Annotated in this window: 58 protein-coding genes (2 of these 58 cut by a window edge); 32 read left to right on the top strand and 26 right to left on the bottom strand. The window is 63.2% G+C overall.

Features of this window, described 5'->3' with window-relative positions; translation table 11 throughout:
* Nucleotides 1–233, bottom strand: partial view of an NIPSNAP family protein gene (locus tag QTJ18_RS08815; RefSeq protein ID WP_252751776.1) — the 5' portion only. The gene continues 97 nt to the left of window position 1, outside the view; the window shows 233 of its 330 coding nt (coding positions 1–233); it begins with the start codon at nucleotides 231–233; its stop codon lies off the left edge, out of view.
* Nucleotides 234–371: 138 nt separating this feature from the next.
* On the opposite strand from QTJ18_RS08815, the gene QTJ18_RS08810 reads away from it, so the two are divergent.
* Both QTJ18_RS08810 and QTJ18_RS08805 read left to right on the top strand, forming a co-directional pair.
* A complete protein-coding gene (locus QTJ18_RS08810) occupies nucleotides 372–1130 on the top strand; it encodes an ArsR/SmtB family transcription factor (RefSeq protein WP_252751777.1) in 759 nt (252 codons plus the stop codon).
* 75 nt (nucleotides 1131–1205) lie between these two features.
* Complete coding sequence (locus QTJ18_RS08805) at nucleotides 1206–1895, top strand: HAD family hydrolase (protein WP_252751778.1); 690 nt, start codon at nucleotides 1206–1208, stop codon at nucleotides 1893–1895.
* 89 nt (nucleotides 1896–1984) lie between these two features.
* On the opposite strand, the gene QTJ18_RS08800 is transcribed toward QTJ18_RS08805, so the two are convergent.
* Nucleotides 1985–2557: a PilZ domain-containing protein gene (locus tag QTJ18_RS08800; protein WP_252751779.1), complete on the bottom strand. Its 573-nt coding sequence runs from the start codon at nucleotides 2555–2557 to the stop codon at nucleotides 1985–1987.
* Between the two features lie 283 nt (nucleotides 2558–2840).
* Between QTJ18_RS08800 and thrC the strand changes: the two genes are divergently transcribed.
* The 4 genes from thrC to QTJ18_RS08780 are packed head-to-tail and all read left to right on the top strand — an operon-like array spanning nucleotide 2841 to nucleotide 9153.
* On the top strand, nucleotides 2841–4247 hold the full coding sequence (gene thrC, locus QTJ18_RS08795; protein ID WP_252751917.1) for a threonine synthase: 1407 nt from the start codon (nucleotides 2841–2843) through the stop codon (nucleotides 4245–4247).
* Between the two features lie 29 nt (nucleotides 4248–4276).
* Nucleotides 4277–5575: a M16 family metallopeptidase gene (locus QTJ18_RS08790; RefSeq protein WP_252751780.1), complete on the top strand. Its 1299-nt coding sequence runs from the start codon at nucleotides 4277–4279 to the stop codon at nucleotides 5573–5575.
* Between the two features lie 36 nt (nucleotides 5576–5611).
* The gene (locus tag QTJ18_RS08785; RefSeq protein WP_252751781.1) at nucleotides 5612–6235 is read left to right on the top strand and encodes a GNAT family N-acetyltransferase; all 624 of its coding nucleotides are present in this window, start codon (nucleotides 5612–5614) and stop codon (nucleotides 6233–6235) included.
* Nucleotides 6232–9153: an EAL domain-containing protein gene (locus QTJ18_RS08780; RefSeq protein ID WP_252751782.1), complete on the top strand. Its 2922-nt coding sequence runs from the start codon at nucleotides 6232–6234 to the stop codon at nucleotides 9151–9153. Before QTJ18_RS08785 ends, QTJ18_RS08780 begins: the two co-directional genes overlap by 4 nt.
* Before the next feature lie 324 nt (nucleotides 9154–9477).
* On the opposite strand, the gene QTJ18_RS08775 is transcribed toward QTJ18_RS08780, so the two are convergent.
* The 3 genes from QTJ18_RS08775 to QTJ18_RS08765 form a co-directional block, all read right to left on the bottom strand.
* Nucleotides 9478–10539, bottom strand: a complete 1062-nt coding sequence (locus tag QTJ18_RS08775) for a zinc-binding metallopeptidase family protein (RefSeq protein WP_252751783.1) — start codon at nucleotides 10537–10539, stop codon at nucleotides 9478–9480.
* 96 nt (nucleotides 10540–10635) lie between these two features.
* Nucleotides 10636–10827 carry a CsbD family protein gene (locus QTJ18_RS08770; protein WP_252751784.1) on the bottom strand — a complete coding sequence of 64 codons (192 nt, stop codon included), beginning with the start codon at nucleotides 10825–10827 and terminating at the stop codon, nucleotides 10636–10638.
* 132 nt (nucleotides 10828–10959) lie between these two features.
* Complete coding sequence (locus tag QTJ18_RS08765; RefSeq protein ID WP_252751785.1) at nucleotides 10960–11595, bottom strand: YqgE/AlgH family protein; 636 nt, start codon at nucleotides 11593–11595, stop codon at nucleotides 10960–10962.
* 160 nt (nucleotides 11596–11755) lie between these two features.
* Between QTJ18_RS08765 and QTJ18_RS08760 the strand changes: the two genes are divergently transcribed.
* The 7 genes from QTJ18_RS08760 (at nucleotide 11756) to QTJ18_RS08730 (ending at nucleotide 19803) form a co-directional block, all read left to right on the top strand.
* A complete protein-coding gene (locus QTJ18_RS08760) occupies nucleotides 11756–12601 on the top strand; it encodes a protein-disulfide reductase DsbD domain-containing protein (protein WP_252751786.1) in 846 nt (281 codons plus the stop codon).
* 133 nt (nucleotides 12602–12734) lie between these two features.
* Complete coding sequence (locus QTJ18_RS08755; RefSeq protein ID WP_252751787.1) at nucleotides 12735–13220, top strand: peroxiredoxin; 486 nt, start codon at nucleotides 12735–12737, stop codon at nucleotides 13218–13220.
* Nucleotides 13221–13588: 368 nt separating this feature from the next.
* Nucleotides 13589–15535: a methyl-accepting chemotaxis protein gene (locus QTJ18_RS08750; protein WP_252751788.1), complete on the top strand. Its 1947-nt coding sequence runs from the start codon at nucleotides 13589–13591 to the stop codon at nucleotides 15533–15535.
* A gap of 460 nt (nucleotides 15536–15995) precedes the next feature.
* Nucleotides 15996–16820: a metal ABC transporter ATP-binding protein gene (locus tag QTJ18_RS08745; RefSeq protein WP_252751789.1), complete on the top strand. Its 825-nt coding sequence runs from the start codon at nucleotides 15996–15998 to the stop codon at nucleotides 16818–16820.
* On the top strand, nucleotides 16817–17704 hold the full coding sequence (locus QTJ18_RS08740) for a metal ABC transporter permease (protein WP_252751790.1): 888 nt from the start codon (nucleotides 16817–16819) through the stop codon (nucleotides 17702–17704). The genes QTJ18_RS08745 and QTJ18_RS08740 overlap by 4 nt, the downstream gene beginning before the upstream one ends.
* 19 nt (nucleotides 17705–17723) lie before the next feature.
* Nucleotides 17724–18623: a metal ABC transporter substrate-binding protein gene (locus QTJ18_RS08735; RefSeq protein WP_252751791.1), complete on the top strand. Its 900-nt coding sequence runs from the start codon at nucleotides 17724–17726 to the stop codon at nucleotides 18621–18623.
* Between the two features lie 571 nt (nucleotides 18624–19194).
* Nucleotides 19195–19803, top strand: a complete 609-nt coding sequence (locus QTJ18_RS08730) for a Uma2 family endonuclease (protein WP_252751792.1) — start codon at nucleotides 19195–19197, stop codon at nucleotides 19801–19803.
* 478 nt (nucleotides 19804–20281) lie between these two features.
* Here QTJ18_RS08730 and QTJ18_RS08725 read toward each other — a convergent pair whose 3' ends face one another.
* The 13 genes from QTJ18_RS08725 to coxB all read right to left on the bottom strand — a co-directional run bounded on the left by QTJ18_RS08725 (nucleotide 20282) and on the right by coxB (nucleotide 30589).
* Entirely contained in the window at nucleotides 20282–20590 is a 309-nt protein-coding gene (locus tag QTJ18_RS08725) for a Dabb family protein (RefSeq protein WP_252751793.1), read from the bottom strand.
* Nucleotides 20591–20646: 56 nt separating this feature from the next.
* Nucleotides 20647–21090 carry a ribonuclease HI gene (gene rnhA / locus QTJ18_RS08720; RefSeq protein ID WP_252751794.1) on the bottom strand — a complete coding sequence of 148 codons (444 nt, stop codon included), beginning with the start codon at nucleotides 21088–21090 and terminating at the stop codon, nucleotides 20647–20649.
* Nucleotides 21087–22058, bottom strand: a complete 972-nt coding sequence (locus tag QTJ18_RS08715) for a homoserine kinase (RefSeq protein ID WP_252751795.1) — start codon at nucleotides 22056–22058, stop codon at nucleotides 21087–21089. Before QTJ18_RS08715 ends, rnhA begins: the two co-directional genes overlap by 4 nt.
* 98 nt (nucleotides 22059–22156) lie before the next feature.
* Nucleotides 22157–22507: a VanZ family protein gene (locus QTJ18_RS08710; protein ID WP_252751796.1), complete on the bottom strand. Its 351-nt coding sequence runs from the start codon at nucleotides 22505–22507 to the stop codon at nucleotides 22157–22159.
* Nucleotides 22508–22583: 76 nt separating this feature from the next.
* Nucleotides 22584–23591 carry a 4-hydroxy-3-methylbut-2-enyl diphosphate reductase gene (gene ispH, locus QTJ18_RS08705; protein WP_252751797.1) on the bottom strand — a complete coding sequence of 336 codons (1008 nt, stop codon included), beginning with the start codon at nucleotides 23589–23591 and terminating at the stop codon, nucleotides 22584–22586.
* Between the two features lie 291 nt (nucleotides 23592–23882).
* A complete protein-coding gene (locus QTJ18_RS08700) occupies nucleotides 23883–24737 on the bottom strand; it encodes an SURF1 family protein (protein WP_252751798.1) in 855 nt (284 codons plus the stop codon).
* A 63-nt stretch (nucleotides 24738–24800) separates the two neighbouring features.
* Nucleotides 24801–25184: a DUF983 domain-containing protein gene (locus QTJ18_RS08695; RefSeq protein WP_252751799.1), complete on the bottom strand. Its 384-nt coding sequence runs from the start codon at nucleotides 25182–25184 to the stop codon at nucleotides 24801–24803.
* Between the two features lie 108 nt (nucleotides 25185–25292).
* The gene (locus tag QTJ18_RS08690) at nucleotides 25293–26168 is read right to left on the bottom strand and encodes a cytochrome c oxidase subunit 3 (protein WP_252751800.1); all 876 of its coding nucleotides are present in this window, start codon (nucleotides 26166–26168) and stop codon (nucleotides 25293–25295) included.
* A gap of 55 nt (nucleotides 26169–26223) precedes the next feature.
* Nucleotides 26224–26829, bottom strand: a complete 606-nt coding sequence (locus QTJ18_RS08685) for a cytochrome c oxidase assembly protein (RefSeq protein ID WP_252751801.1) — start codon at nucleotides 26827–26829, stop codon at nucleotides 26224–26226.
* Between the two features lie 20 nt (nucleotides 26830–26849).
* The gene (locus tag QTJ18_RS08680; protein ID WP_489667183.1) at nucleotides 26850–26984 is read right to left on the bottom strand and encodes a hypothetical protein; all 135 of its coding nucleotides are present in this window, start codon (nucleotides 26982–26984) and stop codon (nucleotides 26850–26852) included.
* The gene (locus tag QTJ18_RS08675) at nucleotides 26984–27940 is read right to left on the bottom strand and encodes a heme o synthase (protein ID WP_252751802.1); all 957 of its coding nucleotides are present in this window, start codon (nucleotides 27938–27940) and stop codon (nucleotides 26984–26986) included. Before QTJ18_RS08675 ends, QTJ18_RS08680 begins: the two co-directional genes overlap by 1 nt.
* 63 nt (nucleotides 27941–28003) lie before the next feature.
* Nucleotides 28004–29698, bottom strand: a complete 1695-nt coding sequence (gene ctaD / locus QTJ18_RS08670) for a cytochrome c oxidase subunit I (protein WP_252751803.1) — start codon at nucleotides 29696–29698, stop codon at nucleotides 28004–28006.
* Nucleotides 29699–29710: 12 nt separating this feature from the next.
* Nucleotides 29711–30589, bottom strand: coding sequence for a cytochrome c oxidase subunit II (gene coxB / locus QTJ18_RS08665; RefSeq protein ID WP_252751804.1), 879 nt, complete (start codon nucleotides 30587–30589; stop codon nucleotides 29711–29713).
* A 347-nt stretch (nucleotides 30590–30936) separates the two neighbouring features.
* On the opposite strand from coxB, the gene QTJ18_RS08660 reads away from it, so the two are divergent.
* The 6 genes from QTJ18_RS08660 to QTJ18_RS08635 all read left to right on the top strand — a co-directional run bounded on the left by QTJ18_RS08660 (nucleotide 30937) and on the right by QTJ18_RS08635 (nucleotide 36163).
* Nucleotides 30937–31644, top strand: a complete 708-nt coding sequence (locus tag QTJ18_RS08660; RefSeq protein ID WP_252751805.1) for an invasion associated locus B family protein — start codon at nucleotides 30937–30939, stop codon at nucleotides 31642–31644.
* 105 nt (nucleotides 31645–31749) lie between these two features.
* Entirely contained in the window at nucleotides 31750–33165 is a 1416-nt protein-coding gene (gene tldD, locus QTJ18_RS08655; RefSeq protein WP_252751806.1) for a metalloprotease TldD, read from the top strand.
* A 177-nt stretch (nucleotides 33166–33342) separates the two neighbouring features.
* Nucleotides 33343–33594: an AbrB/MazE/SpoVT family DNA-binding domain-containing protein gene (locus QTJ18_RS08650; protein ID WP_252751807.1), complete on the top strand. Its 252-nt coding sequence runs from the start codon at nucleotides 33343–33345 to the stop codon at nucleotides 33592–33594.
* Nucleotides 33591–33989, top strand: a complete 399-nt coding sequence (locus tag QTJ18_RS08645) for a type II toxin-antitoxin system VapC family toxin (protein ID WP_252751808.1) — start codon at nucleotides 33591–33593, stop codon at nucleotides 33987–33989. Before QTJ18_RS08650 ends, QTJ18_RS08645 begins: the two co-directional genes overlap by 4 nt.
* 47 nt (nucleotides 33990–34036) lie before the next feature.
* Complete coding sequence (locus QTJ18_RS08640; protein ID WP_252751809.1) at nucleotides 34037–34765, top strand: HAD family hydrolase; 729 nt, start codon at nucleotides 34037–34039, stop codon at nucleotides 34763–34765.
* A 333-nt stretch (nucleotides 34766–35098) separates the two neighbouring features.
* A complete protein-coding gene (locus tag QTJ18_RS08635; RefSeq protein ID WP_252751810.1) occupies nucleotides 35099–36163 on the top strand; it encodes a polysaccharide deacetylase family protein in 1065 nt (354 codons plus the stop codon).
* A 69-nt stretch (nucleotides 36164–36232) separates the two neighbouring features.
* On the opposite strand, the gene pdxH is transcribed toward QTJ18_RS08635, so the two are convergent.
* Nucleotides 36233–36853, bottom strand: coding sequence for a pyridoxamine 5'-phosphate oxidase (gene pdxH, locus QTJ18_RS08630; RefSeq protein ID WP_252751811.1), 621 nt, complete (start codon nucleotides 36851–36853; stop codon nucleotides 36233–36235).
* A gap of 125 nt (nucleotides 36854–36978) precedes the next feature.
* Here pdxH and QTJ18_RS08625 point away from each other — a divergent pair, with 125 nt between their 5' ends.
* The 4 genes from QTJ18_RS08625 to QTJ18_RS08610 all read left to right on the top strand — a co-directional run bounded on the left by QTJ18_RS08625 (nucleotide 36979) and on the right by QTJ18_RS08610 (nucleotide 40406).
* Complete coding sequence (locus tag QTJ18_RS08625; RefSeq protein WP_252751812.1) at nucleotides 36979–37386, top strand: RT0821/Lpp0805 family surface protein; 408 nt, start codon at nucleotides 36979–36981, stop codon at nucleotides 37384–37386.
* Nucleotides 37387–37578: 192 nt separating this feature from the next.
* Nucleotides 37579–38808 carry a DnaJ C-terminal domain-containing protein gene (locus QTJ18_RS08620; protein WP_252751813.1) on the top strand — a complete coding sequence of 410 codons (1230 nt, stop codon included), beginning with the start codon at nucleotides 37579–37581 and terminating at the stop codon, nucleotides 38806–38808.
* Nucleotides 38809–38950: 142 nt separating this feature from the next.
* On the top strand, nucleotides 38951–39769 hold the full coding sequence (gene fabI / locus QTJ18_RS08615) for an enoyl-ACP reductase FabI (RefSeq protein WP_252751814.1): 819 nt from the start codon (nucleotides 38951–38953) through the stop codon (nucleotides 39767–39769).
* Nucleotides 39770–39800: 31 nt separating this feature from the next.
* Complete coding sequence (locus QTJ18_RS08610) at nucleotides 39801–40406, top strand: histidine phosphatase family protein (RefSeq protein ID WP_252751815.1); 606 nt, start codon at nucleotides 39801–39803, stop codon at nucleotides 40404–40406.
* A gap of 8 nt (nucleotides 40407–40414) precedes the next feature.
* On the opposite strand, the gene QTJ18_RS08605 is transcribed toward QTJ18_RS08610, so the two are convergent.
* Complete coding sequence (locus QTJ18_RS08605; protein ID WP_252751816.1) at nucleotides 40415–40675, bottom strand: DUF1344 domain-containing protein; 261 nt, start codon at nucleotides 40673–40675, stop codon at nucleotides 40415–40417.
* 26 nt (nucleotides 40676–40701) lie between these two features.
* Between QTJ18_RS08605 and QTJ18_RS08600 the strand changes: the two genes are divergently transcribed.
* The 3 genes from QTJ18_RS08600 (at nucleotide 40702) to aroC (ending at nucleotide 46059) form a co-directional block, all read left to right on the top strand.
* Nucleotides 40702–41013 carry a hypothetical protein gene (locus QTJ18_RS08600; protein ID WP_252751817.1) on the top strand — a complete coding sequence of 104 codons (312 nt, stop codon included), beginning with the start codon at nucleotides 40702–40704 and terminating at the stop codon, nucleotides 41011–41013.
* Nucleotides 41014–41138: 125 nt separating this feature from the next.
* On the top strand, nucleotides 41139–44726 hold the full coding sequence (locus QTJ18_RS08595) for a sensor domain-containing protein (RefSeq protein ID WP_252751818.1): 3588 nt from the start codon (nucleotides 41139–41141) through the stop codon (nucleotides 44724–44726).
* A 217-nt stretch (nucleotides 44727–44943) separates the two neighbouring features.
* Nucleotides 44944–46059 (top strand): chorismate synthase, encoded by a 1116-nt coding sequence (aroC, locus tag QTJ18_RS08590; protein ID WP_252751819.1) that lies wholly within the window; start codon nucleotides 44944–44946, stop codon nucleotides 46057–46059.
* 128 nt (nucleotides 46060–46187) lie between these two features.
* Here the strand turns inward: aroC and QTJ18_RS08585 are convergent, their stop codons facing one another.
* Both QTJ18_RS08585 and QTJ18_RS08580 read right to left on the bottom strand, forming a co-directional pair.
* Nucleotides 46188–46607 carry a GNAT family N-acetyltransferase gene (locus tag QTJ18_RS08585; RefSeq protein ID WP_252751820.1) on the bottom strand — a complete coding sequence of 140 codons (420 nt, stop codon included), beginning with the start codon at nucleotides 46605–46607 and terminating at the stop codon, nucleotides 46188–46190.
* Nucleotides 46608–46664: 57 nt separating this feature from the next.
* Nucleotides 46665–47852 (bottom strand): winged helix-turn-helix domain-containing protein, encoded by a 1188-nt coding sequence (locus QTJ18_RS08580; protein WP_252751821.1) that lies wholly within the window; start codon nucleotides 47850–47852, stop codon nucleotides 46665–46667.
* 142 nt (nucleotides 47853–47994) lie between these two features.
* Here QTJ18_RS08580 and QTJ18_RS08575 point away from each other — a divergent pair, with 142 nt between their 5' ends.
* The 3 genes from QTJ18_RS08575 to QTJ18_RS08565 are packed head-to-tail and all read left to right on the top strand — an operon-like array spanning nucleotide 47995 to nucleotide 49891.
* Nucleotides 47995–48675, top strand: a complete 681-nt coding sequence (locus QTJ18_RS08575) for an energy-coupling factor ABC transporter ATP-binding protein (protein ID WP_252751822.1) — start codon at nucleotides 47995–47997, stop codon at nucleotides 48673–48675.
* Complete coding sequence (locus QTJ18_RS08570) at nucleotides 48669–49274, top strand: energy-coupling factor transporter transmembrane component T family protein (RefSeq protein ID WP_252751823.1); 606 nt, start codon at nucleotides 48669–48671, stop codon at nucleotides 49272–49274. Before QTJ18_RS08575 ends, QTJ18_RS08570 begins: the two co-directional genes overlap by 7 nt.
* A 53-nt stretch (nucleotides 49275–49327) precedes the next feature.
* Complete coding sequence (locus QTJ18_RS08565) at nucleotides 49328–49891, top strand: biotin transporter BioY (RefSeq protein WP_252751824.1); 564 nt, start codon at nucleotides 49328–49330, stop codon at nucleotides 49889–49891.
* Nucleotides 49892–49949: 58 nt separating this feature from the next.
* Here QTJ18_RS08565 and QTJ18_RS08560 read toward each other — a convergent pair whose 3' ends face one another.
* The gene (locus QTJ18_RS08560; RefSeq protein WP_252751825.1) at nucleotides 49950–50354 is read right to left on the bottom strand and encodes an acyl-CoA thioesterase; all 405 of its coding nucleotides are present in this window, start codon (nucleotides 50352–50354) and stop codon (nucleotides 49950–49952) included.
* Nucleotides 50355–50694: 340 nt separating this feature from the next.
* On the opposite strand from QTJ18_RS08560, the gene QTJ18_RS08555 reads away from it, so the two are divergent.
* The 3 genes from QTJ18_RS08555 to QTJ18_RS08545 all read left to right on the top strand — a co-directional run bounded on the left by QTJ18_RS08555 (nucleotide 50695) and on the right by QTJ18_RS08545 (nucleotide 52109).
* Complete coding sequence (locus QTJ18_RS08555) at nucleotides 50695–51630, top strand: histone deacetylase family protein (RefSeq protein ID WP_252751826.1); 936 nt, start codon at nucleotides 50695–50697, stop codon at nucleotides 51628–51630.
* A gap of 2 nt (nucleotides 51631–51632) precedes the next feature.
* Complete coding sequence (locus QTJ18_RS08550) at nucleotides 51633–51887, top strand: exodeoxyribonuclease VII small subunit (RefSeq protein ID WP_252751827.1); 255 nt, start codon at nucleotides 51633–51635, stop codon at nucleotides 51885–51887.
* Between the two features lie 96 nt (nucleotides 51888–51983).
* Complete coding sequence (locus tag QTJ18_RS08545; RefSeq protein WP_289851981.1) at nucleotides 51984–52109, top strand: hypothetical protein; 126 nt, start codon at nucleotides 51984–51986, stop codon at nucleotides 52107–52109.
* Nucleotides 52110–52204: 95 nt separating this feature from the next.
* Here QTJ18_RS08545 and QTJ18_RS08540 read toward each other — a convergent pair whose 3' ends face one another.
* The 3 genes from QTJ18_RS08540 to QTJ18_RS08530 all read right to left on the bottom strand — a co-directional run.
* On the bottom strand, nucleotides 52205–52462 hold the full coding sequence (locus QTJ18_RS08540) for a hypothetical protein (protein WP_252751828.1): 258 nt from the start codon (nucleotides 52460–52462) through the stop codon (nucleotides 52205–52207).
* Between the two features lie 206 nt (nucleotides 52463–52668).
* Nucleotides 52669–53427, bottom strand: coding sequence for a crotonase/enoyl-CoA hydratase family protein (locus QTJ18_RS08535; protein ID WP_252751829.1), 759 nt, complete (start codon nucleotides 53425–53427; stop codon nucleotides 52669–52671).
* Between the two features lie 106 nt (nucleotides 53428–53533).
* On the bottom strand, nucleotides 53534–55082 hold the 3' portion of the coding sequence (locus QTJ18_RS08530; RefSeq protein WP_252751830.1) for an acyl-CoA dehydrogenase family protein. 230 nt of this gene lie beyond the right edge of the window; only the last 1549 of its 1779 coding nucleotides appear in the window; its start codon lies off the right edge, out of view; the stop codon is at nucleotides 53534–53536.

The following is a 55082-nucleotide window of genomic DNA, read 5'->3' as shown; positions in this document are numbered from 1 at the left end:
TTCTCCCGCCCCAGCGGATCCTGCGAGAGCCGGCCGCGATAGGCCTCGTAGGCGGCGAGGCTTTCGATCGAATAGACACCGTAAGCCGTGGTGGCCGAGCCCTCGTGCGGGGCGAAATAGCCGATAAGATCGGCGCCGCAGCGGGGAATGGCCTGGCCCCAGGCCCTGGCATAATCTGCGAACTGGCTGTGCTTGAAAGGATCGATTTCGTAGCGGATGAAGCAGGTGATCATCAGTGTCGTCTCCAGTGCCGGGAGTATCAAGTCTTTGTTTTTTCGCATGTCGTTACCGCAAAACCGCTGAAGGCCCTTGCACGACACGCCGTAGATTGCCCTATTGCCGAACAATGATGCTTCGGTTACCATCGAAGTATGAAAGAAGGACCCGACATTGCCCGCATCGGGATGCTGATCGGCGACCCGGCCCGCGCCAATATGCTGACGGCGCTGATGGACGGGCGCGCGCTCACGGCCACCGAACTGGCGGGAAGCGCCGGCGTGACGCTGCCGACGGCCAGCGCCCATCTTTCGAGGCTGGAGGATGGCGGGCTGATCGCCCAGCGCCGGCAGGGCCGCCACCGCTATTTCGCGCTTGCCGACAGTTCCGTCGCGCATCTCATCGAGAACATCATGGGCTTCGCCGCGACCCGCGGCCATATGCGTCACCGGCCCGGCCCGAAGGATGAGGCGTTGCGCCAGGCGCGCATCTGCTACGATCACCTGGCCGGCGATTTCGGCGTGCGCATGCTGGACAGCCTGATCGAAGGCGGCGCCCTTGCAATCGAGGATGACAGGCCCCTGCTGACTGCGGCCGGCCGGACCTATGTCTGCGACATGGGGATCGACGTCGATGCGCTGGAGACGGCGCGCCGGCCGCTGTGCAAATGCTGCCTCGACTGGAGCGAGCGGCGCTTCCATTTGTCCGGTTCGCTTGGCAAGGCGCTTCTGTCGCATATTCTCGCAAAGGGTCTGGCAAAGCGCGAGCCGGCGGGACGCGCGATCCGCTTCACCCGCGAGGGGGAGAGCCGCTTCCTCGCCCTCTTCCCGCTTTCCGCCTCCGACGATGCCCGGAAGGACGGCCGCGCCGACACCCGAAACGGCAATCGTGCCGACAGGGTCGACGCCGCCTGATTGTTATCGCCGCCCGCCTCGTGTAGGTCAGGCACGACCCCTTATCCCAGGATTTGACGAAAGAGCACTTCTGACATGAGCGAATTCGACCTCATCATTTTCGACTGCGACGGCGTATTGGTCGATTCGGAGATCATCGCGGCGCAGGTTGAATCGCGCCTTCTGACCGAGGCGGGCTATCCGATCAGCGCGGAAGAAATGGGCGAGCGCTTTGCCGGCATGACATGGAAGAACATTCTCCTGGCCATCGAGCAGGAGGTGAACATTCCGCTATCCGCCTCGCTGATCGACAGGTCCGAGAAATTGCTGGATGCGCGGCTGGAGCGGGATGTGAAGGTCATCGAGGGTGTCAAGCTGGCGCTGTCGCGCATCCGCACCCAGGCCTGCATCTGCTCCAATTCCTCGAGCCACCGGCTGGACCTGATGCTGACCAAAGTGGGGCTGAAGCCCTATTTCGCGCCGAATATCTTTTCCGCCAAGGATCTCGGAGCCGACCGGGTCAAGCCGCGTCCGGACATATTCCTGCATGCCATCGATGTCTTCAAGGTCCACGCCTCGCGCACAGTGGTGATCGAGGATTCAGTGCACGGCATCCATGGCGCGGTTGCCGCCGGCTGCCGGGTGATCGGCTTCACCGGCGCGTCGCATACCTATCCGAGCCATGCCGACCGGCTGACCGATGCCGGAGCCGAAACGGTGATTGCGCGCATGAGCGACCTGCCCGCCACGCTCGACGCCCTGTCGCAATGGACGGGCGCCGTCTGAGCCGATCCGACCAGGTCCGTCTCGCAGAGTCCAACAGGCGGAGCCGGTTGGCTTGAACCAATTAGCTTGATCCGGTTGGCTGGAGGCAATCAGCGGGTCCGGCGCGCGGCCTTGCCCGCCGTGCCCTGCTCCTCGAAGCCGAGACGAACGCGGGTGAAGCGCGAAATGCCGCCGGCCGTGTTGGGAATGGCCACGTCATCCTTGCTGAAGAGGAATTGCGTGGAGCCCTCCGGCGGCACATTGACGGTGAAGTCGGCGACCTTGGAATAGATCACATTGTCGCCTTCCAGCACTTCCACCAGAACCGGCAGCCGGACGGGGCCAGGCTTGCCGGCGGCGCCGAGAACGATGCGGCCCTGCGCCATCACGGTGATGGTCAGAGTCGATTCATTGGCCGTGCAGGCGCGCGTGGCATCGGCGAGCGAGGCGCGGTAGATGAGCTTTTCATCATCGTCCCTTGCATTGCCGACATAGGTGCTGCGGATGGCCGTCAGGTCGTTCATCACCAGCGAGGGGCAATAGGCCTGCACCACCGGCGTGACGGGCTGCTGCGCCGCGTCCTGGCCGAGATCGAGCCCTCCCGTCGGGGAAGAGGAGTTGCAGCCGGCGAGCGCGGCGAGAAGCGACAGCGAAACAAACTTGAGCGATGACCTGCCAGACACGTGACTGCGACCCTTTATCTCTTGAACGTCCCGGAATACTGAATTGCGGGCTTTCACAGCAAATTTTAGTGGTCTATACCAGCGGCGCACGAAAAAATCGATTGGCAAGACAGCCGAATTTTGATGAGACGCTCTGCCGGCGCCGGCGCCACCGGTCAAGCCGGTCACCGCAAGCCCGGCACGGACCCTGGGGGACGCCCTTCGCAACCCTTTGCGGTCCGGCCGAAAGCTTTCCGCGGAGCCTGCACATCGCCTCGGCTTTCCTGCCTCATCTTGCTTTGGGATCAGCATCTTGGACTATATCTCGACCCGCGGCGAAGCGCCCGCACTCGGCTTTCGCGACGCACTTCTGGCCGGTCTCGCCTCCGATGGCGGACTTTATCTGCCGCGTGAGTGGCCGGTTCTGTCGAAGAAGGAGATCCGCAGCCTGCGCGGCCAGCGCTACGAGGATGTGGCCTTTGCGGTGATTTCGCGCTTCACGGTGGGCGAGATCGATGATGCGGCACTGCGCGCCATGATCGACGAGGCCTATGCGACCTTCCGCCATCCGGCCGTCGTGCCGCTGGTGCAGACAGGCCCGAATGATTTCGTGCTGGAGCTCTTCCACGGCACCACGCTCGCCTTCAAGGATGTGGCGATGCAATTGCTGGCAAGGCTGATGGACCATGTGCTGGCCGAACGCGGCGAACGCGCCACCATCGTCGGGGCGACATCGGGCGATACCGGCGGCGCGGCGATCGACGCCTTTGCCGGGCGCGAGCGCACCGACGTCTTCATCCTCTTCCCGCAGGGCAAGGTTTCGCCCGTGCAGCAGCGGCAGATGACGACATCCGGCCAGGCGAATGTCCATGCGCTGGCGGTGAACGGCAATTTCGACGATTGCCAGGATCTGGTGAAGGCCATGTTCAACGACAAGGCGTTTCGCGACGGCGTGCGCCTGTCCGGCGTCAATTCGATCAACTGGGCCCGCATCATGGCGCAGGTGGTCTATTATTTTACCGCGGCGATCGCGCTCGGCGCGCCGGACCGCAAGGTCTCCTTCACCGTCCCGACCGGCAATTTCGGCGATGTTTTCGCCGGCTATGTGGCCAAGCGCATGGGCCTGCCGATCGAAAGACTGGTGGTGGCGACGAATGACAACGACATTCTCGTCCGCACCCTGAAGACCGGGCGCTACGAAATGAAGCCGGTCATGGCGACCACCTCACCCTCCATGGATATCCAGATCTCGTCCAATTTCGAACGCCTGCTGTTCGAGGCTCATGGACGCGATGCAAGCGTCGTGCGCTCGGCCATGGCCGGGCTGCGCCAGTCGGGTGCCTTCGAAATCGCACCGGAGGCGCTGAAGGCCATCCGCAAGGAATTCCGTGCCGGCCGGGCGACGCAGAAACAGGTTGCCGACACCATTCGCCAGACGCTGGCCAATAGCGGCTATCTGCTCGATCCGCATACCGCGACCGCGGTTTTCGTCGCCCGCAAACATCAGCGCGCCAGCAGTCCCATGGTGGTCCTGGCCACGGCGCATCCGGCCAAGTTCCCCGCTGCGGTAGAATCCGCTTGCGGAATTTCGCCGTCGCTCCCATCATGGCTCGCTGATCTTATGAGCAGGGAGGAGCACTTCGATCTGTTGGAGCCTGAGCTTAAGGCGGTGGAAACCTTCATCCGCCAGCATGCCCGAGCGACAGCTTGAACAGGCGCGAAGTGCCGGAAAGACCGACAATGAATGTTGAAATCACCCGGCTTGCCTCCGGGTTGACCGTCGTGACCCAGAATATGCCGCATCTGGAGAGCGTTGCTCTCGGCGTGTGGATCAAGTCCGGATCGCGCAACGAGACCGAGAACGAGCATGGCATCGCCCATCTCCTCGAGCATATGGCCTTCAAGGGCACGGCGCGGCGCAGCGCCCGCCAGATCGCCGAGGAGATCGAGAATGTCGGCGGCGAACTGAACGCTGCGACCTCGACCGAAACCACATCCTACTATGCGCGCGTCCTGAAGGACCATGTGCCGCTGGCCATCGACATCCTGGCCGATATCCTGACCGAATCCGCTTTCGAGGACGAGGAACTGGAGCGGGAAAAGCATGTGATCCTGCAAGAGATCGGGGCCGCCAACGACACGCCGGACGATGTGGTCTTCGACCGCTTCTCCGAAGTCGCCTATCGCGGCCAGACGATCGGCCGGCCGATCCTCGGCACGCCGGAGACGGTGAAATCCTTCACGCCGAACCAGATCCGCGGCTATCTGTCGCGCAACTATACGACGGACCGCATGTTCGTGGTCGCCGCTGGCGCCGTGGATCACGACGTGCTCGTGCGGCAGGTGGAAGAGCGGTTCGCGCTGCTGCCCAGCTCGCCCGCCGAAAGCCCGGTCTTCGAGCCGGCCCGCTATCTCGGCGGCGATGTGCGCGAGACGCGCGACCTCATGGATACGCAACTGCTCATCGGCTTCGAGGGCAAGGCGTACCATATGCGTGATTTCTACTGTTCGCAGATCCTCGCCAATATCCTCGGCGGCGGCATGTCCTCGCGCCTCTTCCAGGAGGTGCGCGAGCATCGCGGCCTCTGCTATTCGGTCTACGCCTTCCATTGGGGTTTTTCCGATACGGGCATTTTCGGGATCCATGCCGCAACCGGCGGCGAAGACCTGCCGCAGCTGGTGCCGGTCATTCTCGATGAATTGCGCAAGGCCTCCGACACGATCGAGACGGTGGAGATCGACCGGGCCCGTGCGCAGATCCGCGCCCAGCTTCTGATGGGCCAGGAAAGCCCGGCGGCGCGCGCCGGCCAGATTGCCCGGCAGATGATCCTGTATGGCCGCATCATTCCCAATGTCGAGATGATGGAACGGCTGGCCGGCATCACGCCGCAAAGGCTGACCGATCTTGCCGGACGCCTGTTTTTCGATACAGTTCCCACAATGTCGGCCATCGGTCCGGTCGAAAATCTCGCACCGCTTTCAGACATCAGGGCGGCGCTTTCCTCGCCGGGCTTCGGAACGCAGACGGCAACGGGCTGAGGGCGGGCGCTTCAACCGGAGCGGATTGTTTAACGCATGACGAGATCGGTCTTTCGGTTTTTATCGCGTCAACCGGAATCACCGGAACTGTATGGCGATCACCATCTGCTTCGCCTGCCGCGCGCCTCGGATTATCGGCAATGGTATGCGCTGAGGTCCGAGAGCCGGGCCTTCCTGCAGCCCTGGGAGCCGACCTGGCGCCATGACGAACTGACCGAAGCCGCGTTCCGCACCCGCGTGACGCGCAATGCACAGGAATTTGCCTCCGGCCTTGCCGTGCCGCTTTTCCTCTTCCGCCGGCGCGACGCCGCCCTGTTGGGCGGCATTACCATCGGCTATATCCGCCGCGGTGCCGCGCAAAGCTGCATGGTCGGCTACTGGATGGGCGAACGACATGCCGGCCAGGGTCATATGTTTGCCGCACTCCGCCTTGTAGTACCCTATGTGTTTTCCGGGCTTGAGTTGCACCGCATAGAGGCAGCCTGTATTCCGGACAATTGGAAGAGCATACGGCTTCTGCAAAAGGCCGGTTTCGAACGGGAAGGTCTGTTGCGGCAATATCTCAAAATAAATGGCGAGTGGCGGGACCACATCCTCTATTCGCTGCTGGCGGGAGACGACATGCAGGCGCTGAAAGACAGGATGCGGACAGAACCATGACGAGTGTCCGCTTTCTGCCGAAGCTTGCCTGCGGCCGCCTTTGCCTTGCTCTGTGGCTGGTGGCGCTGACGCTTCTGGCTGCGACGCTGCCCATGGGCGAGGCGCTCGCCTTCGAACCGGTGAAAATCTCGCGCGACGATACTGCGCTCGATCTGACCGCAACCACCGATATCTATGTCAACCAGGGCGAGGCCTTCCAGGTTTCCACCGCTGCCGGCTCCGACGGCATCCGCCGGCGCATCGAGGTGCGTTCCTCCAATCCGGGCCATCAGGGCGACTGGGCGGTCTTCGCGCTGGCCAATGTGTCGGAGGAGCAGCTGGAGCGGGTGATCGTGGCGCCGCATTTCCGGCTGGTGGATTCCAAGATCATCTGGCCGGATCTCGGCTCGCAGCGCATCAATGCCATCACGCCGTCGGAGGGCTTTGCGCTGGATCGCGTGCCGAGCCCGGATGCCGATGTCTTCCGCATCACCCTCAATCCCGGCGCCGTCGTGACCTTCGTGGCGGAGCTGACAACGCCGGAACTGCCGCAGCTCTATCTCTGGCAGCCGGATGCCTACAAGGATACGGTCAACTCCTTCACGCTCTATCGCGGCATCGTGCTTGGCATTGCCGGCCTGCTGGCCGTGTTCCTGACCATTCTCTTCGTCGTCAAGGGCACCTCCATGCTGCCGGCGGCCGCGGCCCTGGCCTGGGCTGTGCTGGCCTATATCTGCGTCGATTTCGGCTTTCTCGAAAAGCTCATCACCATCACTTCCAGCGATGTGCGCATCTGGCGTGCCTGTGCCGAGGTGGCACTTGCCTCCTCCCTGGTGATCTTCCTCTTCGCCTATCTCAATCTCAGCCGCTGGCACGTGCATCTGGGCTATGCGAGCTTTGCCTGGGTGATCGGCCTCGGCCTGGTATTCGGCGTGGCGATCTACGATCCCTCGATCGCCGCCGGAATTGCGCGCATCTCGCTGTCGCTGACGGCGACGGCCGGCATTGCGCTGATCATCTATCTCGGCCTTAACCGCTACGACCGGGCGATCCTTCTCGTGCCCAGCTGGACGCTCATTCTCGTCTGGCTGTTCGGCGGCTGGCTGACCGTCAGCGGCCAGCTCGACAATGACATCATCCAGCCGGCGCTCGGCGGCGGCCTGGTGCTGATCGTCCTACTGATCGGCTTTACCGTGATGCAGCACGCCTTTGCCGGCGGCGCCTATCAGCAGGGCCTGTTTTCCGATCTCGAACGGCAATCGCTGGCTCTGATGGGCAGCGGCGACACCGTTTGGGACTGGGATGTGGCGCGCGACCGCGTGGTGACCACGCCGGATATCTCGATGCTGCTCGGCCTGGCGCCGGCCAGCATGCACGGGCCGGTGCGCAATTGGCTGCCGCGCCTGCATCCAGATGACCGCGACCGCTTCAAGGCGACGCTGGACGTGCTTCTGGAGCAGCGCAAGGGACGGCTGAACCATGAATTCCGCATTCGCGCCGAGGACGGTCATTTCCACTGGCTGCAGATCCGCGCGCGGCCGGTTCTCGGCTCCAATGGCGAGATCATCCGCTGCGTCGGCACGATCATCGATGTGACGGAACCGAAAAATTCGGTCGAGCGGCTCTTGTCGGATGCGCTGCACGACAATCTGACCGGCCTGCCCAACCGCCAGCTCTTCCTCGACCGCCTGCAGGCGGTGCTGGCGCTTGCCAATACCGCCGATGCCGTGCGCCCGACGGTGATCGCCATCGATATCGACCGCTACAAGCAGGTCAATGATGTGCTGGGGATCGCGGCCGGCGACAATATCCTGATCGCGCTCACGCGGCGGCTGCGCCGTCTGCTGAAGCCGCAGGACACGCTGGCCCGCATTTCCGGCGACCAGTTCGGCCTGATCCTCGCCTGCGAGCAGGATCCGGCCCGCATTGCCGATTTTGCCGAGGCGGTGAGCGAGGCGATCCGCGTGCCGATCAATTTCGCCAATCGCGAAGTCATCCTGACCGCCTCCATCGGCCTGTGTTCCTTTGTCGATCAGCAGGAAAACGCCGCCGGCATGCTGAGCAATGCCGAGCTTGCCATGTACCGTGCCAAGCGGGGCGGCGGCAACCGGGTGGAGCCGTTCCGGCCGGCCTTCCGCACCAATAGCGTGTCGGACCGGCTGCAGATCGAGACCGATCTGCGCCGCGCCATCGACCGCAAGGAGCTTTCGCTGGCCTACCAGCCGATCATCCGCCTGAATGACGGGGAAATCGGCGGCTTCGAGGCGCTGATGCGCTGGGAGCATCCGAAGCGCGGCACGATTCCGCCGAGCGAGTTCATACCGATTGCCGAGACCTCGGACCTGATCGAGCCGCTCGGCATGTTTGCCCTGGAATGCGCCATTGCCGACCTGATGAGCTGGGAGAAGCAGACGGGCGTGCTGCCGATCTTCGTCTCCGTCAACCTGTCCAGCGCGCAATTGCTGAATGCCGATCTGTTCAACGAGATCCGCTCGCTGCTCAGCCGCTCGCATTGCGCGCCCGACCGGCTGAAGCTGGAACTGACCGAATCCATGATGCTGGAAAATCCGGAACAGGCGCGGCTCATTCTCTCCAAGCTCAGCGATATCGGCGTCAGCCTGGCGCTCGATGATTTCGGCACCGGCTATTCCTCGCTCGGTCACCTCACGCAATTGCCATTCGACACGATCAAGCTGGACCGCAGCCTCGTGGTCGACGGGTCCGACCGCGGCCAGGTGCTGCTGCGCTCCGTCATCGGCATGACCCGGGCAATGGACATGACCATTGTCGCCGAAGGGATCACCAGCGATGAGGATGCCGCCAACCTGTTGAAGATGGGATGCCATTTCGGCCAGAGCTATCTCTTCGGCTCGCCCATGCCCTCCGACGCCGTGCAGCGCCTGCTGAAGGAGCGTTTCCCGCTGACCAAGCGGGCGTGAGGAGTAGGCAGTAGGCAGTAGGCAATAGGCAGTAGGCAGTAGGCAGTAGGCAATAGTGAGCGAATAGCGAGTAGCGAGTAGCGAGTAGCGAGTAGCGAATAGGGATTGGGGATCGATGTCGCCCTCACCCCGCCTCCGCTAAAGCTCGGCGACCCTCTCCCCAAGGGGAGAGGGGGACCATCCGCGCTGCGGCAGCAATCAATGATCGCCCGTCCCTATTCGCTATTCGCTATTCGCTCACTATTGCCTACTGCCTACTGCCTATTGCCTATTGCCTATTGCCTATTGCCTATTGCCTATTGCCTGCACACTACTGCCTGCACACTACTGCCGCGCATGCACCACGCCATGGATGAATTCCAGCTTGGCGACCACGGTCGGCGTCAGGATGAAAGGATAGAGGTCCGGCACGCCCATCGAGCGGTGAATGCTGTTCAATGCCACGCTGAAGGGCACCCAGGCATCGACGAGCTGCTGCGCGTCCTGCGCCCGGTACGGATCGAAGGCGACCTTGGCGCTGAGATCCAGATGGCCGCGCGGATCGATCGCCATGCCGAAGGCCCGGGCCGTTTCCAGCGTATCGACGATATGCACATAATGGGCGAAGCATTCGGCGAAATCCTCCCAGGGATGGGAGGCGGCATAGGTGCTGATGAAATCCTCCTGCCAATTGGCGGGCGGACCGTCCTGGTAATTCTTCTGCAGCGCCTCGGCATAATCGGCGCGTTCATCGCCAAAGGCCAGACGGAACGGATCGAGGCGATCGCGATCGCGCACCAGCTTGTCCCAGATGTAATGGCCCGTCTCGTGGCGGAAGTGACCGAGCATGGTGCGGTAGGGTTCGCTCATCGATACGCGCACCGCCTCGCGGGTCACATCATCGGCCTCGGCGGCGCGAATGGCGATCAGACCGTCCTCATGGCCGGTCATTGCCGGCACCACCGTGCCATCCGGCTTCACCTCGTCGACGAGGAAATCGAAGACCAGGCCGCCTTCGGGATCTTCCGCGCGGGTGGAAACCGGCAGGCCCCATTTCAGAAGCGAGTAAAAAAGATGCCGCTGGGCCTGGCTGATCCGCCGCCATTGCGACAGGCCTTCCTCGGTCGAGGCATCCGGCACCAGCCGGTTGTGGCGGCAGGCCGCGCAAAAGGTCTCAGTGCCCTCGGCGGGAACGGTCCAGTTGCAGATATCCTGGACATGATTGGCGCAAAGGCGAACCTTCACCTCCGGTCGCGCCATCAGATTGAAGACGCCATTCTCCTCCTCGGCGAGCGCGTGGAGAACCAGGCGCTCCGGCACGAAGGCCAGGCGCTGCCCGCAATTGACGCAGACCCGATTGTCGAAATGGATCGTCTGGCCGCAATGGTCACATTCGAAGAGGCGCATTTATCTGACCGCTCAACAGGATGGAGAAGACATAAAAACCTGCCCCGCCAGAAAAGGCGGAACAGGCTTCGAGGGAATGACAAAATAAAGGGGGCGTCAGGCGCGGTCTACCACGTCCTTCGCGGCATCCTTCAGCTCGCCCTTGGCGTGCTGGGCCTTGCCCTTGGCTTCCTGGCGTGCGCCATCGGCTTCCATGGAACGGTTGTCGGTTGCGTCGCCGACTGCCTGCTTTGCCTTGCCGGTCAATTCATTGGCCTTGCCGCTGACCTTGTCGCTCATGCTACCCATGGTGCTTCTCCTTGGTTGTTAGCGTTGCTTGCTGCAGCGCCTTCGACAGGGAGAACGCAAAGCCCGCAATCTGGTTCCGCGAGACGGGCCGAGAGAGGCCGAGACAGGCCAAGATCGGCCACGGTCACGCGATCAGGCGTGACCGGCCTCGGTCGAGAGCATTTCCGGGCTGACGCCGAGAAGGGCCAAAGCCCGCTCATATTTGCCTTCCAGCGCGCGGTCGAAGATCAGCTCCTCAGTCGCCGGGCAGTTCAGCCAGCCATTGGCGGCGATTTCGCCCTCCAGCTGGCCCGGTCCCCAGCCGGCATAGCCGAGCAGCATGGTGGCGCGGCGCGGCCCGCGGCCATCGCATATGGCCCGCACGATATCGAGCGTGGCGGTGAGCGAGATATCGTCGCTGACGGGGATGCTGCTTTCACCGACGTAATCGTCCGAATGCAGCACGAAGCCGCGTCCGGTCTCGACCGGGCCGCCTTCGAGAATCGGAAAATCGCGGGTGGCGCCGGGCAGCATGATCGCCTCCGGCTGGTCGACCAGCTTCAGGTGCAGCAGGATCTCCGTGAACGAGATCGACTGCGGCCGATTGATGATGAAGCCCATGGCGCCGGCGGGCGAATGGGCGCAGATATAGACGACCGCGCGGGCGAAATTGCCATCCTGCATGCCCGGCATGGCAATGAGGAACTGCCCGTCGAGAAAGCCACGCTCGCGGTCGGCCCCCTCTTCCTTCAAACGATCGCGCTTTTCCGTCAGTGCTGAGAATGCCATCGTGCCTCCTGTTTCGGTAGGCCCGGCCCGTGGGCGGGCGGCTTCATGGGAAGCCCTTGGTTATGAAGATGGGGCAGTCCCCGCGATCAATCAACCGAAAATGATCAGGTCGATGTCGATGTGACTGGTGAGGCCAGCACAAGTGAACTAGGTATCTGCCATGCCGATGCGAACCCTGTTCACCCGTTCTCGCTTGAAACTGAGCCTCACTTTGGCTGCCATGACCCTGTTGCCGGCCTTTGCCGGCCAGGCTGCCATGACCGCCTGGGCGGAGAATGAGGGCGGCCGCATGCGCATCATTGCGCTGCCGCCCGAACCGGACGGCACGCTGCGCGGCGCCCTGCAGATCGAGCCGAAGGCCGGCTGGATCACCTATTGGAAACAGCCGGGCGAGGCCGGCATCCAGCCGCAGCTGACGCTTTCGCCGGGGCTCGGCATCACGCTGGACGCGCTCGATTTTCCCGTGCCGAAAGCCTTCGAGGAAGGCGGCGTGCGGGATATGGGCTATGATCACCCGGTCGCCCTGCCCTTCCGCATGTCGATCAAGGATAAAAGCCGGCCCGTGGCCGTGAACGCCTCGGTCTTTATCGGGCTCTGCCGCAATATCTGCATTCCCTTCCAGGCGGATTTCGCGCTTGACCTGACCGGCCAGACAGCCCTGCCGCTGCAGGAAAACCTCATTCTCGACCGGGCGCTGAAATCCGTGCCGGAGGCGCCCTCGCCCGGCTTTTCCGTGGCCAGGCATGGCCTGTCCGACGATGGACGGCTGCTGGAACTGGCCCTGAAACTGCCAAAGGCCGAAAGCGCCCCGGTGATCTACGCGGTCGGGCCCGGCGGGCTGGTTCTGCTCGACCAGGTCAATGGCCGGCATGCCGAGGACGGGCTCTACCATGTCGGCATGCCGCTGCCGAAGCCCTCGCCGACCTTCGATCCGAAGACAGCCCGCTTCGACCTTCTGGTCATGGCCGGCGGGCGCGCCATGGAAACCTCGCTTGCCTTCGATTGACCTCGCCCTATAGTCGCTCCCGATCAGTGCCGGCCGATCGTGAAGAGAGGCCGGCTCGTGCGAAGACGCCGATCTTCGCGAGGATCCTGATTTTGTCGAAGACCCTGACTGTTTCGAGGACAAGGAGACGTTCATGACCATTGCCGTTGGCGACCGCCTGCCCGCTGCCACTTTCAAGGAAAAGACCGCCGATGGACCGGTGGAGGTGACCACCGACAGCCTGTTCAAGGGCAAGAAAGTGGTGCTCTTCGCCGTACCTGGCGCCTTCACCCCCACCTGCACGCTGAACCATCTGCCGGGTTATCTGGAAAACCGCGATGCGCTTCTGGAACGTGGCGTCGATGATATTGCCGTGGTTGCCGTCAACGATCATTTCGTCATGGGCGCCTGGGCCGAAAAGAGCGGCGGCATGGGCAAGATCCATTTCCTGTCCGACTGGGATGCCGGCTTCACCAAGGCGATCGGCCTCGATGCCGATCTTTCGGCCGGCGGCCTCGGCACGCGCTCCAAGCGCTATTCCATGCTGGTGGAAGATGGCGTGGTCAAAGCCCTCAATGTCGAGGAAAGCCCCGGCCAGGCCACGGTGTCCGGCGCAGCGGCCATGCTGGAACAGGTCTGAGCGCTAAGCCGCGCGGTCTCTAATACCACCAGAAGCGAAATAAAGAAGGCGGTCCTTTAAGGCCGCCTTTTTTTCATGGTCTGCACGTTCACATAAAAGCAAACTACATATAATAACGATCGAATAACTATAATTACACAGATTTATACTATAGCAGATCTGCTTTTTTCTTTTAATACGCCGGAAAGCATTCTCGTTCACTTCTTCGCCAATGATTTTTCATTGCATGAGGCCAGGGAAAAATCAGGACCTGTGCGGAGACGGCACGCGCCCGAGCGGCCTGCGGCCCCGCATTTCCCTTTGAACCGCCGTTCCGGGCGATGATCGTATCCGGGGACCATGGCAGCACCAGGAGCAGGAGTCCGCTTGTGAAGAACCTCCCCATTGTTGGAAAATTTCTTGTCATCATGGCCTTCTTCGGAATGATTTCCGTCGGAACGAGCCTTTACCAGTCCCACCAGGCCTCCGATATCGACGCAGCCTATAGCGGCCTTCTGGCCGGACCCGCCAGGACTGCGCTCTTCGTTGGCCGCGGCAGCAGCGCCTTGCAAGGCGTGCGCGCCCGAATCGGCGACCTGCAGATGTCGCGCTCGGAAGATCTGAGCGGCCAGGCCCGCAGGGAACTGCTGCAGTCGCGCGCCGATTTCATCGAACGCATCGATGTGGCAATCGCCGCGGCGCCCGATAATCCCGAAATCAGGCAATTGAAGACCGACGGATTGGCGGTGGTCGACGGCGCATGCGCCGCCTCCACCGAGCTGGCCAGGTTTTCCAATACCGATTCCGAGATTGCGGCCGCGCAAGCCGCCTTCCTGAAGGAGTGCCAGCCGGCTTTCGCCGCCATCGCGCCGCGATTCACCGAGATCGGCAATAAACTGGTAACGGAAGCGACCAATGCCAATCTCGCCCTCAACAGCCAGGTGCGCTGGTCGGCGACCGTGACCCTCGCCTCCGTGTTCGCCATCCTCGCCGCGCTGCTGATCGGTGGCTTCCTGTCCGTCCGCGCCTGGCTGGTCAGGCCCATCCAGATGCTGTCGACAACCATGGGCGTTCTGGCCAATGGCGACCTTTCGGTGGTCGTCGAGGGATGCGAGCGCAAGGACGAGGTGGGCAGCATGGCAAGGGCCGTGGATGTCTTCCGCACCAATGGCCTGCGTGCCCGCGAGCTGGAACACGAGGCCGACGAGAACCGCCTCCTGGCCGAGAGCGAGCGGCAGAGGCTTGCCGACGAGGAGCGCATTCGCAACGAGGCCATGGCGAAAGCCACAATGGGGATCGGTGAAGGCCTGCGGCAATTGTCCGGCGGCGATCTGACCTATCGCCTGACGGAGGCCTTTGCCGTGGAGTTCGAGCCGCTGCGGGCCGATTTCAACGCCACCGTGGACCAGCTGGCGCAGAGCCTGCGGGAAGTGGCGCGCGCCACCGGCTCGATCGATGGCGGCGCCGGCGAGATCAGCCAGAGTGCCCAGGACCTGTCGAAGCGCACCGAGCAGCAGGCCGCCTCGCTGGAGGAGACCGCCGCCGCGCTCGACGAGATCACCACTAATGTCGCCAATTCCTCGAAGCGCACCGACGAGGCCCGCAATGTGGCCGTGCAGGCCAATGAGTCCGCCCGTCGCTCCGCCGAGGTCGTCTCCAATGCGGTGGCGGCCATGCAGCGCATCGAGGAATCCTCCAACCAGATCTCCAGCATTATCGGCGTCATCGACGAGATCGCCTTCCAGACCAATCTCCTGGCCTTGAATGCCGGTGTGGAAGCCGCACGCGCCGGGGATGCCGGCAAGGGTTTTGCAGTGGTTGCGCAGGAGGTGCGCGAACTGGCGCAGAGATCGGCGCAGGCGGCGCGGGAGATCAAGGAGCTGATCCGCAATTCGGTCAACGAGGTCAGTACCGGCGTGAAACTCGTGCAGCAGACCGGCGAGGCGCTGAAAGTGATCGAGGATCAGGTGGTCACCATCAACAATCAGCTGGATGCGATTGCGACCTCGGCGCGCGAGCAATCGGTGGGACTGGCGGAAGTGAACACGGCCGTCAACCAGATGGATCAGGTGACGCAGCAGAATGCCGCCATGGTCGAGGAATCGACGGCGGCCAGCTCCGCTTTGTCCGGTGAGGTGCGCAAGCTGCGGGAGATCGTCCAGGAATTTCGACTGGATGCCCGCGAGACCGGCCACGGCGCCAGCCCGCAGCGGCCCGAACCTGTCCGCGGCGACCACCGGGCGGTCGCCTCCCCGGCCCGCCGGATGATCTCGAAAGTCGCCAATGCCGTGGGGCTGCGCGGTGCGGAAGCCTCGGCAACCTGGAACGAGTTCTGACCGGCGAACCGGCAGGCCTTTGACCAGCAGGAATTTTTCACATCCTCGCCAGCAAAGGGCAAACCGGCGGACGGCATAAGAGCCGCCGGTTATCAACCCGGTTGCCCATCATGGCTTGCCATTTTCCTGCCACTTTTGTTATAACATAACGGTTATAGTGTAACAGGTGACAGATCATGTCGTCCTCCCGTCTTTCGCGATACCGGCTTCCCAGATACCGCTTTTCCAGCTCCGGCCCTTCCGCATCCCGCGTGTCCGCATCCCGTCTCCTCGCGTCGCATGTCCTGACCGTCTTTGATCGAATCCGCGCCTCACAGGCCGGCAAAGCCGCAAGAGCGCCTGCCCCGCCAAAGGCTTCGCCGCCGAGCCTGCTGCAAGCCAATGCCGGATCGCGGGCACTTGGTGCAGCCCTGCTGCTCACCCTCCTGTGGCTTGCGATCGGCTGGGCGGTATCGCTGCCATGAGCGGGTCCAAGGCGATCCGCGCTGCGGCCCCTGGCGCGCCCTCGGTTGACTCCCCCTCTCCCGGCTCCCCCTCGGCCGGCTCCCCCACGGCTGTGGTGACACTGCAGAACCTGACACTCGCCTATGACCGCCACCCGGCGGTGCATCATCTGTCCGGCAGCCTGAAAGCCGGCAGCCTCACGGCGATCGCCGGGCCGAACGGTGCCGGCAAATCAACGCTTCTGAAGGCGATCATCGGCGAGTTGCGCCCCGCCGAGGGCATGATCCGCCAGGCGCTGTCGCGCGGCGAGATCGGCTATCTGCCGCAGGCGGCCGAAATCAACCGCCGTTTTCCCATCACCGTTCTGGACACGGTACTGCTGGGCGACTGGCATCGCAGCGGCGCCTTTGGCCGGGTCTCGGCCTCTGCCCGCAGGGAAGCAGATGCGGCGCTGGCGGCCGTCGGCCTGCAAGGGTTTGCGCAGCGGGTGATCGGCGCCCTTTCCGCCGGCCAGTTCCAGCGCGTGCTGTTTGCCCGGCTCCTCCTGCAGGATGCAAGGCTGATCCTGCTGGACGAGCCCTTTACCGCCATCGATGCCCGCACCACGCGCGACCTTCTGGAGATTGTCGCGCGCTGGCATGGCGAAGGGCGCACCGTGGTGGCCGTGCTGCATGATTTCGAGCAGGTCCGCGCACATTTTCCCGAAACGCTGCTGATCGCCCGCGAACTCATTGCCTGGGGGCCGACCGAGGCGGTGATGGCGCCGGCCAATCTTCTCAAGGCGCGCGCCATGGCCGAAGCCTGGGACGAGGACGCCACACGCTGCGCCGGTGCCGCATGACGGTCGATGCCGCCTTTCTCTACCAGGTCTTTCTGGCGCCCTTTGCCGATTACGGCTTCATGCGCCGGGCGCTGGTGGCCTGCCTCTGCCTCTCGCTCGGCTGCGGTCCGATTGGCGTTTTCCTGATGATGCGGCGCATGAGCCTCATGGGCGATGCGCTCAGCCATGCCGTTCTGCCGGGCGCGGCGATCGGCTACCTGCTGGCCGGCTCGCTGTCGCTCACCGCCATGGGACTGGGCGGGCTGGTTGCCGGCCTCTCCGTCGCACTCCTGTCGGGCGCCGTCAGCCGGGCGACCAGTCTGGCCGAAGATGCGAGTTTTGCCAGCTTCTACCTGACCTCGCTCGCGCTCGGCGTGCTGATCGTGTCGCTGCGAGGCTCCAATATCGATCTTCTGCATGTGCTGTTCGGCACCATTCTCGCCATCGATGCGCAGGCGCTGATCCAGATCGGCACGATCACCACCGTCACGCTTGTGGCGCTGGCGCTGATCTACCGACCGCTGGTGGCCGAATGTTTCGATCCCGGCTTCCTGCGCGCCGTCGGCGGGCGCGGCCCGTTTTACCACATCGCCTTTCTGGTGCTGGTCGTCTTGAACCTGGTGGCGAGCTTCCAGGCGCTCGGCACGCTGATGGCGGTCGGCCTGATGATGCTGCCGGCGGCCATCGCCCAACTCTGGTCCCGCAAGCTGTCGCGCATGCTGGTCATAGCGTCCGCCACGGCGCTCGTCTCCGGCTATCTCGGCCTGATCGCCTCCTATCACCTCGAATTGGCCTCCGGCCCCACCATCATCGTCACCGCCGCTCTTTTCTATGCCCTGTCGATTGTCATCGCGCCCTCAGGCCTGGCCCGGCGCTATTTTCCCCGCCCGCATCTGACGGGCTAACCCCAAGGAGACGCTCCCGATGTCACTCCGCCCCCTGCTGTTGTCTGCCGCAGCCATTCCAGCCATGCTTGCCTTCAGCGCCCCGGTTTCCGCCGCCGAGCTGAAGGCCGTCGCCTCCTTCACCGTGCTTGCCGACGTCGTTCACCAGGTGGGCGGCGACAAGGTGCGCGTGGCAAGCCTTGTCGGCCCCGATGGCGATCCCCATGAATTCGAGCCCTCGCCGAGCGACGCCAAGACGCTGAAGGAAGCCGATGTGGTCTTCGTCAGCGGCGAAGGCCTGGAAGGCTGGATGGACCGGCTGATTTCCGCCTCCGGCTTCAAGGGCAAGCCGGTCACCGCCTCGGAAGGCATCAAGACCCGCACCATGGAAGAGGACGGCAAACAGGTGACCGATCCGCATGTCTGGAACAGCCCGGTCAATGTGAAGATCTGGGTCGCCAATATCGAAAAGGCGCTCTCCGCCGCCGATCCCGCCGATGCCGCGACCTTCAAGGCGAATGCCGAAGCCTATACGAAAAAGCTCGACGTCATGGATGCCTATGCGCGCGAAAAGATCGGCAAAGTGCCGGAAGACCGCCGCAAGGTGCTGACCAGCCAAGATGCCTTCGGCTATTTCGGCCGCGAATACAAGGTGACCTTCCTCGCGCCGCTCGGCCTCTCGACCGAAAGCGAGGCCTCCGCCGCCGATGTGGCCAAGCTGATCGACCAGATCAAAGCCGAACAGGTGAAGACCTATTTCATCGAGAATTCCAACGATCCGCGCCTGGTCAGGCAGGTGGCGAAGGCGACCGGGGCAGAACCGGGCGGCGCGCTTTATGTGGAATCGCTATCGGACCCGACCGGCCCCGCGCCGACCTTTGAAAAGATGTTCCGCTACAATGTCAATCAGCTGGCCGCGGCGATGACCAAGGGCAGCTGAGGTTTCTTTGGGAAGGCACCCTCGGAGCGCTTTGCCCCTCACCCTAACCCTCTCCCCGCTCAGGCGGGGAGTGGGGACAAGCGCAGACGCGCCCTCAGGGTTCATGTCGATCATTCGAGGCGTCCGCACATACCGCTGACGAACGATCTCCCCCTCCCACCAAACATCTCCCGGAACGAAACCGCAGCTCTCGTAAAGCCGTCTGGCGGCACCCGCATCCGGACTGCCTTCCACAAAGGTATCCACATGCACAGCGCACTCCGGAGGCATGGTTGAAAGGGCCGCCTTGATGAGCGCCTTGCCAATGCCCGAGTCGCTGATGTTGCGATGAAACGGCGAGCCAGCGGATGGCGTAAGCCACGCCGCTGCCGCCCACCAGTACGCCTCCCAGAACATTCAAGTTCATCGACTCCGCTTTTGCGCAGAAGGCCTGGCGTTGTGCGATCTTGCGGGTCAAGACAGTCTCGAAATCTGCGGAATGAGGTAGTAACTGCCACCAACTACACCGAGAAGCATAGTCACGACATGAGGGCAGTTATATGCTATAATAGCCTCAAGAAGGGAGCACGACATGCAGGCTATGGAACACGACCGTGTCTCGGCGGAGGATTTCCTCGAGTGGATTCCCGGTCAAGAGGGCCGATTCGAGCTGGTCGATGGTTGTGTCATCGAGATGATGGCTGGTGCCAAGCAGGGTCACAACGTCGTCGTTTCGAATATCGTTTCCTCGCTGGCGCCGCAATCGAAGTCTGGCGGCTGCCGAACGACTTCAAGCGACACAGCCGTCCAGACGCTGGCGAGCACCATTCGGTATCCTGACATCGTCGTGGACTGCGGTCCACCCGACCCTGACGCAATGGTTGCTGAGAACCCCACACTTGTGGTGGAGGTCTCGTCCCCCGGCACGAGTTCAGTGGACACAACCGACAAGCTCGACGAGTATCGGGAACATCCGGCGATCCGCCTCATTATGTTCGTTGAGCCGAGCCATATTCTCGTCAAGCTCTACAGACGCGACGGCGAAGGAGTGTGGGGATCCGAGAAGTACGATGACCTCGAAAGCGTAATCTACATGCCGGAGATTGGCGCTTCTATCGCGCTGTCCGAAATTTATGACACGCTCACGCCTCGCAACCGTCCACGCTTGATTGAGGAGATCAACAGTCAAAAACCTCGTTGATCTCTGAACCAGAGGAGCGGTGGAGGTTTGGTGGTGCCCCCGCCCTCATGCGTTCAATCTGCTTGCCAATTTCCCTCCGCTTCCACTTTGTTTCATCCTCGATACCGAACATTCGCTACTCCAAACAAGCGAGTGGATACCAGGCTGTCGTCCTAGTTAAGTCTGGTGGCAGTTGCTACCGAATAGAATAGCGGAAATCTGGCATCGGTCCGAAAAGCGGCACCACCTCTTCTGCGAGGCGAAGCCACGAGGCGACATCTTCATGTTGAGCCATGCTGATATGAAACGGCATCCCCTCACCCTCCGAGAGCTTTGCCCCTCAACCTAACCCTCTCCCCACTCAGGCGGGGAGAGGGGACGTGGCCCGTGCAACGTCGCAACGGGTGGAGAGCCGGCCTGCATATCCCTTCTACCCGCGTGGCGGGGAGAAGGTCGCCGCCGCCGGATGAGGGCCACGAGCCGGAGCGATCGCCCCGGCTCACACTTCCAGATCGAACACCAGAAGACCGGCAAGGCCGCCATCGCAGGCGGCGACGATCCGGTCGCCGACGGATGTGTGGTCGGGATGGGCGAGATAGGTATCCCTCGCCGTCGCATCCTCGAAGGTCACCACGAAGCCCTCGCGAAAACCGCCGCTCAATCCCTCCGGCGAGACATTCGGCCCGGTCTTGATGCTGACAATGCCCGGAATGACCGTCTGCAGCCGGGCAAGGTCCTCGTAGATCGATTGCTTTTCGGTGGCCGGCAGCGAGGCCTTCAGCCGCAGGAATACGCAATGCAGGATCATCTTATCTCCTCCCCTCACCCGGAAACGCCCGGGCACCTTCATTACAAAATCCGCCGTCAGCGGCGCGTCTTGAACGGTTCCATGCCCAGCCGCGCCAGCTCGTCGGCCCGCTCGTTTTCCGGATGGCCGGCATGGCCCTTGACCCAGTTCCATGTGACCTTGTGGCGCTGGTTGGCGAGATCCAGCTGCTGCCACAGCTCACCATTCTTGACCGGCTTCTTGTCGGCGGTCTTCCAGCCATTCTTTTTCCAGCCGAAGATCCACTTGGAAATGCCGTCCATCACATATTTGCTGTCGGTATGCAGATTGACCTCGCACGGGCTCTTGAGTGCATTGAGCGCGGTGATGGCCGCCAGAAGTTCCATGCGATTATTGGTGGTTTCCGCCTCGCCGCCATAAAGTTCCTTTTCCACCTCGCCATAGCGCAGGATGGCGCCCCAGCCGCCCGGACCGGGATTTCCCGAACAGGCGCCATCGGTGAAGATCTCCACCTGCTTCATGCCGGCACCTCCAGCCCGTATTCCGAAGGGGCATTGATGGACCGGTGAAAGCGCAGCTTTTTCAGATATTCGAGCGGGTCCTTCTTGACCACCAGGGCGCCCTCGGGCGTCTCCAGCCAGTCGTAAAGGCGGGTGAGGAAGAAGCGCAGCGCCGAGCCGCGCGCCAGGATGGGCAGCGCCGCCTTTTCCGCATCGGATAGCGGCCGCACCGCCTGATAGCCGGCGAGAAGGGCCGTGCCCTTGGCGAAATTGAAGGCGCCGTCCGGCTGGAAGCACCAGGCGTTCAGGCAGATGGCGACGTCATAGGCCAGAAGATCATTGCAGGCGAAGTAGAAATCGATGAGGCCGGACAGGCGCTCGCCGAGGAAGAAGACATTGTCCTGGAAGAGATCGGCATGGATGACGCCTTCGGGCAGATGTTTCGGCCAATGCGCGGCGAGGTAATCCAGCTCGCTGCCGATCTCCTCTTCCAGCCCGTCCAGCACCTGGTTGGCGCGCGGCCCGGCCTTGTCCCAAAGCTCGATCCAGCCGCCGAGCGAGAGGGCATTCTCCCGCCGCAGCGGAAAATCCGCCGCGGCAAGATGCATTTGAGCAAGCGCGCGTCCCACCTGCTCGCAATGCTGCGCCTCGGGCTTGCGCAGCCACATGCCCTCCAGGAAGGAGATGAGCGCGGCCGGGCGGCCGGACAATTCGCCCGTCAGCCGCCCATCCTGGCGCGGCAGAGGCAGCGGGCAGGACAGGCCCCGCTGCGCCAGATGCTGCATGAGGCCGAGGAAAAACGGCAGATCGCCGGCATCCACACGCTTTTCGTAAAGGGTGAGGATCAGCGGCTCGCTGGTGGTGTGCAGCAGGAAGTTGGAGTTTTCTACGCCTTCGGCAATGCCCTTATAGGAGGTGAGGTCGCCGACGGCATATTGCGTCAGAAACGCCCTGAGATCGGTCTCGCTGATATCGGTATAGACGGCCAATGATTTGCTTCCTGCCGGAGATTGCCATGGACGCGTTGTAAGCGCGCATAATCCCCGAGACATACACAGAGCGGTGGGCGGATGGCTAGGGTCAAAAGTTACGATGGCAGATGGCGGCGGCGATAGCGGTTGATGAACCAGCCGATGCCAAGCCCGAGGCAACAGCCCGCGGCCTTGACGAAAACGTCCTGCAGGCGCGCATGCCGGCTCGGCTCGATCCATTGCAGCGCCTCGATCACGGCCGTGCTGCACAGGATGACGACGGCGCAGAGCGTGAAATGCCGCGGATAGGCGATCACGAAGGCGCCGGCCAGCAGCGCAAAGGCCAGCGCCCGATCGATATTCACCGGCAGGACATCATGCGGCCGCCAGGCGATTGGCGAGACGGTGGCAAAGACGACGAAAGCGAGCAGGAGCCATGCGGCGAGCTTGAGGAGGCGGCTTGTCATTTCGCTGATATAGACGAGTGTCAGGCCGGCGCAAATGGCTGGCGGAGAAATAAGGTCGCCGGAGCCCGCCGCCGGCTCATCCGTTGACCCAGGCCATGTCCTCGCGGGTCAGCTCAATGCTGCGCAATTCGCGATTGACCAGGAAATGCTCGTTCTCTTCCGCGGTGATGGCGAGTTCGACACGGGCATCGAAGCGCTGGCGGAACGCCTCGATGATCTCGTCGACGATAACTTCAGGGGCCGAGGCGCCGGCGGAAATGCCGAGCGTGCGGATGGCGCCCACCTCTTCCCACTTGATCTCGCTTGCCCGCTGCACCAGCAGGGAACGCGTGGCGCCGGCGCGCAGGGCCACTTCCACCAGCCGCTTGGAATTGGAGGAATTGGGAGCGCCGACAACGATGAAGAGATCGCAGCCGGGCGCCGCCTGCTTGACGGCTTCCTGGCGATTGGTTGTGGCATAGCAGATGCTGTCGGCCGACGGCGCGGTGAGATTGGGAAAGCGCTCCTGCAGCTTGGCGATCACGCCCGCCGTATCATCCACCGACAGCGTGGTCTGCGTCACATAGCCCAGATTGTCCGGATCGACCGGCTGATAGGCCTCCGCATCCGCGATCGTGTCGATCAGCGAGACGGAGCCCGGCGGCAATTGCCCCATGGTGCCGATCACTTCCGGGTGACCGGCATGGCCGATCAGCACCACGTGACGGCCGAGCCTTTGATGGCGCATGGCCTGCTTGTGAACCTTGGAGACAAGCGGACATGTGGCATCGAGGTAGAAGAGATTGCGCGCCACGGCATCTTCCGGCACGGCTTTCGGCACGCCATGGGCGGAAAATACCACCGGCTGCTGGCGATGCTCTTCCGGGATCTCGTCCAGTTCCTCGACAAAGATCGCGCCCTTGGCCTCAAGCCCCTCGACCACATAGCGGTTGTGCACGATTTCATGGCGTACATAGACCGGCGCGCCATAGGCCTTCAGCGCCAGAACGACGATCTGGATCGCCCGGTCGACGCCGGCGCAGAAGCCGCGGGGGCCGCAGAGGCGGATGGTGAGCGGCGGTCGGTCTAGAGGCAGTATCGTCATGTGTCGGTCGGCTCTGGCAAGCGAGGAATGTCGGATGCGGAATGATCCTGCGCGCCACGACGGCAGGGCGTTCGGCTTCTGTTACACAGACCCATATAATATCAGGGCGGGTGGATACAAACCCGTTCTTGCCCGGTTGTTACCGGCTCTGATCTGTTTCTGGCCTGTTTCTGACCTGTTTCTGACCTGTCTCTGGCCTGTCTCTGGCCTGTCTCTGGCCTGTCTCTGGCCCAGTTCTGTCTCGTCTCCCAGCCACCCCTCCCAGTCACGCCTCCCAGTACGCCCGGCCTTTCATCGCCGCGGCGAACCGGACCTCTGGCTGCCATCCGGCGAACCGGCCGATCTTTGCCCGCCCGGCTTTTGCCCGCCGGTCCGCTGCGCGGTCTCCTTGCGCCAGCGGACATAGGAAGTGGCGGTCACCGCCAGGAGCGCGGCGGCCAGGCCATACCAGGTCAGGGCATATTGCAGGTGATTGTTGGGCAATTCGAATTGCGTCACCCCGCCTTTCGGCCAGCCGCCCGGATTGGTCACGCTGGCATCGACATCGACGAAGAAAGGCAGCGTCTTGTCCTTGTCGAGGCCGAGGCTCGACACCATCAGGTCCCAGTCCTTCCAGTAGAAGATGTTCTTGGCGGGATCGTTTTCCGGCACGAGCCAGGAGGGCTTGCCATCCAGCCGGTCGCGCACATAGCCGGTGATCGTCACCTCCTCGGAGAGGCCGGCGGGCGGTTCTCCCGCCTGTCCGGGACGGCTGGCCGGCTCCTTGAGGTCATAGGGCACGAAGCCGCGATTGACGAGCAGGATACGGCCATCCGTCAGCGTCATCGGCGCATAGATGTAAAAGCCGCTCTGTCCCTCGAAGGTGGCGAAGAAATGCCGCTCGCGCTGCATGTCGAACCGGCCGCGCAGGCTGACACGCCGATATTCGGGATCGACCCCGCGGGCCAGATCCTGCTCCACGACGCCAAGATCCTGCGGCGGCTCATGCCGACGGCTTTCGATCTGCGCCACCAGGCTTTCCTTCCAGTGCAGGCGCTGGACCTGCCAGGTGCCGAGCGACAGCAGGATGACGAGCGCAAGCAGCACCGAAACGGCAACCGCGATCACCTTGCCCGGGCGCCGCCGCCCCTTTGCCTCGAAAATCATTGATAGCCACCCCTGAGGTCAAGATGGACGCAAACGGCCGGGCAGTTTTCGGTGAAAGAGGGTTCAATCACGATCGATCCGGCCCTCGCTGGCATTGTGGCGGTATTGCAGCGCGATCAGCAAGCCCTTCAGGAGCCGCAGGCTGCCGAGGCAGACGATGACGGCGAAGGGCAGCGTGACGAGGAAATGCAGCCAGATCGAGGGATGCACGGTGAACTCGAACCACAAGGCAAAGCCGGTGACGATGAAGCCGACCAGCAGCATGACGAAGACCGCCGGACCATCGCCGGCATCGGCAAAGCCGTAATCCAGCCCGCAGGCCTGGCAGGCGGGCCGTACCTTCAAAAGGCCGTCGAAGAGCTTGCCCTGGCCGCAACGCGGGCAGGCGCCGCGCAACCCGGCCGATACCGCATCCTGCGGCGGAAACTGTGCTTCATCTTCCCGCATGGCCTACTCCTCCTGGCCGAAAGACAAGCTCCTCCTGGCCGAATGACAAGGGGCGGTCTTATGCCGCCCCTTCTCCCTGTCGGATTATTGCGCCGATCGAACGGCTGATCAATGCGCGATCGGGGCGCCCCAGCCACCCCAGATATAGATGGCGAAGAAGAGGAAGAGCCAGACCACGTCCACGAAATGCCAGTACCAGGCTGCCGCTTCGAAGCCGAAATGCTTCTGCGGCGTGAAGCCGCCATTGATGGCGCGGATCAGGCAGACCAGCAGGAAGATGGTGCCGACGAAGACGTGGAAACCATGGAAGCCGGTCGACATGAAGAAGGTCGCGCCATAGATCGAATTGGTGAATTCGAAGGGGGCATGCGCATATTCGTAGACCTGGACGCAGGAGAACAGCACGCCAAGCGCCACCGTCAGCGCCAGACCGTTGATCAGGCCCTTGCGGTCATTGTGCAGAAGCGCATGGTGCGCCCAGGTGACGCAGGTGCCCGACAGAAGCAGGATGACCGTGTTGTAGAGCGGCAGATGCCAGGGATCGAGAACTTCGATGCCCTTGGGCGGCCACTGGCCGCCAAGCGCTGCCGTCCGGCTGGCCTGGATGGCTTCGTTGGCATAGAGGCTGGCATCGAAGAAGGCCCAGAACCAGGCAACGAAGAACATCACTTCCGACGCGATGAACATGATCATGCCATAGCGCAGGTGAAGCGAGACGACGCGGGTGTGGTTGCCCTCGCGTCCTTCCTTGATCGTATCCGTCCACCAGCCGATCATGGTGTAGATGATGATGGCCAGGCCGATATAGAAGAGCCAGGGATTGGCGAAGTTCAGCCCGAACATCTGAAACTGGCCGCCATGCAGGTAACGCATGTAGCCGACACCGCCGAAGGTGATGACAAAGGCGCCGATCGAGGCCAGCAAGGGCCAGATGCTGGGGTCAATGATATGGTAGTCGTGGTTCTTTTGGTGCGCTTGCGCCATGTGATCAGTCCCCGAGTTTCTCCTCAACCCTTCCGCGGGCGCGAAAGGGCCTCTCTCATAACTTCGTCGCGCTTCCCGGCTTTTCATCCTTCAAGCCGGCAACCGGCTTGGCCCCCTGGCTCGGATAAAACGTGTAGGAGAGCGTGATATTCTTGATGTTCTTCGTTTCTTCCGCCTTCACGATCTCCGGATCGACGAAGAAGACGACCGGCATATCGAGCGTCTCGCCCGGCTGCAGCGTCGTTTCGGTAAAGCAGAAGCACTGTACCTTGTTGAAATAGGCGCCGGCTTCCATCGGCGTCACGTTGAAGACCGCAGTCCCGGTAACGGGCGTCGGCGAATGATTGGTCGCGGTGTAGCTGATCTGCACCGTCTCGCCGATCTTCGGCTCGATCATCCGGTCCACCGGCTTGAAATCCCAGTTCAGCCCGCTCGACGTATTGGCATCGAAGGAGACGCGGATCGTGCGATCGAGCACCGTGTCCGAATATTGCTCGACACGCTGCGTGGTGCCGTTATAGCCGGTGACCTGGCAGAAGATGCGGTAGAGCGGAACAGCCGCATAGGCGGCGCCGACCATGCCGCCGACAAAGACCAGGCAGCAGGCCAGGATGGCCGAATTGCCCGGCCGGGCTTTCGCGGTGGTCTGCGGATGGGCCATTCTCGTCTCCTCCCCTGCCGTCAGCCGGCGGCGCCCAGCTTGATCAGCGTCACGATGTAGAAGATCAGCACCAGCGCCGCCAGCACGAGGCCGAGGGCGATGTTGCGACCACGCCGCGACTTCTTCTGTGCTTCGGTGGGTTTGACCGTCTCGATCATGCCGCACCTGCCAGCCGGTCCAGCAAAGGACCAGCATAATGGGCGAGGATCAGAGCCGTGAAGATGGCAAAGAGATAGACCACGGAATAGGCGAACATCCGCTTGGCCGGCAGCATTTTCTCATCGCCATCCGGCATCTGCCGGACGGCGATGGAACAGCCGACGAAGACAATGCCGAGCACAGCGGCGAAGACGCCGTAGCCCCAGCCCACAAGCCCGGTCAGCGCCGGCGAGACGCCGCAGGCGGCGGTCAGCACGGCATAGACGAGGATCTGGTTCTTGGTCGAGCCTTCGCCGGCGACATTCGGCATCATCGGAATGCCGACGGCGCCGTAATCGCGCATCTTGAACAGCGCGAGCGCCCAGAAATGCGCCGGGGTCCACAGGAAGATGATCAGGAACAGGAGCACGCTGTCGAGCGAGACGCCGCCCGTGACGCAGGCCCAGCCGATCATCGGCGGAAAGGCGCCGGAGGCTCCGCCGATGACGATGTTCTGCGGCGTCGAGCGCTTCAGCCACATCGTGTAGACGACCGCATAGAAGAAGATGGTGAAGGCCAGCAGGCCGGCGGCGAACCAGTTGACGACGAGGCCGAGAATGGCCACCGAAAAGGTCGACAGGGTCAGGCCGAAGGCAAGCGCCTCCTGCGGCAGGATGCGGCCATCGGGGATCGGCCGACGCGCCGTGCGGCTCATCACCGCATCGATATCGGCATCATACCACATGTTGAGCGCGCCGGAGGCCCCGGCACCCACGGCGATGCACAGAATGGCGATGGCGGCGATGAAGGGATTGATCTGCCCAGGCGCAAGAAGCAGGCCGGCAAAGGCGGTAAACACCACCAGCGACATGACGCGCGGCTTGAGGAGTTCGAAGAAATCGCGCGCACCGGCTTCGGAGAGGCGAACCTGCTCCCCGGACAGCAGATCTGCGTGATCGTCGATGGTGGTCATTGTCAGTCCTGTATATTCACAAAGGGCGGCGGCGCGGGGAGGATCCCGCGCCTGCCGATGATGTTACTTGACGCGCGGCAGCTGTTCCCACTGGTGGAATGGCGGCGGCGACGACAGCTGCCATTCCAGCGTGGTTGCGCCTTCACCCCAGGGATTGTCGCCGGCCACCCGCTTCTTGGCGAAGGCTTCCCAGACCGAGTACAGGAAGATCAGGACACCGACGAAAGAGATGTAGGAGCCGATCGACGAGACATAGTTCCAGCCGGCAAAGGCATCCGGATAGTCGATGTAGCGGCGCGGCATGCCGGCAAGGCCGAGGAAATGCTGCGGGAAGAAGACGAGGTTCACGCCGACGAACATGACCCAGAAATGCAGGTTGCCGAGCATTTCGGAATACATATAGCCGGTCATCTTCGGGAACCAGTAGTACCAGGCCGCGAAGATCGCGAAGACCGCGCCGAGGGACAGAACGTAGTGGAAATGCGCCACGACGTAATAGGTATCGTGCAGCGAGCGGTCGAGGCCGGCATTGGCCAGCTGGACGCCCGTCACGCCGCCCACGGTGAACAGGAAGATGAAGCCGATCGCCCAGATCATCGGCGTGCGGAAGGTGATCGAGCCACCCCACATGGTCGCGATCCAGGAGAAGATCTTCACGCCCGTCGGCACCGCGATCACCATGGTGGCGAAGACGAAGTAGCGCTGTGCATCGAGCGACAGGCCGACCGTATACATGTGGTGCGCCCAGACGATGAAGCCGACAGCGCCGATCGCGACCATGGCATAGGCCATTCCGAGATAGCCGAAGACCGGCTTCCTGGAGAAGGTCGAGACGATATGGCTGACAATGCCGAAGCCGGGCAGGATCAGGATGTAGACTTCCGGGTGACCGAAGAACCAGAACAGGTGCTGGTAGAGGATCGGATCGCCCCCGCCTTCGGGCGCGAAGAAGGTCGTGCCGAAATTGCGGTCCGTCAGGAGCATGGTGATGCCGCCGGCCAGAACCGGGAGCGACAGCAGCAGCAGGAAGGCGGTGACCAGCACGGCCCAGGCAAACAGCGGCATCTTGTGCAGCGTCATGCCCGGTGCGCGCATGTTCAGGATGGTGGTGATGAAGTTGATCGCACCGAGGATGGACGAGGCACCGGCGACGTGCAGTGAGAAGATCGCCAGGTCCACCGCCGGTCCGGGATGGCCAACCGTCGCAAGCGGCGGATACATGGTCCAGCCGCCACCGACGCCATAGGCGCCCGCCGGTCCTTCGACGAACATCGACAGCAGCAGCAAGATGAAGGCCGGGACGATGAGCCAGAAGGAGATATTGTTCAGGCGCGGAAAGGCCATGTCCGGCGCCCCGATCATGATCGGGATCATCCAGTTGGCAAAGCCGCCGATCATGGCCGGCATGACCATGAAGAAGATCATGATGAGGGCATGTGCGGTGGTGAACACATTATACATGTGCTTGCCGCCGTCGATCGCCGCATCGCCATCGAAACCGTAGACCATGGCCGCCAGGCCGTGGAAGATCTGGATGCCCGGCTCCTGCAGCTCCATGCGCATGAAGACCGAGAGGAGACCGCCAATGATACCGGCAAAGATCGCGAAGATCAGGTAGAGCGTGCCGATATCCTTGTGGTTGGTCGATTTGAACCAGCGATCGAAGAAGCTCAAGCTGTGATCGTGGTGGTCATCATGCGCATGCGCGGGATCCGCGGTGCGGGCGTGATGACCGTCCTGTGTGGAATGTCCAGCCATTATCTCACTCCCTTACTTGGACGCGACGTCGACGCCAAGCTTGCGCTGGTCGGTCTGCGCCATCAGCAGGCGGTTGGCGCCGGGCAGATCGCTGCCGGCGGCCGTCAGCCACGCATTATATTGTTCATCGGATACGACGCGGATCGCGATCGGCATATAGGCGTGGTCCTTGCCGCAAAGCTCGGAGCACTGGCCGTAATAGAGGCCTTCCTTCTCGGCGCGGAACCAGGTTTCGTTCAGGCGGCCGGGAACGGCGTCGATCTTGATGCCGAAGGCCGGCATGGCGAAAGCGTGGATCACGTCGGTCGGCGCGGCCGTCACCAGCATGCGCACCGTCTTGTTGACGGGCAGGACCAGCTCGTTGTCCACAGCCAGAAGCCGCGGATAGCGGGCAATGTCCTGCTTGCCGGCCGCTTCGCGATCCTGGTCGCGCAGCAGGTAGCTGTCGAAGGACACCGGCGTTTCGCCGCCCTCATATTCATAGCTCCACAGCCATTGGGTGGCGGTGGCCTTGACCGTCACGTCCGGATTTTCCGGCATGGTCAGCTGCGCATTCAACAGGTTGAAGGACGGAATGGCGATGAACAGAAGAATCAGCACAGGCCCGAGAGTCCAGATGACCTCGATCGCCGTATTGTGGCTGGTGCGCGACGGCACGGGATTGGCGCTGGCGCGGTAGCGCATCACCACCCAGACCAGAAGGGCAAGCACCAGCAGGGTGATCGGCACGATGAACCACAGGGTATAGTGCGAAAACCACTTGATTTCATGCATGATCGGCGTCACCGGCGCCTGAAGGTCCAGCTGCCACGGTATAGGCTGGTCCGCCCCCGCCCCCGAAGCGAAAAGCAGACAGATCGACGCAGCCAAGGCTGCACAGGCTCTGTTCATCACGATAGTCTCTCCCCAATCGTCTGATGCAGATCAGTTTGATCCAGATCAGAACGTCACGCGCATTCCCAAGCTATAGCTTACCGGTTGAACCACAGTTTATCAGTTGTCGCAACATCCGGCCACGGCTTGTCGGGGGTGTCGTCGTGCGGCATTTTTGCGCGTTATCAATTTCCCGTGCGAAATCCCGCCAATTGCCGGGCCCGCGGCCTCCCGCGCCCCGGTGGATGAGATGTGGATGCCGGTCCGCATTTTCGCCGCACTCGCCTGAAATGTGCGTGAGGGCTTTTCATCGGCGCGCCCCGGCGACAAGAATAGTCCGACTGATTCGAAAGACAGAGGTATCCATGCGTTTTCCCACACTGTGCGCCACAGCTTTGGCCGCACTGCTGCCGATTGCCCTCTCCGCGGCACCGGCGCTGGCGCAGGCGCAGCAGCCGGGAGACAGGCCGGGAGACGGGCCGGGAAGCAGGCCGCAGGCCCAGCAATCTCAACCGCTGGCCCAACCGCAATCTCCCGTTCAGGCGCAGCCGCAGGCTCCCCAGCCGACGCAGCGGCCGGCCCAGCCCGAGGCGCGCATTCCCGCGCCCTCCGCCACGCCGCAGCCCGGCAGCCCCGCCCAGCCGGGCACGGTGCGCGCCAGCCATGGCGCCTGGTCGGTCCTCTGCGACAAGCCGGCCGGCTCCACCGTGGAGCAATGCGCTCTGATGCAGAATGTGATCGCCGAGGATCGTCCGGAGGTCGGCCTGTCGGTCGTCGTCCTGAAGACGGCCGATCGCAAGGCGCGCATCCTGCGCATCCTCGCGCCGCTCGGTGTCCTGCTGAAGGACGGCATGGATCTCTTCGTCGACGGCAATAATATCGGCCGCGCCTATTTCACCCGCTGCTTCTCCGAGGGATGCTATGTGGAAGTGGAGATCGACGACGAGCTGATGAAGATATTGCGGGCCGGCAAGCGCGCCGTCTTTGCGCTTCGCGAATCGGTGGACCAGGACCGCGTCGGCATTCCGATCGAACTGGCCGGCTTCACCGACGGGTATGATTCGCTGCCCTGAGCACGTCCTTTTTCGGACCAGCCAAAGCCTTGCTTCGCGGGCAGCCGGAACCTACATCGGCTCGAGCGGCCGGGCGCGTCATGCCACGGCCAGAGGAGCCTGCCAATGACCACCGACCTCATCAACCTGTTCGACTGCGACGAGGACCGCCTGCGCAAGATCCTTGGCGAGGCACTTGCCGGCGCCGATGACGGGGAGCTCTTTCTGGAGCATGCCCAGGCCGAGCAGCTGACCTTCGACAATGGCCGGCTGAAGGGCGGATCCTTCAATACGGATCAGGGCTTTGGCCTGCGCGCCGTGGCCGGCGAGTCCGTCGGCTATGCGCATGCGGGCGAATTGTCCGCCGCGGCCCTGTCACGGGCAGCGGATGCCGTCCAGGCCGTCACCCGCGGCTATTCCGGCTCCTATGCGGCGGCGCCGCAGCGGACAAACAGGCGCCTGTATGGCGACGAGAACCCGATCGGACAGCCTTCCTTCGAAGAAAAGGTCGCGCTGCTCGCCGAGATCGACGCCTATCTGAGGGCCAAGGATCCGAAGGTTCGCCAGGTGACCGCCTCAATCGCCGCCAGCTGGCAGGTCGTCGATATCCTGCGGGCCGATGGCCACCGGGTGCAGGATGTGCGTCCGATGACGCGGATCGGCATTTCCGTTGTGGTGGGCGATGGCGACCGCCAGGAAAGCGGCTCCTTCGGCACCGGCGGGCGGATCGGCTTTGGCGATTTCGTGCGTGCCGGCAATTGGCAGACGGGCGCCGACGAGGCCCTGCGTCAGGCGCTCGTCAATCTCGAGGCGATCGACGCGCCGGCCGGAACAATGGATGTGGTGCTCGGCAATGGCTGGCCGGGCGTGATGCTGCACGAGGCCGTCGGCCATGGGCTGGAGGGCGATTTCAACCGGAAGAAGGTATCCGCCTTTGCCGGGCTGCTCGGTGAAATGGTGGCCGCGCCCGATGTCACCGTGGTGGATGACGGGACGATCGATGCCCGCCGCGGCTCCCTCACCGTCGACGACGAAGGCACGCCATCCGGTTATAATGTTCTGATCGAAAAGGGCAGACTGGTGGGCTATATGCAGGATCGGCAAAATGCCCGGCTGATGGGCATGCAGCCGACCGGCAATGGCCGCCGCCAGGGTTATGCCCATCAGCCCATGCCGCGCATGACCAATACCTATATGCTGTCGGGCGACAAGACGCCGGAGGAGATCATCGCCTCCGTCAAGAAGGGGATCTATGCCGTCTCCTTCGGCGGCGGTCAGGTGGATATCACCTCGGGCAAATTCGTCTTCGGCTGCACGGAAGCCTATCTGATCGAAAACGGCCGGATCGGCCCCGCTATCAAGGGTGCCATGCTGATCGGCAATGGACCGGATGCGATGAAGCGGGTCTCGATGGTCGGCAACGACACCAAGCTGGATACCGGCATCGGCAATTGCGGCAAGGGCGGCCAATGGGTGCCGGTCGGCGTCGGCCAGCCGCATCTCAGGATGGACCAGGTGACGGTGGGCGGCACGAAGGCGTGAGGCAGAGCGTCTTCTCCGGGAAGGGGTAGGCCGTATGCCAGTGCCTCGTTGCCGATCCGGACGGTTACCTCTTGCGACCGTTTCAGGATGTGGGGCAGCGCATGGCGCCTCTCACCAGTCGCGCATCGCCTTGCTTTAATGGAAATTTCAATTACTTTTTCTGCAAGGAGATTTCCAATGGCCTCACTGACTGTCACCGTAAAGGGTCAGGTCACGCTCAAGCGGGATCTGTTGCAACATCTAGGCGTCAGGCCGGGAGAACGGATCGAACTCGAGAAGATGCCGGGCGGAGAACTTCGCGTGACGGCCGCCAAGGCTCAGGGAAGCATCGACAGCTTCATCGGGCGGCATGCCGGCAAGGTGAAGACGCCATTGACGATCGAAGACATGAACGAAATCGCTGCCGCCGGTTGGGCTGGCGAGGAGTGAAGGTTTCGGTCGACACCAATGTTCTGGCCCGTGCCGTGCTGCAGGATGATCCAGTGCAATTCGCCGCAGCTTCGAAATGTCTCAAGGAGGCCTCGCTCATCGCAGTCTCGCTTCCTTGCCTGTGCGAATTGGTCTGGATCCTTCGGCGGGGTGCCAAGCTGTCAAGGGAAGATGTGGCCCGATCGGTCCGCGATCTGTTGGAGACGGGCAATGTCGTCATGAACCGGCCCGCGGTCGAGGCCGGCCTCGCCGTACTGGAAGCAGGCGGTGACTTCGCAGACGGAGCAATCGCCTATGAAGGGCAGTGGCTGGGGGGCGAAACTTTCGTATCGTTCGACAGGAAAGCCGTTGACCTGTTGACGGTGCAGGGCCAGGCCACGCAACTTCTCGCTTGATGCGGTTTCAGGATTTGGGTATCCGGCGTTTTTGAAGGCAAGATCAGATGTCCATGCTGCCCCGCCCGCCGAAAGCCGTCATCTTCGATATGGACGGCCTGCTGCTCGATACCGAAATCCTCTATCGCCAGTCGATCATCGCAGCCGCGCAAGATGCCGGGCTGCCGATCGGCCCCTCGATCTACGAAGGCATGCTCGGCCGCCCCTGGGTCAGCATTGCCGAGCTGCTGCGCGACCATTACGGCCAGGATTTCCAAGCCGATCTCTTCCGCGCCGCCTGGCTTGCCCATTTCGACCGGCTGACGGAGACCGAGCTTCGGCTGAAGCCGGGCGTGGTGGCGCTTCTCGATCTGCTCGACGAACACAAGCTGCCTCGGGCTGTCTGCACCTCGTCTGCGCATTTTCAGGTCGAGCACCATCTCGGCGCACTCGGCATCCTCGACCGCTTCCACCATATCGTCGCCCATGGCGATTATCCGCGCGGCAAACCGGCACCGGATCCGTATCTGGCGGCTGCGGAGCGGCTCGGCATCGCGCCGTCCGATTGCCTGGCGCTGGAAGACAGCTATAACGGCATCCGCAGCGCCGCCTCGGCCGGGATGATGGCGGTGATGGTGCCGGACATGCTTTCGCCGACCGACGAGATCCGGGCGCTCTGCGCCGTGGTGGCGGAGAGCCTTGACCACTGCTGCGCCTTCTTTGGCCAGGAGGTGGCCGCATCGCCGGCTGAGGTTGGGCGCGCCATCAAGGACACCGTGCTCAGACGAAACCAGTGATCATACCCCCCTCTGCCCTGCCGGGCATCTCCCCCTCAAGGGGGGAGATCGGCTCGCGGCGGCGCCTTGCCCCGATCCACCCTGTCGCCTGCCCCGACTCTTCTCCTACTCCCTACTCCCTATTCGCTATTCGCTCCCCCTACTGCCCATTGCCTATTGCCTACTGCCTATTGCCTATTGGCTATTGCCGATTGCCTCCTTCCCCCGCCCGCGGCACCGCCTCTTCAGCAAGGCTTAACCTTCGGCGGGCTAGCGTATTGCAATCGGCTGGTGCGAGGCGCCGGTATCTGAAACAATGCGGTGTGACGACAGAAGCGGGATCGCGGGCGCGCAATGAGCAGACATCTCGATGCCATCTGGCGCCGCGCCATCAAACGTGGCCTGATTGCCGGCGGGCTGGAGGCCGCCCATCTCATCTCGCGGCTCGGCCTCTTGCGGCAGCTGCGCGGCGAGGGCGCGATCTTCACCCTCCACCATGTCCGGCCCTTCGAGCGCCATGCGATCGATCCGAACGCGCATCTGGAGGTCACGCCGGACTTTCTGGATCTGGCGCTGACCCGGCTGGCGCGCGACGGCTACGATTTCATTCCGCTGACAGACCTGCCCCGCCGGCTCGCTTCTCCAGAGCCGCGCCGCTTTGCCTGCTTTACCCTGGATGACGGCTATCGCGACAATGCCGATCACGCGCTTGCGGTGTTCGAGCGGCATGGCGCCCCCTTCACCATCTTCGTGACCCCGGGTTTTGCCGATCGCACCCACAGCATCTGGTGGGAAACTCTGGCGGAGCTGCTGAACGCGCAGTCGCGGCTGAGCTTTGATTTCGGCCGGGGCATGGAGGCGATCGAGATTGCGACACCGGCGCAGAAGCTCAATGCCTTCGACCGCTTCTGCCGGTTCATCTGGGACGGCGACGAGGCAGAGGCGGTCGCCGCTCTCGACAGGCTTGCCCGCCAGCACGGCATCGAGCCTCTCGACATCACCGCGCGGCTGACCATGGATGGCGCGCAGTTGCGCGCTCTGTCGCAGCATCCGCTGGCCACGCTCGGCGCCCATACGGTCAGCCACCGGGCTCTCAAGCGTCTCAGCGATGCGGCGGCAAGCGAGGAAATCCTGCGCTCGTCGCAATGGCTGACGGCGCTGACGGGCGCCGCGCCGCGCACCATTGCCTATCCCTATGGCACGCACGATGCCGTGGATGCCCGCGACAAGGCACTGGTGCAGGAGGCCGGTTTCGATCTTGCCGTGACCACCCGGCCCGGCACCATTGCGCCGGCGCTGGCCGAGAGCCATAGCGGGCTTGCCGCCCTGCCCCGCATTTCGCTGAACGGCTATTATCAGAGCGCGCGCTGCGTGGCGGCGCTGGCCTCCGGCATTCCCTTTGCCATCATGCGCGGCTGACGCCGACCGGAAAAGATAGGCAGGCGGCGGAAATCCGGCCGCCGGATCTTGCGGGTCCCGCGCTTCCGGTCAGGGATACATCCTGACCTTTTCCCAGCCATGCCCGTCCGGACCGCGGCGGAATTCCACCCGATCATGCAGGCGGAAGGGACGATCATGCCAGAATTCGATCGATTGCGGCTCGATACGGAAGCCGGACCAATGGGCGGGGCGCGGTATCTCGCCGATGGCATAGCGGGCGGTATATTCGGCGACCGCCTTTTCCAGCGCGAACCGGCCCTCGAGAGGCCGCGACTGTTTCGACGCCCAGGCGCCGATGCGGCTGCCGCGCGGCCTGGAGGCATAATAGGCATCCGCCTCCTCCTCGGAGACGATGCTGACGGGGCCGCGCAGACGCACCTGCCTGCGCAGGGATTTCCAGTGGAAGCACATGGCCGCCTTGCGCTGGCCGAGGATCTCCTGACCCTTCTGGCTTTCGAAATTGGTATAGAAGACGAAGCCGCGTTCGTCGAAACCCTTCAGCAGGACCATGCGCACATTGGGCAGGCCCTCGCCATCCACCGTTGCCAGCGCAACGGCGTTGGCATCATTGACTTCCGAGGCCTCGGCATCCTTCAGCCAGGATGCAAACAGGCCGAAAGGTTCGTTCTCTTGCGTGAAGTCACCAGCTGTTAACCGTTCTTCCGACATATTGACTAAAACGCTCCTGATCTGATCGAATGCAGCCGTAGAACCTTTTCCGGATGGGATGCAAGGTGGCAGTGACCGCAAAGACACAAAACCGCATGAGACTTCGCCTGTCACCTCCGATTCGAATGACGTCCGCGATTTTCCTTGCCGGAAGCCTTGCCGGTAGCCTGGCCGGCTGCACCAGCGGCAGTTTCGACCTGTTCGAGGGCGCCAGCAAGGTGGACCGTTCCATCTCCACCGCCACGGTTGCAAAGCCACGGCAGGAAACCGTCTCCGACCAGGTGACGATCCTCAATGCCGTCACCTCCACCGATCTGATGAAGCTGGGTGATTCGCCGCTTCCCTGGGCCAATACCTCCACCGGAAGCGCCGGCGTCGTTTCCGCCATTCGCGAACAGGCCAAACTCGGCACCACCTGCCGCGATTTCGTGACCACCCGGCATGCCTTCGACGGCATTGCGCAATATACCGGCAGTGCCTGCCTCAACCCGTCGGGCGGCTGGAGCCTCGTCTCCTTCGACCCGCGCTCCTGATGCTTACGTTTCGGTAAGCTTAATCGGATTTTCAGCTTTCGCGTCAAAACATCTTTACCTCCTGGCCCGCTAGCCTGTGTTCCACAAGGCTCGCTCTCCTTCTGGGAACCGCGAGCTGACAATGGGAGTTGATGCGAGGCAGCTTGTCGCCATTCCGGCCAGGCAAGCGCGCTCATTTGACCGGTGGTGTTGATGCGCGATCCTTATTCCATACTCGGTGTGCGACGTGACGCACCCGCAAACGAAATCAAGGCGGCTTGGCGCTCGAAGGCCAAGACGCTGCACCCGGACCACAACCAGGACGATCCTGCGGCGGCCAACCGTTTTGCGGAAGCCGGCCAGGCCTATGAAGTTCTGAAGGATCCCGACCGGCGCCGGCGCTATGACCGCGCGGTGGAAACGCAGCAGACCATTCTGCAGCAGCGCGAGGCCGCAAGGCAGGCGGAAGAGCGGGCGAAAGCCGCCCGCCGCCGGGCGGAAGAGGTGATGGAGGAACTGGCGCGGGCCAATGCCCAGGCGGCCGCCCGCAAGGCGGAAGACGGCCAGTCCCAGCAGCAACAGCAGCAGCAGGGCAATGCCCAGAGCGGCTTCGCCCAGGCCGGCTCTGCCCAGGCTTCCCAGTCCCAGGCTTCCCAGTCCCAGGCTTCCCAGTCCCAGGCAGGCTCCGCTGAAACGCCCGAGGAAATGGTGACCCGGATTTTCGGCGCGACCGCAGAGGCCAAGGCCGCCGGGGCCAAGCTGAACGAGCAGGCGCAGGCAAGATCCGGCGCGCAGACGCGCGACGAGGCGGATCTGGACGAGGCCGGCGCCGGCGGCACGACCCAGCCCAAGCCCACCCCGCCCCTGCCGCTCCAGGCCATCGAATTGATCAGCGCCCTGATGCGGCGGCTGCGCGGCGAAACGCCTCCACCGGAAAAGGCGCCGGATCTTCTGGCGACGGCGAAGGTGACGCTGGCCGACATGCTGGAACTGAGCACCGCCACGATCGCCCTGTCCGATGGCCGCGACGTGCGCATGGCGCTGGAAGCCGGGATGACCGACGGGCAGGAAATCCGCCTGCGTGGCCAGGGCCTCAGACTGCCCGGCATGCAGCGCGGCGATCTGGTGGTGACGCTGAATGTCAAGCGCGACGAGCGCTTTCAGGTCGATGGATACGACCTGCACACGGTCTTGCCGATTTCGCTGGAGGATGCGGTGCTGGGCGGCGAGCATGAGGTGGAAACGCCGGGCGGCCAGGTTCCGATCTCCGTTCCGGCCTGGTCCGGCTCGGATCAGAGCGTGCGGGTTCCCGGCCTCGGCCTCCTGAAGGAGGGCGGCGAAAGAGGCGACCTGATCGTCGAATTGCGGGTTGTCCTCTGGGACAAACCAGACGCCAAAGTAGTCGACCTGATGCGCCATATGCGCCATGGCCTGTTTGTTTGAAGGTTTTGCGACGGTATCCAAAACCGGACGTCTCCGCGCACCCTTTGTTACGGCGCCTTACAGGAGATGATCTTTGTCATGCTTGAACGCAGGGGCGGGCTATGCCATAGGCATCCTTCATTAAAGTCTCAGAGGGATGAGTATGGCTCAGGCATCTGGCCTCATGGCAGGCAAACGTGGCATCATCATGGGTGTTGCGAACAATCGCTCTATCGCCTGGGGAATTGCCAAGGCCATTCATGCTCAAGGCGGCGAAGTGGCCTTCACCTACCAGGGCGATGCCATCAAGAAGCGCGTCGAACCCCTGGCCGCCGAACTGGGCGCCAGCCTGGCCGGCCATTGCGACGTGGCTGACGAAGCCTCGATCGACGCCGTCTTTGCCGAAATCGAGCAACGCTGGGGCAAGATCGACTTCATCGTGCATGCGATCGGCTTTTCCGACAAGGACGAACTGACCGGCCGCTATGTCGATACGACGGCGGAAAACTTCGCCAAGACCATGCAGATCTCCGTCTATTCCTTCACCTCGGTGGCGCGCCGGGCGGAAAAGCTGATGACGGATGGCGGCTCCATGCTGACGCTGACCTATTACGGCGCCGAAAAGGTCATGCCCAATTATAATGTCATGGGCGTTGCCAAGGCGGCACTCGAAGCCAGCGTCAAATATCTGGCGGTCGATCTCGGCCCGAAGAATATCCGCGTCAATGCCATTTCCGCCGGCCCGATCAAGACGCTCGCCGCATCGGGCATTGGCGATTTCCGCTACATCCTGAAGTGGAACGAATATAACGCGCCGCTGCGCCGCACGGTAACGATCGAGGAAGTGGGCGATGTCGGCCTCTACATGCTGTCGGATCTGTCGCGCTCGGTGACGGGTGAAGTGCATCATGCCGATAGCGGCTACCATGTGATCGGCATGAAGGCCGTCGACGCTCCGGATATTTCCGTCGTCAAGGATTGACTGGAAACCCTTTGATCTCGAAGGCAGCGCCGTGCTCATCTACATGATCCGCCACGGGCAGACCGACTGGAATGCCGAAGGCAGGCTTCAGGGCCAGAAGGATATCGGTCTCAACGAGACGGGACGCGCCCAGGCGCGCCATAACGGCAGGACCCTGGCGCTGCTTTTGGGCGAAGAGGTTGCGCAGTACGACTTCGTCGCCTCCCCCCTCTCCCGCACACGCGAAACCATGCAGCTGGCGCGCCAGGAAATGGGGCTGGATCCTGCCTCCTACCGCACCGATGCGCGGCTGGTCGAACTCTCCTTCGGCGATTGGGAGGGCCAGACCCTGGACGATATCCGCGCCGTCGCGCCGGAGCGCGTGAAGATGCGCTCCCGCCAGAAATGGGGCTTCATCCCGCCCGGCATCGACGCGGAAAGCTATGAAATCCTCTCCTGGCGGGTCGGCGCCTGGCTGCAATCGGTCACGCAGCCGACGGTCTGCGTCAGCCATGGCGGCGTCATTCGCTCGGTGCTGAAGCTTGTCGGCGGCTGGGATGAAATGGAGGCTGCGCGCTGCGACATTCCGCAGGATCGCGTTCTCATCATCGATCGCGATGCCGGTCGCGCCGATTGGTATACGGACGCGTCGGCCTAGGGTCTGCTCTATTGGATGACCTGCAGGTCGTCCACAACGCGGTTGCCATCCACCATGGTGAAGAAGACGACGACCTTCACCCCGGCCTGCAACCCGTCGAAATTGAATTCCTCGGGTACCTTGTAGACCTTGCCATCATCGAGGGTAAGGCTCAGCTTCTTGGTGTCGACAGCCTTGATCGTGGCCTCGACATCCATGCTCTGCGCCAGACCCGAAAGTGGCGACAGAATGCTGGCGGCGGTCAGCAGGGCGGCAAGGAAGAGGCGCATGGTGAGAACTCTCATGATTCAGGCTGATGGCGTTCGGACCTCTTGATGTCGTGCGAATGTGGCAAAATTTGCCCGCGCTGATGGCCATTCAAAGTGCTGATCCTTTCTCTCCACATGATGTGCCTGCCCTTCCTTTCCCGCGTCTCCTGCATGCTGAGCTGCAGGCACTCTCCGGAAGCGCTTTTGCATGTCATCAGGCCGGCTTCAGCCAGCGCCTGGCACCGATGCTTTCAACCGTTCCGCGCCACCGTTCGAAGGCCGGTCTGCGCCCTGGTCTGCGGCTCCATCTGCCGCTTCCGACAGTGTTTCTCATTGCCGATAATCTGGGGGCCATATGATTTTGTCTACCACTTTATTACATAGTCCTTGCAATAGGATGTTAACTTCGCAGTCCTAGTTTCACCAGCATCGGGGAAGAATTCACGAAGGTTTTCAGCTGTTGCTTTCCAGGCTTTCTACTGTCTTGACCTTCAGGCGGTCGCTCTCCGGCTACCGGCGCCCGATTGCGATCGCCGCGGTCATTGCACTTGCGGTCGCCGCCATTGCCGTCGCGGTGGATTATCAGCGCGTCAGGGCGCATCAGCTGCAGCTGCGCAGCTGGGCCGAAGCCAGCATGAATGCGATGATGACGCAATTGGTGCAGCAGCTGGATACGCAGATGCTGGAGGCCGACACGCTGTCCCACCTCCTGACGCATGAGGGTGCGCAAAGCGCGGGGTTCACGCGCAGGACGGCAGACCTTTTCAAGCGCAATCCGGCCGTTATCGGCGTGGCCCTTTCACAAGGCGATGTGCTGGCCAATCTCATCCTGCCCGATAAGAGCATCGGGGATGGCCGCACGAGGCTTTCCGGCAGGATCGATGGCCTGGATCTCGATGGCCTGGCGCAACGCCTCCAAACCTCCCTGACCGCCGATCGCGGCGTTGCTTTCGGGCAGATGGACGAGAGCGTCGTCTTTCTGGTCGTGCCGGTGGAAGAAGAGACCGTCAGCGGGGGCCGGCTTGTCCTGCTGATCGACCTTGAGCGGATGATGGCAAAGGCGGGGATCAATATCTCCACATCGCAGATCAGTCTGCAGGAAACCGTCGGTGCCGGCTGGATGCATGTGGCGATCCACCATCTGGACGGATCGGGCAAGACGCGCCTGACAGGCGCCGATCTCAGCGATCTTTCGCCGCTCGTGTCCGCCATTCCGCTCGCCGGCAGCGCCTTCGAGGTGTCTGCGGTCCCGAGCGACGGCTGGAATGCGCTGCCGCAGGATCAGGCCTCTTTCCGGCTGATGCTGATCCCCGCCGGCATCGCCCTCATCGTTCCGATGTTCATCGCCAGCCTGCTGGTCGGCGAGCGCAACCGGCACATCGCGCTCCTGATGTCGCGCGAGGCCAATCTGACGGAGCTTTCGCAGCGCTTCAACCTGGCGATGGAAACATCCAATATCGGCATCTGGGAGGTGAAGGACGACAATCACCTGATCTGGGATGGCCGGGCGGCCAGCCTGCACGGCCTGACGCCGGAAAGCTGCGAAAGCCGGCTCGACGAATGGCTGACCGCCGTTCACCCCGACGACATCAATGCGGCGGAAGCGCATTTCTTCACCTGCATCTGTTCCTCGCTGCCCTGTACCCAGACCTATCGGGTGCGCCTGGCAGACGGCACGATCCGCTATCTGCGCTCGGCCGGCGCCAATTATCGCAGCGCCGACGGCAGCACGCGCACCACCGGCATTGTCTGGGATGTCAGTTCCGACATGATGGTCAACGAGACCCTGCGCCACGCCAAGGAAGATGGCGACATCAAGAATGCGGAATTGCAGCTGGCGCTGGAGGAGCTGTCGCGCCGCGAACAGGAACTGGAAGAATTGTCCAGCCGCCTCGACCTGGCGCTTGCCTCCAATAATTGCGGCATCTGGGAGACCAATCAGGAGACCGCCGTGGAGGTCTGGGACGCCCGCATGTGCCAGCTCTACAATATCCCCTATACGAACGGCCGGATGACCCGGGAAGCCTGGCTGTCGCTCGTCCATCCGGAGGATCGCGCCCTGGCCACCGAAATCCTGCCGAATTTCCCCCGCGGCATTCGCGAGACGCTGACGGTGCGCGTGCCGCAGGCCGATGGCAGCATTCGCTGGGTCCGCTCCTTCGGCCAGGGCCACGAAATGCGCGACGGCTCCAAGAAGATCGTCGGCATTGCCTTCGACGTCACCGACGATATGCGCCTGACGCAGAAGATGCAGGCGGCGCGGCACGAGGCGGAAGCCAAGAATATCGAACTCGAAATGGCGCTTGACGAGCTTTCCAACCGGGAACAGGAGCTGGAGGAGCTGACGACCAGGCTCAACCTGGCGCTGGCCTCCTATAATTGCGGCATATGGGAAAGCAATCCGACCAGCGGCACCGAAGTCTGGGATGCGCGCATGTGCCAGCTCTACGGCGTTGCCTATGGCGACGGCGTGATCCCTTCGGCGCAATGGCTGGAGATGATCCATCCGGACGACCGCCAGATGGCCCGCCGGATTTCGCCCAAGCTGCCGGTATCGATGAAGGAGACGCTGACGGTGCGCGTCCCGCAGCCGGATGGCAGCATCCGCTATGTCCGCTCCATCGGCAAGGCGCATGTCATGCGCGAAGGCCAGGTGAAGATCGTCGGCATCGCCTTCGACGTCACCGAAGACGTGCAGATGACGCAGAAGCTGGAGGCCGCCAAGCAGGAGGCCGAAGCCAAGGCGATGGAGCTGGAGACAGCCCGCCAGAGGATCGAGCACAATGCGCTGCACGATCCGCTGACGGCGCTTGCCAACCGCCGCAAGCTCGATCTGGAACTGGATGCGCTGTCCGCCGACAACCAGGGCAAGCGCACGCAGGCCTCCATCCTGCATCTCGACCTCGACCGCTTCAAGCAGATCAACGATACGCTGGGGCATGCGGCGGGCGATGCCATGCTCATCCACACGGCGCAGATCCTGCGGCGCAACGTGCCGGCCAATGCCCTCGTGGCCCGCATTGGCGGCGATGAATTCGTCATCCTGCTGAATTCCCTGTCGGATCAGAGCGAGGTCGCCGAACTGGCGAACCGGATCATCTCGGAAGTCCGCCAGCCGATGGATTTCGAAGGATTTTCATGCCGCTGCGGGGTGTCGATCGGCATTGCCCAGGCCAATGGCAGCCATGTCGATGCCCGCCGCATGCTCGTCAATGCCGATATCGCGCTCTACCGCGCCAAGGCCAAGGGGCGCAATTGCTACGAATTCTTCACGCAGGACCTGCAGGCGGAGATCATCACCCAGAAACGCACGGCGGACGAGATCCTGAGCGGCATCGAAAACGGCGAATTCATCACCTGGTACCAGCCGCAATTCTGCGCCGATACGCGCGAACTGGTGGGCGTGGAGGCGCTGGTGCGCTGGCAGCACCCCTATCGCGGGCTTGTAACGCCGGACTTCTTCCTGCCGATCGCCGAGGAGCTGAACGTCTCGGCGGTGCTGGACCAGATGGTTCTCGAACAGGTGCTGAAGGACCAGATGCGCTGGGCGGCCAGCGGCATCACAGTCCCGCGCGTCTCGGTCAACGTCTCCTCCAAGCGGCTGCGCGACGAAAACCTCGTCTCGACGCTGGAGACCCTGGCGATATCGCCCGGCCAGATCGCCTTCGAACTGGTGGAATCGATCTTCCTCGACGAGAGCGATGATCTGGTCACCTATAATCTGGAGCGCATCAAGGCGCTGGGCATCGATATCGAAATCGATGATTTCGGCACGGGTCATACCTCGATTGTCAGCCTTTTGAAGCTGAAGCCGAAGCGCCTGAAGATCGACCGGCAGCTCGTCATGCCGATCCTGTCGGCGCCGCAGGAGCGTTCGCTGGTGCGCTCGATCATCGAGATCGCCAAATCGCTCGGCGTGGAAACGGTGGCCGAAGGCGTCGAGACGATGGAACATGCCGCCATGCTGCGCAGCCTTGGCTGCGACATGCTGCAGGGCTATGCCTTTGCGCGGCCCATTCCCTTTGCGGAATTTTCCGCCCGCGCCCGCAGCGGCTTCAGCCGGGTGGCCTGACCGCCTGCCCGGCCGACGGCTGCGGCGGCCGACCGGCTGCGCCATGCCGCCGGCCAATGCGAGTCTGCTTCGTTTCCGCCGGCTTGGTTATTATCAGCGGGTTCTGCGGGAAAAAGCGTTTACACCCTTCGCCATCCGGCTTTATGAGAGAGCCGTTCCACGTCTTTACGCCGTCATGGGTCTGCCATGACGATGTCCGCTCAACGGTCAGGGTCTCATGTCGCACAATTCCTTCGGTCATCTCTTTCGCGTCACCACCTGGGGGGAAAGCCATGGCCCGGCGCTTGGCTGCGTGATCGACGGCTGCCCTCCGGGACTGACTTTCACTGCGGCCGAGATCCAGTCCTATATGGACAAGCGCAAGCCGGGTCAGTCGCGCTTTGTCACCCAGCGGCGCGAAGAGGATATCGTGAAAGTCCTCTCCGGCGTCATGCTGGCGGAGGATGGCGTCACCATGACGACGACCGGAACGCCGATCTCCATGCTGATCGAGAATACCGACCAGCGCTCCAAGGATTACGGCGAGATCGCGCGGCGTTACCGTCCGGGCCATGCCGATTATGCCTATGACCTGAAATACGGCATTCGCGATTACCGTGGCGGCGGGCGCTCCTCTGCGCGCGAGACCGCCGCGCGCGTTGCCGCCGGCGCCATTGCCCGCAAAGTGGTTCCGGGCGTCACCATTCGCGGGGCTTTGGTGCAGATCGGCCGGCACAAGATCAATCGCGGCAACTGGGACTGGAACCAGATCGACCAGAACCCCTTCTTCTGCCCGGATCCGGAGATGGTGCCGGTCTGGGAAGCCTATCTGGACGAGATCCGCAAGGCCGGCTCCTCGATCGGCGCGGTGATCGAGGTGGTGGCGGACAATGTTCCGGCCGGTCTCGGCGCGCCGATCTATGGCAAGCTCGATCAGGATATCGCCTCGCTGCTGATGTCGATCAACGCCGTCAAGGGCGTCGAAATCGGCGAAGGCTTCGCTGCCGCCGAATTGTCGGGCGAGGAGAATGCCGATGAGATGCGCATGGGCAATGATGGCCGGCCCTTCTTCTTGTCCAACCATTCCGGCGGCGTGCTGGGCGGCATTTCCACCGGCCAGCCGCTGGTGGCGCGATTTGCGGTGAAGCCGACCTCGTCCATCCTGACGGAGCGTCAATCGATCGATGCGGACGGCAACAATGTCGAGGTGCGTACCAAGGGTCGCCACGACCCCTGTGTGGGCATTCGCGCCGCACCGATCGGCGAGGCCATGATCGCCTGCGCGCTGGCCGACCATTATCTGCGCGATCGCGGCCAGACCGGCCGCCTCTCGGGTCACCCGGACAGGGGATGACAGGCCCCGCTTCAGCCCGCCTGCCTTGAGAAGCGCAATTCGATCGGACTGGATCGGATCGGCGCTCTCACTTTCCGCGTTCCAAGGATCGTCTTTTTAGCCTCGCGTCACGCGCGTCGGATCACGCGCTATTTGGCGATGACCATCGACATGCCGACCGAGCGCGGCGCCGTTTCGCGGAAGCCGAACTGCGCATAGAGGCGGTTGGCGGGGACATCGGCGATCAGGCTGACATAGGCGGTGGCCGGCACCGTATCCTGAAGATGGGCGACGAGCGCCGCCATGATGGCCTTGCCGAGCCCCTTGCCCTGATGGTCCGGCAGGACGGCAATATCGGTGATCTGGAAGAAGCAGCCGCCATCGCCGATGATGCGGCCCATGCCGACAATATCTTCGCCGATCCTGATCCTGACGCCGAAAAACGTGCCCTTCAGCCCGCGTTCCGCCGCCTCGCGGGAAAAGGGGGTGAGGCCGGCGGCCTTGCGCAGGTGAAGATAATCCTCGATCGCCGGAAATTGCGCGTCCAGCTGGTATTCGCCTTGGGGCATGAGCATCCTTTCGGCCGATCGACGGCCCTTGTTGTCACAGCCGGTGCCGGAGCGTGATCAGCCGCGCCAATCCGGCAGGAATTCTATTCTCTCCACGCCTGTGAACCGGGCCAGGCGCTGCAGCTCCGCCTCCAGCCGGGCCTGCCGGGCCGCACTGTCGCGCACCCCCTTTTCCCACCAGAGACGCTTGACCACCAGCGCGCCCGCCCGCCGATCCGCCTTCATGTCGATACGGCCGACCATGCGCTCGCCTTCCAGGAGCGGAAAGACGTAATAGCCATATTGCCGCTTCGGCTCCGGCACGAAAACCTCGATGCGATAGGAGAAGCCGAAGAGGCGTTCCGCCCGGTCGCGGTCGCGCAGCAAGGGGTCGAAGGGGCTCAAGACCCGCAGCCGCGCGGGCGGCTCCGGCACATCGTGGAGGCTTGCGAGCTGATCGGCCAGCGCGAAGGAGGGACGCAGGCGACCATCCGCCGTCTGCAGCGTGACCTCTTCCAGGGCGTCGCGATTGCGGATCACCCACTCCTTCGCCTCCTTGGGGGAAATGAGGTCGAAGAAAGCGGCGATCTCGCCCGAGGTGGCAAAACCGAGCCGCGCCAGCGCTGCCCGGCAGGCCCAGTCGACAAAGGCGGCCTCGTCGACTTCGGCGGCAAAATGGTCCGCCGGAATCACGCGCTCCGACAGATCGTAGACCTTCTGGAAGTTTTCCCGCCGGGTGATGGAAAGCTTGCCCGTGTGCCAGAGAAATTCCAGCGCCGTCTTGGACGGGTGCCAGTTCCACCAGCCGCCGGATTTGTGATCCTCCTCCTTCACCTCGCGCGCCAGGACCGGACCGGTATCGCAGATGCGGCGATAGGTCTGCGCGATCGCCGCTTCGTAATCACGTCCCTGCCAGAGCGCCCAGCGGGCACGGATCCGCTCTTCGCGGCGAATGAAACGGTGTTTCCAGTAGGGAAAGAAGGCGGAAGGGATGACCGCCGCATCATGCGTCCAATGTTCGAACAGGCTTCGATCCGTCTCCAGAAGCGCGGCAAGATCCTCGCGGCGATAGGTCTGGTTCCTGGAAAACAGGATCTGGTGATGGGCCCGTTCGACCGTCTGGATACTGTCCACCTGGACGAAGCCCAGCGTCTCGATGAGCTCCAGCAATCCCTGCCGGCCCAGCAGCCGATTGGGTGCCCGGGAAAGGCCCTGGCGGTCGAGAAAAATGTGCCGGGCCAGCCGGTTGTCGATCGGATTCGTCATATCCTGAAGCTAGCCAATGTTCCTATTTTGTTCAATCGCCTTCTGTGCCGTTTGGTGGCGTGGCGCAGAGTTTCCCTTCTGCCCGGCAGCGGGTATAGAGGCGCAGGTGAACCTTGCTTCATGAAAGAGCGGATGACAGGCCTTGCATATCGTCTTCGATAGAGCGGAACTGAGATATGGCGAACGGGTTGCGCTCCATCCCCTGTCGCTCGACCTTTGCGAAAGCCGGATCGGCGTGATCGGGCTGAACGGTTCGGGCAAGACGAGCTTCGCGCGCCTGGTCAACGGGCTTGCCAAGCCGAGCAGCGGCCGTGTGACGCTGGACGGGCTGGACACGGTGGACGATGCGCAGGCGGTCATGGCGGCGACGGGCTTCATCTTCCAGAATCCCGGGCACCAGATCATCCTGCCGATCATTCGCGACGATATCGCGCTTGGCCCGAAAAGCCGCGGATTGTCGAAGGAGGCGGTGACGGCCGCCGTGGATGCGGTGCTGGCCCGTTTCGACATCGCCGCGCTGGCGGACCGGCGGCCGCACGAATTGTCGGGCGGGCAGTTGCAGCTGGCGGCCCTTGCCGCCGTGGTGGTGACGCAGCCGAAGCTCATCCTGTTCGACGAGCCGACCAACCAGCTGGACCTGAAGAACCGGGCTCTGGTGAAAGCCACCCTGGAGGGGCTGGAGGAGCAGGCGATCGTCATCAGCCATGATCTCGACCTGGTGCAGGGTTTTGCGCGCGTGCTTGTGTTTCACGAGGGAGCGCTTGCCTTTGACGGCCATGGCGCGGCAGCCGTTCAACGCTACGCCGAGATCGCCGCATGCTGAACAGCCTGCATGTCCAGGGTCAAAGCCGCCTGCACCGCATGCCCGCTGCCGCAAAGCTTGTTGGCCTGGCCATCGCAAGCTTTCTCCTCGTCTTCGTCGATAATCCCCTTGTTCTGGCGGCGGCGCTGAGCCTGGCCGTTCTCGTCTACGCGCAGACCGGCCTTGGCCTGCGCGAGGGCGTTTGCCGGCTGCGGCCGGTGCTGGCGACCATCATCCTGTTCGGCGCGATCAACCTCGTGCTCGTCTCGCCGCAGGTGGCGCTATCCACGAGCCTGCGCCTGCTGTGCATCCTGGTCCTGGCGGGCGCGGTAACGGCCACGACCTCGATCGCCGCTTTCATGGAGGTCCTGACGCGCCTCCTGCTGCCGCTCGAGCGGCTGGGCCTGCTGCGGGCTGCCGATGCCGGGCTGGCGGTGGGCATGGTGCTGCGCTTCGTGCCGGATATCCTGGCTCGCTACGCCGTGCTGAAGGAGGCGCATCAGGCCCGCGGCGTGCCGGTCAAGATCCACCGCATGCTCGGGCCGCTCATCATCTCCACGCTCCGCGATGCCGATACGATCGCGACGGCGATTGACGCCCGCGGAATTCGCCGCCAATAGGATTGCTAGATTTTTCCCGATGCCGGTCCGGCCCCTGTTGTTTGGAGATTTTCATGACGACCCGCGATCTCGTGCTTGCCGCCCTTTTCACCGCCATCATTGTCGTGCTCGGCCTCATTCCGCCCGTTCCCCTTCCCTGGCTGCCGGTGCCGATCACCGCGCAGTCCATGGGTGTCATGCTGGCCGGCTGCATTATCGGCGCGAAGCGCGGCGCTCTGGCCTATGCCCTCCTGGTGGTGCTGGTGGCGATCGGCCTGCCGGTCCTGTCCGGCGGACGGGGCGGGCTTGGCCTGCTGATGGGCCCGACGGCCGGCTATATTTTCGGCTGGATCGTCGGCGCTGCCGTGACCGGACTTCTGGCGGAACGGCTGGTGGCCGAGCGCCAATCGGCGGTGCGGCAAATGGCGGGCTTTTTCCTGGCCAGCGCAATCGGCGGCATCCTGACCGTCTATGCGCTGGGCATTCCGGTCGTCTGGCTGGTGGCCGGCACGCCGCTCGACACGGTGGCCATGGGGTCGCTCGCCTTCCTTCCCGCAGATCTGCTGAAGGCGGCGATCGCGACGCTCGCCGCAAGGGCGGTGATCATCGGCTATCCGCTCCTGCCGCACAGGGTTTGAGGCATCCGGGCGTGAGGCATCCGGACGCGGCGTAGCCGAAGGCCGCTTCCCCCGCCGGTCACTCCAGATTGCGATACAGCCAGTCGCGGAGGTCCTCCTGCAGCGGCACCGGTTCGCCGCTTTCGGCGTGACAGGCGGTCCAGACGATCTCCGCCTCGGCGGCCAGCTGGCGATCCGTGCCCGCGACCCGATACATGGAAATCGTGAAGCCGGCCGTCTTGCCGCCGATCTTTGAGACGCGCACCTCGGCCTCGACCCGATCGCCTTTCTGCAGCGGCTTGTGCAGATGACAGCCGACCTTGGTCACGCAGAAGACCGGATCGCCCGCCTCATGAGCCCGCCCTGCCCAGAAGGCGGCGAGCGCCTCCTGCGCATAGGCGATATAGGCAAAGCTGTGCATCGTGCCGCCAGGGCCGATATCGCGCATCGGCACGGTGAAGCCATAGGCGGTCTCCTTCGTCACATTCGCCTCGCTGTCGTTTTGCCTGCCGTCATAGTGCTTGCCCCCATGCTGCCATCCGCTCCTCTTGGTGCTCCTCACCCTCCATTAAAGACGAGACCGGCCGCGGGAACAAGCCGCCCCTTCCGCGATAGAGCGTGCAAAACAAACACTATGGGCAAGGCCTGCAAAAACAAACCGGCAGGCGGAGCGCGCGAAACAAGCAATGCGGGCGGGCCGTGAAACACAAAGAGAGTGCGCAGGGCGCGCAAATGGCCGGGATTGCTTGCGATCGCGCTGCAATCTCTTGAAATATGCCGGGTCTTGCGCCATGTCGGCATGACCTCACAGGAGCCTCATCGCCATGACCACCCGCCTTTACGAACATGAGATCTTCCTGGAGCACAATACGCCGGAGGGTCATCCGGAACGGGCGGACCGGCTGCGCTCGCTGTCCCTGGCGCTGACCCATCCGAATTTCTCGCCGCTCGACCGCAAACCGGCGCCGCAGGCCAATGAAGATGCCGTGCTGCTGGCGCATCCGGAGAGCCATCTCCTGTCGGTCATGCGCGAGATCCCGGAAGAAGAGGACCGCATCCGCCAGATCGAAGCCGACACCCATGTCAGCGCCAAGAGCCTGCAGGCCGCGCTGACCGGCATTGGCGGCGCCATGGCAGCCGTTGACGATGTGATGACGGGACAAATCGACAATGCCTTCGTGGCCTCGCGCCCGCCGGGCCATCATGCGGAAAAGTCAAAGGCCATGGGCTTTTGCCTGTTCAACAATGTGGCGATTGCCGCCCGCCATGCGCAGAAGGTGCATGGCGTGGAACGGGTGGCGATCGTCGACTGGGACGTGCACCACGGCAATGGCACGCAGGATATCTTCTGGGACGATCCTTCCGTCCTCTTCTGCTCCACTCACCAGATGCCGCTTTACCCCTGGACCGGCGAGAAGGGGGAGACCGGCGCCCATCGCAACATCGTCAACGCGCCTCTGGAAAGCAATTCCGCCAGCGAGCACTTCCGCGACGCCTTTTCCTCCCGCGTGCTGCCGGCGTTGCACGAATTCCGGCCCGACTTCATTCTGATCTCGGCGGGCTTCGATGCGCATCATCGCGATCCGCTGGCGCAGATCAATCTGGTCGGCGACGACTTCGACTGGGCGACCGGCCGGATCATGGAAATCGCCGGGAAATACGCCGGCAACCGGGTCGTCAGCCTGCTGGAAGGCGGCTATGATCTGGAGGGTCTGGCCGAATCGGCCGGCCTGCATATCCTCAGACTGATGAAAGGCTAACAATGGCAGAGAGCGCGACAGCCCCGGATGTCAGCGGCTACAGCTTCGAGAAGGCGGTGGCGGAACTGGAAACGATCGTGGCGCGGCTGGAACGCGGCGATGTGGCGCTGGATGAATCAATCTCCATCTACGAGCGTGGCGAAGCCTTGAAGAAGCATTGCGAGACCCTGCTTTCGGCCGCCGAAAACCGGATCGAGAAAATCCGCCTGGACCGCAGCGGCAAGCCGCAGGCGGTCGAGCCGCTGGATGGCGAATAAGAGCAGATCTCAATGACAGGAACCGGGGGGGTCCGGCATGGCCCGCAGCCAGCCACCCCGTGAGGAACCAATGCCGTGCCCGGACGTTGAGCGGGCATGGCAAAAGACACCGGACAAAAAGCCCGCAGCGGCATGATCACCTTCGTTCTGACCATCTTCGTCATCGCGCTCGTGCTGGCGGCGATCTACATGTTCGGCTTCACGCCCGGCGAGACGAACTGATCGCGGGATAGGGAAGAGGCGGCGGCCGCCCCCGTCCGTCAGACCCCCCGTCCGCCCGGATCACGCGCGCCATTCCGTCAGGACCACGCCCCCCGTCAATATCCCAGGCGCAGCGTGCCCGATCCTACCACGCCATTGCAGCGGCACGAGCCGCCGACGCGACCCGCCTGCGCCCGGCAGACATTGGGCTGGTTCTGCTGCGCGCTATCGGGCGCCGGAACCACGCAGACATAGCGCTGTCGGGGTCTTTCGCCATTATTGGTGTCGACGCGGGTATTGGGCCCGGATGTCTGTGCGGCGGCGGCGGCAGCCGTCAGCAGCAGCAGTGCCAGGCCGGTCATCAATCTTGTCATGCCGAATCTCCCTCTGGCGCCGCGGCAAAGGCGAAAGGCACGGCGCCTCACGCTCCGGTGCTTTCTTTCATTCGTGTCCGGTCCGCGCAGGATCGACGGCACGAAACTGCGCGGCTCTCAGACCATCGGCCCGAACATCTTAACAAAGCCTGAAAGTGTCCCAGCCCCGGCTTCGGCAAGGGCCGCCATCCGCGCCGTCAGCCGGCCTATTTGCGCTTCAGGAAGGCCTCGAAGGCGGACCGCGCTTCCGCGCTGCGCATCTGGGCCGAAAAATGCACCATTTCGGCATCGATGCGCGACAGGATCTCTTCGCTATCGCCGCGGATCAGGTTGCGGGCGATCTTCATGGCGCCGGCCGGCTTTGCAGCAAGGGCGGCAGCAAGTTTCAGCGTTTCGGCCTCCACCTCTTCCGGCGCGACGACCTTCCAGATCAACCCCGCCTCGCGCGCCGCCTCGGCGGAAAATCCCTCCCCTGCCGCCAGAAGGGCAAAGGCGCGCTGATGGCCCATCACCCGTGGCACGATCAGGCTGGAGGCCGCCTCCGGCACCAGAGCCAGATCGACGAAAGGCGTTCTGAAGAGGCTCCGCGTCGAGGCGATCGTCATGTCGCAATGCAGATGGATCGTCGTGCCGATTCCGATCGCAAGGCCATCCACGCCGGAAACGAGCGGCTTGCCATAACTGGCGAGCACTTTCAGGAAATCGACGGCGGCCGGCGGCTCCGCGCTGCCCGACATGGCATAGGAGAGGAAATCCGCCATGTCGTTTCCGGCGGAGAAACAGCCTTCTGTGCCAAGAAAGGCAACGGCGCGGATGGCCGCATCCTGCCCCGCCTCGTGCAGCCCGGCCACCATTCTCCGGTACATGTCGGCAGTGATGGCATTCTTCTTGTCGGGGCGGTTGAACCGGATGACAGCCACGCCCGCATGGGCCTCAGGGCGTTCGATCAGGATATGGTCGGTCATGAATTTGTCCTTGTTCACGCTGGTCCCGTCGCGGGGCAGAAGCCAAGAAGTCCCCCTCTGGCCTGCCGGCCACCTCCCCCGCAAGGGGGAGGTCTGAGGAGGATTTTCAAGCAAACAAAGCCCGCGCCGCCGCCAGGCTTTCCGCACCATTGACGACGCGATCTTTCAGCGCCGCCGTTTCGGCAAGCATGTTCTCCGCAGCGAAACGGCACAGAACCAGGCGCTCCGCCTGGCCATGCTCCGCATCGGCAAGCGCGCCCTTGGCGAGATAGGCGCCGGTGAGCGCCAGGCCGAACAGGCGCTGATAGGGCGTCGCACCGGCAAGCGCGGCCTCGGCCTGACCTTCGCCGAGACGGGCGAGAAGCCAATCCGTCGCCTCTTCCAGATCGGCAAGGCTTGCCGCAAGGCGATCCGCCGTCTGGCCGAAGCCGTCCTGATTGGAGGCCCGCACCTCACCGGCGATCGCCTTCAGTTCGGCAATGAAGCCGCGCACCTGGTCGCCGCCGGAGAGCGGCAGCTTGCGCGTCACCAGATCGGCCGCCTGGATGCCGTTGGTGCCTTCGTAGATCGGCGCGATCCGGGAATCACGCCAGAGACGCGCGGCACCGGTTTCCTCGACATAGCCCATGCCGCCATGCACCTGGATGCCGAGCGAGGCGACGTCGACGCCCGCATCGGTGGCGAAGCTCTTGGCAATCGGCGTCAGGAGCGCGGCCCGCTCGGAAAAATGGCGCGCCTCATCGCCGTCTGCAGCATGGGCCATATCGGTGGCGTGGGCGCAGGCATAGCAGATGGCGCGCGCGCCTTGCGTCAGCGCCTTCATCGTCACCAGCATGCGGGCGACATCCGGATGCTCGATGATCGGCGACATGCCCGATCCCGACCAGCCGGGCGCCTTGCCCTGGGTGCGTTCCTTCGCATACTGGATTGCCTTCTGGGTGGCAGCCTCGCAAATGGCGACGCCCTGCATGCCGACGGCAAGCCTTGCATTGTTCATCATGGTGAACATGCAGGCCAGACCCTTGTTCTCCTCGCCCACCAGATAGCCGACAGCCCCCGGCTCATCGCCGAAATGGCCGTCGCCATAGATCATGGTGCAGGTCGGCGAGCCATGAATGCCGATCTTGTGCTCGATGGAATGGCAGTGCAGGTCGTTGCGGGGCCCGAGCGAGCCATCGTCATTCACCAGGAATTTCGGCACGAGGAACAGGGAAATGCCACGTGTGCCGGCCGGCGCATCCGGCAGGCGGGCCAGCACCAGATGCACGATATTGTCGGTGATGTCGTGCTCGCCCCAGGTGATGTAGATCTTCTGGCCGAAGAGGCGATAGGTGCCGTCGTCGCGGCGTTCCGCGCGCGTCTTCATCACGCCGAGATCGGAGCCGGCATGCGGTTCCGTCAGGTTCATCGTCCCGGTCCATTCACCGGATACCATTTTGGGCAGATAGCGGTTCTTCAAGGCCTCCGAACCATGCGCCGTGACGGCGTCGACGGCGCCCATGGTCAGCGTCGGGCCCAGCGCAAAGGCCATGGAACCGGCATTCCACATTTCCAGCGCCGCGACATTGAGCATATGCGGCAGGCCCTGGCCGCCGAAATCGGGCGCGGCCGTCAGCGAATTCCAGCCGCCTTCGGCCCAATGGCGATAGAGCTTG

Source organism: Rhizobium sp. SSA_523, assembly GCF_030435705.1.
In the GTDB taxonomy this organism is placed as follows: domain Bacteria; phylum Pseudomonadota; class Alphaproteobacteria; order Rhizobiales; family Rhizobiaceae; genus Neorhizobium.
Note: the sequence above shows the minus strand (reverse complement) of the source record. Positions and strands in the feature narration are given on the sequence as shown.

What these genes read in the sequence shown, in the direction of transcription:
- aroC (WP_252751819.1), top strand. Translation starts at nt 44,944, where the DNA reads ATGTCGCACAATTCCTTCGGTCATCTCTTTCGCGTCACCACCTGGGGG.
- coxB (WP_252751804.1), bottom strand. Translation starts at nt 30,589, where the DNA reads ATGAACAGAGCCTGTGCAGCCTTGGCTGCGTCGATCTGTCTGCTTTTC.
- QTJ18_RS08685 (WP_252751801.1), bottom strand. Translation starts at nt 26,829, where the DNA reads ATGGCCCATCCGCAGACCACCGCGAAAGCCCGGCCGGGCAATTCGGCC.
- QTJ18_RS08700 (WP_252751798.1), bottom strand. Translation starts at nt 24,737, where the DNA reads ATGATTTTCGAGGCAAAGGGGCGGCGGCGCCCGGGCAAGGTGATCGCG.
- ispH (WP_252751797.1), bottom strand. Translation starts at nt 23,591, where the DNA reads ATGACGATACTGCCTCTAGACCGACCGCCGCTCACCATCCGCCTCTGC.
- QTJ18_RS08660 (WP_252751805.1), top strand. Translation starts at nt 30,937, where the DNA reads ATGCGTTTTCCCACACTGTGCGCCACAGCTTTGGCCGCACTGCTGCCG.
- fabI (WP_252751814.1), top strand. Translation starts at nt 38,951, where the DNA reads ATGGCTCAGGCATCTGGCCTCATGGCAGGCAAACGTGGCATCATCATG.
- QTJ18_RS08805 (WP_252751778.1), top strand. Translation starts at nt 1,206, where the DNA reads ATGAGCGAATTCGACCTCATCATTTTCGACTGCGACGGCGTATTGGTC.
- QTJ18_RS08695 (WP_252751799.1), bottom strand. Translation starts at nt 25,184, where the DNA reads ATGCGGGAAGATGAAGCACAGTTTCCGCCGCAGGATGCGGTATCGGCC.
- rnhA (WP_252751794.1), bottom strand. Translation starts at nt 21,090, where the DNA reads ATGAAGCAGGTGGAGATCTTCACCGATGGCGCCTGTTCGGGAAATCCC.
- QTJ18_RS08735 (WP_252751791.1), top strand. Translation starts at nt 17,724, where the DNA reads ATGTCACTCCGCCCCCTGCTGTTGTCTGCCGCAGCCATTCCAGCCATG.
- QTJ18_RS08675 (WP_252751802.1), bottom strand. Translation starts at nt 27,940, where the DNA reads ATGACCACCATCGACGATCACGCAGATCTGCTGTCCGGGGAGCAGGTT.
- QTJ18_RS08570 (WP_252751823.1), top strand. Translation starts at nt 48,669, where the DNA reads ATGCTGAACAGCCTGCATGTCCAGGGTCAAAGCCGCCTGCACCGCATG.
- QTJ18_RS08790 (WP_252751780.1), top strand. Translation starts at nt 4,277, where the DNA reads ATGAATGTTGAAATCACCCGGCTTGCCTCCGGGTTGACCGTCGTGACC.
- QTJ18_RS08625 (WP_252751812.1), top strand. Translation starts at nt 36,979, where the DNA reads ATGACGTCCGCGATTTTCCTTGCCGGAAGCCTTGCCGGTAGCCTGGCC.
- QTJ18_RS08740 (WP_252751790.1), top strand. Translation starts at nt 16,817, where the DNA reads ATGACGGTCGATGCCGCCTTTCTCTACCAGGTCTTTCTGGCGCCCTTT.
- QTJ18_RS08755 (WP_252751787.1), top strand. Translation starts at nt 12,735, where the DNA reads ATGACCATTGCCGTTGGCGACCGCCTGCCCGCTGCCACTTTCAAGGAA.
- QTJ18_RS08745 (WP_252751789.1), top strand. Translation starts at nt 15,996, where the DNA reads ATGAGCGGGTCCAAGGCGATCCGCGCTGCGGCCCCTGGCGCGCCCTCG.
- QTJ18_RS08535 (WP_252751829.1), bottom strand. Translation starts at nt 53,427, where the DNA reads ATGACCGACCATATCCTGATCGAACGCCCTGAGGCCCATGCGGGCGTG.
- tldD (WP_252751806.1), top strand. Translation starts at nt 31,750, where the DNA reads ATGACCACCGACCTCATCAACCTGTTCGACTGCGACGAGGACCGCCTG.
- QTJ18_RS08780 (WP_252751782.1), top strand. Translation starts at nt 6,232, where the DNA reads ATGACGAGTGTCCGCTTTCTGCCGAAGCTTGCCTGCGGCCGCCTTTGC.
- QTJ18_RS08810 (WP_252751777.1), top strand. Translation starts at nt 372, where the DNA reads ATGAAAGAAGGACCCGACATTGCCCGCATCGGGATGCTGATCGGCGAC.
- QTJ18_RS08730 (WP_252751792.1), top strand. Translation starts at nt 19,195, where the DNA reads ATGCAGGCTATGGAACACGACCGTGTCTCGGCGGAGGATTTCCTCGAG.
- QTJ18_RS08600 (WP_252751817.1), top strand. Translation starts at nt 40,702, where the DNA reads ATGGCGTTCGGACCTCTTGATGTCGTGCGAATGTGGCAAAATTTGCCC.
- QTJ18_RS08555 (WP_252751826.1), top strand. Translation starts at nt 50,695, where the DNA reads ATGACCACCCGCCTTTACGAACATGAGATCTTCCTGGAGCACAATACG.
- QTJ18_RS08635 (WP_252751810.1), top strand. Translation starts at nt 35,099, where the DNA reads ATGAGCAGACATCTCGATGCCATCTGGCGCCGCGCCATCAAACGTGGC.
- QTJ18_RS08550 (WP_252751827.1), top strand. Translation starts at nt 51,633, where the DNA reads ATGGCAGAGAGCGCGACAGCCCCGGATGTCAGCGGCTACAGCTTCGAG.
- QTJ18_RS08605 (WP_252751816.1), bottom strand. Translation starts at nt 40,675, where the DNA reads ATGCGCCTCTTCCTTGCCGCCCTGCTGACCGCCGCCAGCATTCTGTCG.
- QTJ18_RS08725 (WP_252751793.1), bottom strand. Translation starts at nt 20,590, where the DNA reads ATGATCCTGCATTGCGTATTCCTGCGGCTGAAGGCCTCGCTGCCGGCC.
- ctaD (WP_252751803.1), bottom strand. Translation starts at nt 29,698, where the DNA reads ATGGCTGGACATTCCACACAGGACGGTCATCACGCCCGCACCGCGGAT.
- QTJ18_RS08770 (WP_252751784.1), bottom strand. Translation starts at nt 10,827, where the DNA reads ATGGGTAGCATGAGCGACAAGGTCAGCGGCAAGGCCAATGAATTGACC.
- QTJ18_RS08620 (WP_252751813.1), top strand. Translation starts at nt 37,579, where the DNA reads ATGCGCGATCCTTATTCCATACTCGGTGTGCGACGTGACGCACCCGCA.
- QTJ18_RS08775 (WP_252751783.1), bottom strand. Translation starts at nt 10,539, where the DNA reads ATGCGCCTCTTCGAATGTGACCATTGCGGCCAGACGATCCATTTCGAC.
- QTJ18_RS08580 (WP_252751821.1), bottom strand. Translation starts at nt 47,852, where the DNA reads ATGACGAATCCGATCGACAACCGGCTGGCCCGGCACATTTTTCTCGAC.
- QTJ18_RS08565 (WP_252751824.1), top strand. Translation starts at nt 49,328, where the DNA reads ATGACGACCCGCGATCTCGTGCTTGCCGCCCTTTTCACCGCCATCATT.
- QTJ18_RS08650 (WP_252751807.1), top strand. Translation starts at nt 33,343, where the DNA reads ATGGCCTCACTGACTGTCACCGTAAAGGGTCAGGTCACGCTCAAGCGG.
- QTJ18_RS08640 (WP_252751809.1), top strand. Translation starts at nt 34,037, where the DNA reads ATGTCCATGCTGCCCCGCCCGCCGAAAGCCGTCATCTTCGATATGGAC.
- QTJ18_RS08540 (WP_252751828.1), bottom strand. Translation starts at nt 52,462, where the DNA reads ATGACAAGATTGATGACCGGCCTGGCACTGCTGCTGCTGACGGCTGCC.
- QTJ18_RS08710 (WP_252751796.1), bottom strand. Translation starts at nt 22,507, where the DNA reads ATGACAAGCCGCCTCCTCAAGCTCGCCGCATGGCTCCTGCTCGCTTTC.
- QTJ18_RS08690 (WP_252751800.1), bottom strand. Translation starts at nt 26,168, where the DNA reads ATGGCGCAAGCGCACCAAAAGAACCACGACTACCATATCATTGACCCC.
- QTJ18_RS08760 (WP_252751786.1), top strand. Translation starts at nt 11,756, where the DNA reads ATGCCGATGCGAACCCTGTTCACCCGTTCTCGCTTGAAACTGAGCCTC.
- QTJ18_RS08765 (WP_252751785.1), bottom strand. Translation starts at nt 11,595, where the DNA reads ATGGCATTCTCAGCACTGACGGAAAAGCGCGATCGTTTGAAGGAAGAG.
- QTJ18_RS08545 (WP_289851981.1), top strand. Translation starts at nt 51,984, where the DNA reads ATGGCAAAAGACACCGGACAAAAAGCCCGCAGCGGCATGATCACCTTC.
- QTJ18_RS08585 (WP_252751820.1), bottom strand. Translation starts at nt 46,607, where the DNA reads ATGCCCCAAGGCGAATACCAGCTGGACGCGCAATTTCCGGCGATCGAG.
- QTJ18_RS08785 (WP_252751781.1), top strand. Translation starts at nt 5,612, where the DNA reads ATGACGAGATCGGTCTTTCGGTTTTTATCGCGTCAACCGGAATCACCG.
- pdxH (WP_252751811.1), bottom strand. Translation starts at nt 36,853, where the DNA reads ATGTCGGAAGAACGGTTAACAGCTGGTGACTTCACGCAAGAGAACGAA.